The organism is Pseudomonas sp. PDM13 (genome assembly GCF_025685765.1).
GTDB classification, from domain to species: domain Bacteria; phylum Pseudomonadota; class Gammaproteobacteria; order Pseudomonadales; family Pseudomonadaceae; genus Metapseudomonas; species Metapseudomonas solani.
Window position 1 is genome coordinate 57,672 of record NZ_JAOTQU010000025.1, and the last position, 55,008, is coordinate 112,679.

General features: G+C 65.9%; 56 protein-coding genes (2 of these 56 running past the window's edge). 18 read left to right on the forward strand and 38 right to left on the reverse strand.

The window, feature by feature from the left end; all coding sequences use genetic code 11:
* The 4 genes from htpG to OEJ36_RS23445 form a co-directional block, all read right to left on the reverse strand.
* Positions 1-1,411: the 5' portion of a molecular chaperone HtpG gene (htpG, locus tag OEJ36_RS23430; RefSeq protein WP_263403577.1), read on the reverse strand. 488 nt of this gene lie to the left of the window's left edge; 1,411 of the gene's 1,899 nt are visible here — the first part of the coding sequence; its start codon is at positions 1,409-1,411; its stop codon lies off the left edge, out of view.
* Between the two features lie 134 nt (positions 1,412-1,545).
* Positions 1,546-2,793 (reverse strand): MFS transporter, encoded by a 1,248-nt coding sequence (locus tag OEJ36_RS23435; RefSeq protein ID WP_263403578.1) that lies wholly within the window; start codon positions 2,791-2,793, stop codon positions 1,546-1,548.
* 47 nt (positions 2,794-2,840) lie between these two features.
* Complete coding sequence (locus OEJ36_RS23440) at positions 2,841-3,284, reverse strand: PaaI family thioesterase (protein ID WP_263403579.1); 444 nt, start codon at positions 3,282-3,284, stop codon at positions 2,841-2,843.
* Positions 3,281-3,736: a PaaI family thioesterase gene (locus OEJ36_RS23445; protein ID WP_021216860.1), complete on the reverse strand. Its 456-nt coding sequence runs from the start codon at positions 3,734-3,736 to the stop codon at positions 3,281-3,283. The genes OEJ36_RS23440 and OEJ36_RS23445 overlap by 4 nt, the downstream gene beginning before the upstream one ends.
* A 136-nt stretch (positions 3,737-3,872) precedes the next feature.
* Between OEJ36_RS23445 and OEJ36_RS23450 the strand changes: the two genes are divergently transcribed.
* Positions 3,873-4,103 (forward strand): hypothetical protein, encoded by a 231-nt coding sequence (locus tag OEJ36_RS23450; protein WP_263403580.1) that lies wholly within the window; start codon positions 3,873-3,875, stop codon positions 4,101-4,103.
* A 132-nt stretch (positions 4,104-4,235) separates the two neighbouring features.
* Positions 4,236-4,526, forward strand: coding sequence for a hypothetical protein (locus tag OEJ36_RS23455; protein WP_263403581.1), 291 nt, complete (start codon positions 4,236-4,238; stop codon positions 4,524-4,526).
* 157 nt (positions 4,527-4,683) lie between these two features.
* On the opposite strand, the gene OEJ36_RS23460 is transcribed toward OEJ36_RS23455, so the two are convergent.
* The 12 genes from OEJ36_RS23460 to sdhC form a co-directional block, all read right to left on the reverse strand.
* Positions 4,684-5,073 (reverse strand): MAPEG family protein, encoded by a 390-nt coding sequence (locus tag OEJ36_RS23460; RefSeq protein ID WP_263403582.1) that lies wholly within the window; start codon positions 5,071-5,073, stop codon positions 4,684-4,686.
* The gene (locus OEJ36_RS23465) at positions 5,070-5,801 is read right to left on the reverse strand and encodes a DUF599 domain-containing protein (protein WP_263403583.1); all 732 of its coding nucleotides are present in this window, start codon (positions 5,799-5,801) and stop codon (positions 5,070-5,072) included. The genes OEJ36_RS23460 and OEJ36_RS23465 overlap by 4 nt, the downstream gene beginning before the upstream one ends.
* Before the next feature lie 252 nt (positions 5,802-6,053).
* Complete coding sequence (gene brnQ / locus OEJ36_RS23470) at positions 6,054-7,361, reverse strand: branched-chain amino acid transport system II carrier protein (RefSeq protein ID WP_263403584.1); 1,308 nt, start codon at positions 7,359-7,361, stop codon at positions 6,054-6,056.
* 283 nt (positions 7,362-7,644) lie between these two features.
* Positions 7,645-8,532 carry a succinate--CoA ligase subunit alpha gene (gene sucD, locus OEJ36_RS23475; protein ID WP_021216854.1) on the reverse strand — a complete coding sequence of 296 codons (888 nt, stop codon included), beginning with the start codon at positions 8,530-8,532 and terminating at the stop codon, positions 7,645-7,647.
* Positions 8,532-9,698, reverse strand: coding sequence for an ADP-forming succinate--CoA ligase subunit beta (sucC, locus tag OEJ36_RS23480; protein ID WP_021216853.1), 1,167 nt, complete (start codon positions 9,696-9,698; stop codon positions 8,532-8,534). The genes sucD and sucC overlap by 1 nt, the downstream gene beginning before the upstream one ends.
* Positions 9,699-9,899: 201 nt before the next feature.
* The gene (gene lpdA / locus OEJ36_RS23485; protein ID WP_263403585.1) at positions 9,900-11,336 is read right to left on the reverse strand and encodes a dihydrolipoyl dehydrogenase; all 1,437 of its coding nucleotides are present in this window, start codon (positions 11,334-11,336) and stop codon (positions 9,900-9,902) included.
* An 89-nt stretch (positions 11,337-11,425) separates the two neighbouring features.
* Positions 11,426-12,655: a 2-oxoglutarate dehydrogenase complex dihydrolipoyllysine-residue succinyltransferase gene (gene odhB, locus OEJ36_RS23490; RefSeq protein ID WP_184490805.1), complete on the reverse strand. Its 1,230-nt coding sequence runs from the start codon at positions 12,653-12,655 to the stop codon at positions 11,426-11,428.
* A gap of 44 nt (positions 12,656-12,699) precedes the next feature.
* Positions 12,700-15,531 carry a 2-oxoglutarate dehydrogenase E1 component gene (locus OEJ36_RS23495; protein ID WP_263403586.1) on the reverse strand — a complete coding sequence of 944 codons (2,832 nt, stop codon included), beginning with the start codon at positions 15,529-15,531 and terminating at the stop codon, positions 12,700-12,702.
* A 250-nt stretch (positions 15,532-15,781) separates the two neighbouring features.
* Complete coding sequence (locus tag OEJ36_RS23500; RefSeq protein WP_031286833.1) at positions 15,782-16,489, reverse strand: succinate dehydrogenase iron-sulfur subunit; 708 nt, start codon at positions 16,487-16,489, stop codon at positions 15,782-15,784.
* 26 nt (positions 16,490-16,515) lie between these two features.
* Complete coding sequence (gene sdhA, locus OEJ36_RS23505; RefSeq protein WP_184490803.1) at positions 16,516-18,288, reverse strand: succinate dehydrogenase flavoprotein subunit; 1,773 nt, start codon at positions 18,286-18,288, stop codon at positions 16,516-16,518.
* A gap of 3 nt (positions 18,289-18,291) precedes the next feature.
* A complete protein-coding gene (gene sdhD / locus OEJ36_RS23510) occupies positions 18,292-18,660 on the reverse strand; it encodes a succinate dehydrogenase, hydrophobic membrane anchor protein (protein WP_021216847.1) in 369 nt (122 codons plus the stop codon).
* Positions 18,654-19,028 carry a succinate dehydrogenase, cytochrome b556 subunit gene (gene sdhC / locus OEJ36_RS23515; RefSeq protein WP_081711608.1) on the reverse strand — a complete coding sequence of 125 codons (375 nt, stop codon included), beginning with the start codon at positions 19,026-19,028 and terminating at the stop codon, positions 18,654-18,656. The genes sdhD and sdhC overlap by 7 nt, the downstream gene beginning before the upstream one ends.
* A gap of 362 nt (positions 19,029-19,390) precedes the next feature.
* On the opposite strand from sdhC, the gene gltA reads away from it, so the two are divergent.
* Entirely contained in the window at positions 19,391-20,680 is a 1,290-nt protein-coding gene (gene gltA / locus OEJ36_RS23520) for a citrate synthase (protein ID WP_263403587.1), read from the forward strand.
* 233 nt (positions 20,681-20,913) lie between these two features.
* On the opposite strand, the gene OEJ36_RS23525 is transcribed toward gltA, so the two are convergent.
* From OEJ36_RS23525 to OEJ36_RS23535, 3 genes are all read right to left on the reverse strand, one after another.
* A complete protein-coding gene (locus OEJ36_RS23525; RefSeq protein WP_263403588.1) occupies positions 20,914-21,528 on the reverse strand; it encodes an START domain-containing protein in 615 nt (204 codons plus the stop codon).
* A gap of 46 nt (positions 21,529-21,574) precedes the next feature.
* Entirely contained in the window at positions 21,575-21,850 is a 276-nt protein-coding gene (locus OEJ36_RS23530; RefSeq protein WP_043245692.1) for a YkgJ family cysteine cluster protein, read from the reverse strand.
* A gap of 136 nt (positions 21,851-21,986) precedes the next feature.
* Positions 21,987-24,230, reverse strand: coding sequence for an alpha-glucosidase (locus OEJ36_RS23535; protein WP_263403589.1), 2,244 nt, complete (start codon positions 24,228-24,230; stop codon positions 21,987-21,989).
* Between the two features lie 71 nt (positions 24,231-24,301).
* Here OEJ36_RS23535 and OEJ36_RS23540 point away from each other — a divergent pair, with 71 nt between their 5' ends.
* Positions 24,302-24,643, forward strand: a complete 342-nt coding sequence (locus OEJ36_RS23540) for a DMT family protein (RefSeq protein ID WP_043247147.1) — start codon at positions 24,302-24,304, stop codon at positions 24,641-24,643.
* 49 nt (positions 24,644-24,692) lie between these two features.
* On the opposite strand, the gene OEJ36_RS23545 is transcribed toward OEJ36_RS23540, so the two are convergent.
* Entirely contained in the window at positions 24,693-25,565 is an 873-nt protein-coding gene (locus tag OEJ36_RS23545; RefSeq protein ID WP_021216840.1) for an NAD(P)-dependent oxidoreductase, read from the reverse strand.
* Positions 25,566-25,686: 121 nt separating this feature from the next.
* On the opposite strand from OEJ36_RS23545, the gene OEJ36_RS23550 reads away from it, so the two are divergent.
* Together OEJ36_RS23550 and OEJ36_RS23555 are read left to right on the forward strand one after the other, a co-directional pair.
* Complete coding sequence (locus OEJ36_RS23550) at positions 25,687-26,235, forward strand: exonuclease domain-containing protein (RefSeq protein WP_263403590.1); 549 nt, start codon at positions 25,687-25,689, stop codon at positions 26,233-26,235.
* A gap of 88 nt (positions 26,236-26,323) precedes the next feature.
* Entirely contained in the window at positions 26,324-26,605 is a 282-nt protein-coding gene (locus OEJ36_RS23555; RefSeq protein WP_263403591.1) for a pyrimidine/purine nucleoside phosphorylase, read from the forward strand.
* Positions 26,606-26,737: 132 nt separating this feature from the next.
* Here OEJ36_RS23555 and OEJ36_RS23560 read toward each other — a convergent pair whose 3' ends face one another.
* The 6 genes from OEJ36_RS23560 to OEJ36_RS23585 all read right to left on the reverse strand — a co-directional run bounded on the left by OEJ36_RS23560 (position 26,738) and on the right by OEJ36_RS23585 (position 32,655).
* The gene (locus OEJ36_RS23560) at positions 26,738-27,847 is read right to left on the reverse strand and encodes a saccharopine dehydrogenase NADP-binding domain-containing protein (protein ID WP_263403592.1); all 1,110 of its coding nucleotides are present in this window, start codon (positions 27,845-27,847) and stop codon (positions 26,738-26,740) included.
* Positions 27,848-27,869: 22 nt separating this feature from the next.
* Positions 27,870-29,642, reverse strand: a complete 1,773-nt coding sequence (locus OEJ36_RS23565) for an ABC transporter transmembrane domain-containing protein (protein ID WP_263403593.1) — start codon at positions 29,640-29,642, stop codon at positions 27,870-27,872.
* A 71-nt stretch (positions 29,643-29,713) separates the two neighbouring features.
* Positions 29,714-30,154, reverse strand: a complete 441-nt coding sequence (locus OEJ36_RS23570) for a thiol-disulfide oxidoreductase DCC family protein (RefSeq protein WP_043246484.1) — start codon at positions 30,152-30,154, stop codon at positions 29,714-29,716.
* 90 nt (positions 30,155-30,244) lie between these two features.
* Positions 30,245-30,823 carry a DUF1287 domain-containing protein gene (locus OEJ36_RS23575; protein ID WP_263403594.1) on the reverse strand — a complete coding sequence of 193 codons (579 nt, stop codon included), beginning with the start codon at positions 30,821-30,823 and terminating at the stop codon, positions 30,245-30,247.
* A 2-nt stretch (positions 30,824-30,825) separates the two neighbouring features.
* Positions 30,826-31,224 (reverse strand): GFA family protein, encoded by a 399-nt coding sequence (locus OEJ36_RS23580; protein WP_263403595.1) that lies wholly within the window; start codon positions 31,222-31,224, stop codon positions 30,826-30,828.
* 291 nt (positions 31,225-31,515) lie between these two features.
* The gene (locus OEJ36_RS23585) at positions 31,516-32,655 is read right to left on the reverse strand and encodes an ATP-NAD kinase family protein (protein WP_263403596.1); all 1,140 of its coding nucleotides are present in this window, start codon (positions 32,653-32,655) and stop codon (positions 31,516-31,518) included.
* 194 nt (positions 32,656-32,849) lie between these two features.
* Here OEJ36_RS23585 and OEJ36_RS23590 point away from each other — a divergent pair, with 194 nt between their 5' ends.
* The gene (locus tag OEJ36_RS23590) at positions 32,850-33,026 is read left to right on the forward strand and encodes a PA1571 family protein (RefSeq protein WP_021216831.1); all 177 of its coding nucleotides are present in this window, start codon (positions 32,850-32,852) and stop codon (positions 33,024-33,026) included.
* 75 nt (positions 33,027-33,101) lie between these two features.
* Here the strand turns inward: OEJ36_RS23590 and pdxB are convergent, their stop codons facing one another.
* Entirely contained in the window at positions 33,102-34,244 is a 1,143-nt protein-coding gene (gene pdxB, locus OEJ36_RS23595; protein ID WP_263403613.1) for a 4-phosphoerythronate dehydrogenase PdxB, read from the reverse strand.
* 305 nt (positions 34,245-34,549) lie between these two features.
* Between pdxB and OEJ36_RS23600 the strand changes: the two genes are divergently transcribed.
* The gene (locus OEJ36_RS23600) at positions 34,550-35,923 is read left to right on the forward strand and encodes an MATE family efflux transporter (protein WP_263403614.1); all 1,374 of its coding nucleotides are present in this window, start codon (positions 34,550-34,552) and stop codon (positions 35,921-35,923) included.
* A 59-nt stretch (positions 35,924-35,982) separates the two neighbouring features.
* Here the strand turns inward: OEJ36_RS23600 and tusA are convergent, their stop codons facing one another.
* Together tusA and rlmM are read right to left on the reverse strand one after the other, a co-directional pair.
* Positions 35,983-36,222, reverse strand: coding sequence for a sulfurtransferase TusA (tusA, locus tag OEJ36_RS23605; RefSeq protein WP_263403597.1), 240 nt, complete (start codon positions 36,220-36,222; stop codon positions 35,983-35,985).
* Between the two features lie 90 nt (positions 36,223-36,312).
* A complete protein-coding gene (gene rlmM / locus OEJ36_RS23610) occupies positions 36,313-37,368 on the reverse strand; it encodes a 23S rRNA (cytidine(2498)-2'-O)-methyltransferase RlmM (protein WP_263403598.1) in 1,056 nt (351 codons plus the stop codon).
* Positions 37,369-37,581: 213 nt separating this feature from the next.
* On the opposite strand from rlmM, the gene acnA reads away from it, so the two are divergent.
* A complete protein-coding gene (acnA, locus tag OEJ36_RS23615; RefSeq protein ID WP_263403599.1) occupies positions 37,582-40,323 on the forward strand; it encodes an aconitate hydratase AcnA in 2,742 nt (913 codons plus the stop codon).
* A 180-nt stretch (positions 40,324-40,503) separates the two neighbouring features.
* Here the strand turns inward: acnA and OEJ36_RS23620 are convergent, their stop codons facing one another.
* Complete coding sequence (locus tag OEJ36_RS23620) at positions 40,504-41,478, reverse strand: alpha/beta fold hydrolase (protein ID WP_263403600.1); 975 nt, start codon at positions 41,476-41,478, stop codon at positions 40,504-40,506.
* Positions 41,479-41,570: 92 nt separating this feature from the next.
* Positions 41,571-42,401, reverse strand: a complete 831-nt coding sequence (locus OEJ36_RS23625; protein WP_263403601.1) for an undecaprenyl-diphosphate phosphatase — start codon at positions 42,399-42,401, stop codon at positions 41,571-41,573.
* A gap of 249 nt (positions 42,402-42,650) precedes the next feature.
* Here OEJ36_RS23625 and OEJ36_RS23630 point away from each other — a divergent pair, with 249 nt between their 5' ends.
* The 5 genes from OEJ36_RS23630 (at position 42,651) to OEJ36_RS23650 (ending at position 46,670) form a co-directional block, all read left to right on the forward strand.
* A complete protein-coding gene (locus OEJ36_RS23630; RefSeq protein WP_263403602.1) occupies positions 42,651-44,282 on the forward strand; it encodes a methyl-accepting chemotaxis protein in 1,632 nt (543 codons plus the stop codon).
* 17 nt (positions 44,283-44,299) lie between these two features.
* On the forward strand, positions 44,300-44,905 hold the full coding sequence (locus tag OEJ36_RS23635; protein ID WP_263403603.1) for a hypothetical protein: 606 nt from the start codon (positions 44,300-44,302) through the stop codon (positions 44,903-44,905).
* Positions 44,906-45,006: 101 nt separating this feature from the next.
* Positions 45,007-45,546: a hypothetical protein gene (locus OEJ36_RS23640; protein WP_263403604.1), complete on the forward strand. Its 540-nt coding sequence runs from the start codon at positions 45,007-45,009 to the stop codon at positions 45,544-45,546.
* A gap of 39 nt (positions 45,547-45,585) precedes the next feature.
* Complete coding sequence (gene pnuC / locus OEJ36_RS23645) at positions 45,586-46,149, forward strand: nicotinamide riboside transporter PnuC (protein ID WP_043246466.1); 564 nt, start codon at positions 45,586-45,588, stop codon at positions 46,147-46,149.
* Positions 46,146-46,670, forward strand: a complete 525-nt coding sequence (locus OEJ36_RS23650) for an AAA family ATPase (protein ID WP_263403615.1) — start codon at positions 46,146-46,148, stop codon at positions 46,668-46,670. The genes pnuC and OEJ36_RS23650 overlap by 4 nt, the downstream gene beginning before the upstream one ends.
* On the opposite strand, the gene OEJ36_RS23655 is transcribed toward OEJ36_RS23650, so the two are convergent.
* Genes OEJ36_RS23655 through OEJ36_RS23670 form a run of 4 tightly spaced genes read right to left on the reverse strand, consistent with a single transcriptional unit; the run spans position 46,667 to position 49,279 of the window.
* Positions 46,667-47,992, reverse strand: a complete 1,326-nt coding sequence (locus OEJ36_RS23655) for a sensor histidine kinase (RefSeq protein WP_263403605.1) — start codon at positions 47,990-47,992, stop codon at positions 46,667-46,669. The two genes, OEJ36_RS23650 and OEJ36_RS23655, sit on opposite strands and share 4 nt — an antisense overlap.
* Entirely contained in the window at positions 47,989-48,657 is a 669-nt protein-coding gene (locus tag OEJ36_RS23660; protein ID WP_021216817.1) for a response regulator transcription factor, read from the reverse strand. The genes OEJ36_RS23655 and OEJ36_RS23660 overlap by 4 nt, the downstream gene beginning before the upstream one ends.
* On the reverse strand, positions 48,657-48,971 hold the full coding sequence (locus OEJ36_RS23665; protein WP_184492279.1) for a PepSY domain-containing protein: 315 nt from the start codon (positions 48,969-48,971) through the stop codon (positions 48,657-48,659). Before OEJ36_RS23665 ends, OEJ36_RS23660 begins: the two co-directional genes overlap by 1 nt.
* Positions 48,971-49,279 (reverse strand): PepSY domain-containing protein, encoded by a 309-nt coding sequence (locus OEJ36_RS23670; protein WP_021216815.1) that lies wholly within the window; start codon positions 49,277-49,279, stop codon positions 48,971-48,973. Before OEJ36_RS23670 ends, OEJ36_RS23665 begins: the two co-directional genes overlap by 1 nt.
* Positions 49,280-49,503: 224 nt before the next feature.
* Here OEJ36_RS23670 and OEJ36_RS23675 point away from each other — a divergent pair, with 224 nt between their 5' ends.
* The 3 genes from OEJ36_RS23675 to OEJ36_RS23685 all read left to right on the forward strand — a co-directional run bounded on the left by OEJ36_RS23675 (position 49,504) and on the right by OEJ36_RS23685 (position 51,793).
* Complete coding sequence (locus OEJ36_RS23675; protein WP_263403606.1) at positions 49,504-50,583, forward strand: patatin-like phospholipase family protein; 1,080 nt, start codon at positions 49,504-49,506, stop codon at positions 50,581-50,583.
* A 66-nt stretch (positions 50,584-50,649) separates the two neighbouring features.
* A complete protein-coding gene (locus OEJ36_RS23680; RefSeq protein ID WP_263403607.1) occupies positions 50,650-51,576 on the forward strand; it encodes a hypothetical protein in 927 nt (308 codons plus the stop codon).
* Positions 51,536-51,793, forward strand: coding sequence for a DUF5329 domain-containing protein (locus OEJ36_RS23685; RefSeq protein ID WP_263403608.1), 258 nt, complete (start codon positions 51,536-51,538; stop codon positions 51,791-51,793). The genes OEJ36_RS23680 and OEJ36_RS23685 overlap by 41 nt, the downstream gene beginning before the upstream one ends.
* Before the next feature lie 3 nt (positions 51,794-51,796).
* Here the strand turns inward: OEJ36_RS23685 and OEJ36_RS23690 are convergent, their stop codons facing one another.
* From OEJ36_RS23690 to hmpA, 3 genes are read right to left on the reverse strand one after another with little or no spacing between them, the layout of a single operon-like run.
* On the reverse strand, positions 51,797-52,987 hold the full coding sequence (locus OEJ36_RS23690) for an NnrS family protein (RefSeq protein ID WP_263403609.1): 1,191 nt from the start codon (positions 52,985-52,987) through the stop codon (positions 51,797-51,799).
* Positions 52,974-53,219 carry a transmembrane sensor/regulator PpyR gene (locus OEJ36_RS23695; RefSeq protein ID WP_263403610.1) on the reverse strand — a complete coding sequence of 82 codons (246 nt, stop codon included), beginning with the start codon at positions 53,217-53,219 and terminating at the stop codon, positions 52,974-52,976. The genes OEJ36_RS23690 and OEJ36_RS23695 overlap by 14 nt, the downstream gene beginning before the upstream one ends.
* Positions 53,220-53,271: 52 nt before the next feature.
* A complete protein-coding gene (gene hmpA, locus OEJ36_RS23700; RefSeq protein ID WP_263403611.1) occupies positions 53,272-54,453 on the reverse strand; it encodes an NO-inducible flavohemoprotein in 1,182 nt (393 codons plus the stop codon).
* A 155-nt stretch (positions 54,454-54,608) separates the two neighbouring features.
* Between hmpA and norR the strand changes: the two genes are divergently transcribed.
* Positions 54,609-55,008, forward strand: partial view of a nitric oxide reductase transcriptional regulator NorR gene (norR, locus tag OEJ36_RS23705; protein ID WP_263403612.1) — the beginning only. Its footprint extends 1,154 nt past the window's final position; 400 of the gene's 1,554 nt are visible here — the first part of the coding sequence; the start codon lies at positions 54,609-54,611; the stop codon falls past the right edge of the window.

The following is a 55,008-nucleotide window of genomic DNA, read 5'->3' on the forward strand; positions in this document are numbered from 1 at the left end:
ACTCGTCGATGCGGTCGGTGAGCAGCAGCACTTCGATGCCTTTCTTGCGGAAGACTTCCAGGTGCGGGCTGTTCTTCACCTGGGCGTAGGACTCGCCGGTGAGGAAGTAGACCTTGTCCTGGCCTTCCTTCATGCGGCCGATGTAGTCGGCCAGGGAGACGCTCTGCTCGCCGCTTTCGTCGCTGGTGGAGGCGAAGCGCAGCAGGCCGGCGATCTTCTCCTTGTTGGCGAAGTCTTCCGCCGGGCCTTCCTTGAGGACCTGGCCGAAGTTCTTCCAGAAGCCCTTGTATTGCTCGGGTTCGTTCTTCGCCAGCTTCTCCAGCATGTCCAGCACGCGCTTGGTCAGCGCGGACTTCATGGAGTCGACCACGGGGCCGGTCTGGAGGATTTCGCGGGAGACGTTCAGCGACAGGTCGTTGGAGTCCACCACACCCTTGATGAAGCGCAGGTACAGCGGCAGGAACTGCTCGGCCTGGTCCATGATGAACACCCGCTGCACGTAGAGCTTGAGGCCACGGGGCGCTTCACGCTGGTACAGGTCGAACGGCGCACGGGCCGGGACGTACAGCAGCGAGGTGTATTCCAGCTTGCCTTCGACCTTGTTGTGGCTCCAGGACAGCGGGTTTTCGAAATCGTGGGCGACGTGCTTGTAGAACTCCTGGTATTCCTCGTCCTTCACCTCGGTGCGCGGACGGGTCCACAGGGCACTGGCGCGGTTGACGGTTTCCCACTCGACCTCGGCCGAAGCTTCTTCGCCGTGGTGTTCCTTCGGCAGCTCGATGGGCAGGGCGATGTGGTCGGAGTATTTCTTGATGACGTTGCGCAGGCGCCAGCCATCGGCGAACTCTTCTTCGCCGCTCTTCAGGTGCAGGACGATGCGGGTGCCGCGCTCGGCCTTCTCGACGCTGGCGATGTCGAACTCGCCCTCGCCTTTCGACGACCAGTGCACGCCTTCGCTGGCGGCGAGGCCGGCACGGCGGCTGTAGACATCGACCTTGTCGGCAACGATGAACGCGGAGTAGAAGCCCACGCCGAACTGACCGATGAGGTGCGAGTCCTTCTTCTGGTCGCCGGAGAGGTTCTTGAGGAAATCGGCGGTACCGGATTTGGCGATGGTGCCGAGGTGGGCGATGACTTCATCGCGGCTCATGCCGATGCCGTTGTCTTCGAGGGTGACGGTCTTGGCGTCCTTGTCGAAGCTCACGCGGATCTTCAGCTCGGCGCCGCCTTCGAGCAGTTCCGGCTTGGCCAGCGCTTCGAAACGCAGCTTGTCGGCGGCGTCGGAGGCGTTGGAGATCAGCTCGCGCAGGAAGATTTCCTTGTTCGAGTACAGGGAATGGATCATCAGGTGAAGCAGTTGCTTCACTTCGGTCTGGAAGCCCAGGGTTTCTTTTTGAGTCTCCACACTCATGGTCATCTAACTCCACGGATGATTAGGCCGCGACTGCGGCGGATGTCACCCAGATGGGGGCTAGCTGTTCAATTTCAAGGGCTTGCATGGAGAGCGCCGACGACCGCCTGTGCAGGCGGTCGTGGCGGGATGGCTCAGGGCTCGAGCAGTTCGATGCGGGCGATTTCTTCGGGGCGCAGCACGAAGCTGGCCTCCCCCTGCCCGGAGAGGTTGCGGCGGATGATGATCTGGCCGTCGGCGTTGATGCCGTTGAAACGCCCCTCCGCCAGGCTGCCACGCTGGGTCTGCACGCGCATGGTGAGGTTCTGGTAGTGGTTGGGGTTGTTCAGCAGCCGCTCCAGGGAGAAGCGCAGGCGGCGATCGGCCGGGCGTGAGGGACGCTCGGCGGGTGCGGTTTCGGGCTCGGTGCCGATGGCCTCGGCCTTGGCTTGCACTGCAGGCAGCGGCGGGAAGCGGTCGCCCTTGATGGCCCAGCCGCGCAGGTCGCTGCGGGTGAATTGCAACGGCAGATGCTGGGCACTGCCATCGATGCGCGCATCCACTTCCAGCTCCAGTTCCCGTGCCGGCAGGCTCACGGCGGGCAGCCGTGCAAGTTCGACGTTACGGGTGGCGAAACGGCGCTGCAGGTAGTCACGGGCGACATGCTGCAGGGTGTCCACGGAATCGTGGCGCAGGTCGACCTGGCCATCCTGGTAGCGCAAGCGATCGGTGAACAGCTCGATCTCGCCGCTGAGGGTGGTCTTGAACTGCGGCGGCAGCACCAGGTGGAAGGCACCGGCGAGGACGTTGGGGCCCTGGCGCTTGAGGTCCAGGTGCAGGGTGTAGCCCTTGGCCAGGCGCCGCGCTTCGGGCAGCTCCTGCTCCGGCAGCAGCCAGCTGATTTCCACTTCCGGCTTGCTGCCGGAGTCTTCGGGCAGCACGTCCAGGCGCAGTTCGCCCTCCGGCTGTTGCCCCAGGCGGATGCTCACCTCGCGCCGGGCGAAGAAGTCCTGGCCTTCACGCAGGCTCAACACGCCGTCGATGAGTTCCGCCTGTTGCGGCTGGAATGGCTGGCCGTTGAGTTCACCGCGCAGCTGAATGGCCAGTTCGCTGGGCTCTCGGCGCTCGCCCTTGAGCCATTCGAGATTGACGATGGCGTGCAGGCGCTCGGGGTCGCGGTTGGCGAGCAGGGTCAGCCCGACGATCAGCGGGATGATGCCAAGACCGGCGAGCATCACCGCCTTGCGTGCGGTGCGCCAGTGCGCGGCGATATAGCCGAGGGTGATCGGCGGCAGCAGGCTGCCGATTCCCCACAACAGGCTGGTGCCGAAGGCGAGCATGACCAGCCAGACGAGACCGGCGAGGATCAGCAGCAGCCCGCCGAGGATCAGTAGTGCATCCATCCATGATTCCTTGATGCAGGACCGGGCGCATGGCACCCGGCCACGGGTCAGGGTTCGTCGACCTTGAAGTGGGCGCGGGCGGTGGCGATGGGCTCGGTCTGGTTGGTCTGCCAGGCGGTGATGGCGACGTTGGCGACGCGGCGCCCCTGTCGCCAGACCTGGCAGGTGGCGAAGGTGTCACGATAGTGCCCGGCGCGTAGGTAATCTATCGAGAAGTCGATGATTTTGGGCAAATGTGGAATGCCCATGAACATCAGCAGGTGGAGCATCGCGGCATGCTCCATGAAGCCGGCGATGACGCCGCCATGAATGGCCGGCAGGGTCGGGTTGCCGATGTTGTCCTTGTTGGCCGGCAGGCGGAACACCACGTCGTCCCCCAGGCGCAGGCATTCGATGCCCAGCAGCTTGGCGTAGGGGATCAGGCACACCAGCGAGTCGTAGTCGTTCTTGTCGTGGGCTTCGCGCACCAGGGCGTCGAGGTCGAGCTTCATGCCGCACCTCCCTTCTTCAGCTGGCTGGGCTTGCCCATGCGCATGAAGGCGCCAACCACGTGGGCGATGGGCTGCTCGGGGTCGTCCTGGTAGGCGTAGCCACGGGTGAAGATGACGTTCGGCGTGACGCGATAGCACTCGGCGAAGCCGTAGACGTCCTTGTTCGGTTCGGCCGGGTGCATGTAGTCGATGCGCAGGTCGAGGGTCGGGCAGATCTCGAACTCGGGCAGCACGCAGACGGTGGAAATGCCGCAGGTGGTGTCCATCAGGGTGGTGATGGCGCCGCCATGGATGACGCCGGTTTCCGGGTTGCCGATGATCTGCTCGCTGTAGGGCAGGCACAGGGTCAGGCCCTTGCTGTCGGCGCTCTGTACCCGCAGGCCGAGCACCTGGCAGTGGCGCAGCACCGAGAGGAAGCGCTGGGCGTTGTCGAGAATGGGGTTGTCGCTCATCCGGTGGTTCCATGGCGTTGGCGTGAAGGCGCGCATGATACCCCGCAGCCCGCCGCTGGGGCGATCCGGCTGAACTTCGAGGGCCTGGGAGGCTCGAAAGGTCGTCGTGCAACCACCAAGACCAAGGAGAATTCCCATGCACAAGTCCTATGCCTATGCGCTTCTGATCGCCGCCAGCCTGGGCCTCGCCGCCTGCGACAAGCCGGCCGACGACAAGGCTGCGCAGCCGAGCGAAACCCCACCCGCCGCCACCCAGCCGGCCCCCAGCGGTGCACCGCAGACCCCGGCACCGGCACCGACCCCGGCCGCCCCCACCACAGCTCCCGAGCCCGCGCCCCAAGGCGGCCAGCCCAGCGGCCAGCAGTAACCCCCGCTCGCCGCCAGCCCTTGCTACCCGGGGGCTGGCGGCAACCCGAGGAACTAAAGCGAAACGCCTGGGTTCCAAAACGGCACGAGGTGAGGCCACTCACCCGATCCATGTCGAACCAGGAGATACACCGTGCGCAAGACCCTTTCCTATGCCCTGATGCTGGCCTTCACCCTGGGCCTGGCAGCCTGCGAAAAGACCCCGGAAGACAAGATGGAAGCGGCCAAGGAATCGGCGTCCGAAGCGATGGAGTCCCTGGGTGATGCCGCCAAGGAAAGTGGCGAGGCGGCCGAGCAGAAGGCCGACCAGCTCACCGGTCACGAGCCCACTGCGGGCGAGAAGGCCGAAGATGCCGCCAACGATATCGGCGATGCCGTGGAAGGTGCCGGCGACGAAGCCAAGGACGCCATCGACGGCAAGTGAGCCTCGCAGTAATCGCCATAACGCAAAGGCCCGCATCATGCGGGCCTTCTTGTATCTGCCGGGTGCCGTTCAGTGGCTCCGTCGGCCTGGCTGACGCGGGTTTCACCCACCCTACGGCGTCTGTAGGCCGGGTGAAACCCGCCGCCTCGTCGCGTGATCAGAGCACCGGGCTGAGCATCAGCAGCAGGCAGCAGAACAGGCCGACGGTCCACACCAGGCTGCGCAGCTTGTCGATGTCGTTCCAATAGAGGAACAGGTAGATCACCCGCGAGGCGATGAAGACCAGCGCCAGCAGGTCGATGAGCCAGCCACGGGTATCGGTGGTGTGGGCCATGAGCACGCCGGCGGCGAACAGCGGGAAGATCTCGATGCTGTTGAGGTGGGCACCCAGGGCGCGGCCACCGAAGCCGGTGAGACGGGATTGCTGGGCACGTGGATGGTGGTTGTCGTAGCCACTGCCCTCCTCTTTCATGGCCTTGGCCAGGGGGATCTTGGCCACGTAGATCAGCAGGGCTGCAAAGAACACGCACCAGAACGGGATGCTCATTCGTTTTTCTCCTTCGGCGGTTCCACCGCCTGTGTCGTCGGGGTGTACACCATCACCTCTAGCACAGCGGAGTGGAACTCGCGTCGGTACAGCACGAAAACCACACCCGCGGTGATCAGCATGAAGAACCAGGGATTGATGAACCAGGCGAGCATGGCCAGGCCGAAGTAGTAGCTGCGCAAGCCCAGGTTGAACTGGTTGGCGGCGAGGGAGATGACCCGTGCAGTGCGCGTGGCGAAGTCCTTGCGCTCCTGCTCGCCGACGTTGCGCTCGCCGATCATCGGCGCCGAACCCACCAGCACGGCGGCGAAGTTGTACTGGCGCATGCACCAGCTGAAGGTGAAGAACGAGTAGACGAACACCACGGCGATGGCCAGCAGCTTGAGCTCGGACATGCCACGGCTGGCCGGCTCGACATAGGGCAGGTCGGCGAGGATGGACACGGCGCGGTCGGTGGAGCCGAGCACCGTGAGCACGCCGGCGAGGATGATCAGGGTGCTGGAGGCGAAGAACGAGGCGTTGCGCTCGAGGTTGCCGATCACGCTGGCGTCGGCGATGCGGTTGTCGCGCAGCAGCAGGCGGCGCATCCAGTCTTCGCGGTAGAGGTGCATGACGGAGGCGAGGCACGGGGTGTCCCTGCCCTTCCAGGTGGCGTAGCGGGTGTAGCCGCCCCAGCAGAGGATGAACCAGAGGATGGCCAGCAGGTGGGGAAGCACTTGGATCGACATGGATACTCCTAGGAAATTGCGCGGATTATAGACGTCGGCAACTGCGCCCAAGGCAACATCGATTGCGCCAGGATCACGACAAATTTCACCCAGTCATAGCCAGGGTTTCGGCGCGTAGCCCGGGCTTCAGCCCGGGAACAGGACCACCAAGCGGCACGGCGCATCTCCCCCTCTTCCACCGCGAGCTTCTGAAGGACAAACCGTGGACATGAAAAAGCCGCCCGAAGGCGGCTTTTTGCGGTGCAGCGTGGATCAGGCAGCCGCTTCTACCGGCTTGCCCAGCAGGCGGTCGCAGACGCTGGCCACGGCCAGGGCGGCGACGGCGGGGAGCAGCCAGGCGAGGCCCTGCTCCGACAGCGGCAGGTGAGCCAGCCACTGCGGCATGTCGAAGCCGGCGCCCTTGAGCGCATCGATCATGCCGAACAGCAGGGACACCGCCATCACCGGTGCCACCACGCGGCCCGGCGAGTGCCAGAGGCTCCAGCAGAAGCTCAGGGCCACCAGCACGATGCACGGCGGGTAGATGGCGGTGAGCACCGGGATGGAGAACTGGATGAGCTTGGTCAGGCCGAGGTTGGACACCACTAGGCTGAAGCCCGCGAGGATGATCACCAGGCTGCGGTAGGACAGCGGCACCAGGCGGCTGAAGTACTCGGCACAGGCGCAGGTGAGGCCGACGGCGGTGACCAGGCAGGCCAGGGAGATCAGCACGGCGAGGAAGCCGCTGCCGAGGTTGCCGAAGGTGTGTTGCACGTAGGCGTGCAGCACCGCCGCACCGTTGGTGGCTTCACCGGCGATGGCATGGCTGTTGGCACCGAGGCGGAACAGGCTGATGTAGACCAGCGCCAGGCCGACGCCGGCGATCAGCCCGGCGATGATGGCGTAGCGGGTAATCAAACGCGGCGACTCGACACCGCGGGAGCGGATGGCGTTGACGATGACGATGCCGAACACCAGGGCGCCCAGGGTATCCATGGTCAGGTAGCCGTTGATGAAGCCCTGGGAGAACGGCGCCGCCTGGTAGGCAGGCGTGGCTTCACCGATCTCGCCCAGGGGCAGCATGAAGGCTGCGATGCCGAGCACCAGCAACGCGATGATCTTCAGCGGTGCCAGGAAGCGGCCGACGGTATCCAGCAGGCGCCCCGGGTAGAGGGAAACCGCCAGCACCACCAGGAAGTACACCAGGCTGTAGGCGAACAGCGCGATGGGCGTGTCGCCGGTCAGCGGGGCGAGGCCCACTTCGAAGGAAACGGTCGCGGTACGCGGGGTGGCGAACAGCGGGCCCACCGAGAGGTAGCAGACGGCGGCGAGGATCACGCCGGCGGTGCGCCCGATGGGGCTGCTGAGGGCATCCATGGCGCCGCCGACCTTGGCCAGGGCGATCACGGTGACCACCGGCAGGCCGACGGCGGTGATGAGGAAGCCGAAGGCGGCCATCCAGACATGGGGTCCGGACTGCAGGCCGACTATGGGCGGGAAGATGATGTTGCCAGCCCCGACGAACAGGGCAAATGTCATGAAGCCAAGCGCCAGGATGTCCTGGCCTTTCAGGGAAGTCATCTGAGGAAATACCACATCGTGAAAACAAGGTTAGCCGAGGGTTTCCCTGAGGATCGGGGGAAACGTCATCCGCCCGTATGGGGCGAACCACTGGAGCGCGCATCGCCTTTTTGAGGCTCTGGCGCAAGATAGTTGCAAGCCTATCGAAATTCGCATGCTTGCGGTGCTGACGCAGGTCAGGCTGTCGGATGGCTGTAACTGGCTGTCGCCTGTTCAACAGTTTTCCGTCGGCCCGAAATGACAAAGGCCACCCGAAGGTGGCCTTTGCCCAGATCGGAAAGCCTTAGGCCTTCTTCACTTCCCAACCGGTCAGCTCGGCCAGGGCCTTGCCGATGTCAGCCAGGGAACGCACGGTCTTCACACCAGCGTCTTGCAGGGCGGCGAACTTCTCGTCCGCAGTGCCCTTGCCGCCGGAGATGATGGCGCCAGCGTGGCCCATACGCTTGCCGGCCGGAGCGGTGACACCAGCGATGTAGGACACCACCGGCTTGGTCACGTTGGCCTTGATGAAGGCAGCGGCTTCTTCTTCAGCGGAACCGCCGATCTCACCGATCATGACGATCGCTTCGGTCTTCGGGTCTTCCTGGAACAGCTTCAGGATGTCGATGAAGTTGGAGCCCGGGATCGGGTCGCCACCGATGCCCACGCAGGTGGACTGGCCGAAGCCGGCGTCGGTGGTCTGCTTCACGGCTTCATAGGTCAGGGTGCCGGAACGCGACACGATGCCTACCTTGCCCGGCAGGTGGATGTGACCCGGCATGATGCCGATCTTGCACTCGCCGGGAGTGATCACGCCCGGGCAGTTCGGGCCGATCAGGCGTACGCCCAGCTCGTCGCACTTGACCTTGGCTTCCAGCATGTCGATGGTCGGGATGCCTTCGGTGATGCAGACGATCAGCTTGATGCCGCCGAAAGCCGCTTCGAGGATGGAATCCTTGCAGAACGGAGCCGGAACGTAGATCACCGAAGCGTCAGCGCCGGTGGCTTCCACGGCTTCCTTGACGGTGTTGAACACCGGCAGGCCGAGGTGGGTGGTGCCGCCCTTGCCGGGGGTCACGCCGCCGACCATCTTGGTGCCGTAGGCGATGGCTTGTTCGGAGTGGAAGGTACCCTGCGAGCCGGTGAAGCCCTGGCAGATTACTTTGGTGTCTTTATTGATCAGGACGCTCATTACTTACCCTCCGCGGCCTTGACGACCTGCTGGGCAGCGTCGGTCAGGCTGGTCGCAGCGATGATATTCAGACCGCTTTCGGCCAGGACCTTGGCGCCGAGCTCGGCGTTGTTGCCTTCCAGGCGGACGACCACCGGGATCTTCACGCCGACTTCTTTCACTGCACCGATGATGCCTTCGGCAATCATGTCGCAACGAACGATACCGCCGAAGATGTTCACCAGAACGGCAGCGACGTTGCTGTCGGACAGGATGATCTTGAAGGCTTCGGTCACGCGCTCTTTGGTAGCGCCGCCGCCGACGTCGAGGAAGTTGGCAGGCTTGCCACCGTGCAGGTTGACGATGTCCATGGTGCCCATGGCCAGGCCAGCGCCGTTGACCATGCAGCCGATGTTGCCTTCCAGCGCGACGTAGTTCAGTTCCCACTTCTGCGCATGGGCTTCACGAGCGTCGTCCTGGGACGGGTCGTGCATGGCGCGCAGCTTGGGCTGACGGTACATGGCGTTGCTGTCGATGTTGATCTTGGCGTCCAGGCAGTGCAGGTTGCCGTCGGCCTTGATCACCAGCGGGTTCACTTCCAGCAGGGCCAGGTCGTAGTCCTGGAACAGCTTGGCCAGGTTCACGAAGATGTGGGTGAACTGCTTGATCTGGTCGCCTTGCAGGCCCAGTTGGAAGGCCAGTTCACGACCCTGGTAGGGCTGAGCGCCGACCAGCGGGTCAACGGTGGCCTTGAGGATCTTCTCGGGGGTCTCGTGAGCGACTTTCTCGATGTCCACGCCACCTTCGGTGGACGCCATGAACACGATACGGCGGCTGGAACGGTCTACCACGGCGCCCAGGTACAGTTCCTTGGCGATATCGGTGCAGGACTCAACCAGGATCTTGGTGACCGGCTGGCCATTGGCGTCGGTCTGGTAGGTCACCAGGCGCTTGCCGAGCCAGTTTGCGGCGAACGCCTTGGCGTCGTCCTTGCTCTTGACCAGCTTTACGCCGCCCGCTTTACCGCGGCCGCCGGCGTGGACCTGGGCCTTGACGACCCACTCGCTGCCACCGATTTTTTCGCAGGCTTCTGCGGCTTCTTCCGGGGTGTCCACGGCGAAGCCCTTGGATACGGGCAGGCCGTATTCAGCGAACAGCTGCTTACCCTGATATTCGTGGAGATTCATGCTTGTCTACCGTCTTCGTTTGGGTATTGCCCATTCGGCGCTGCATTCGTGGTGCCGCGCCACCTGTGACTGCTTAAAGGCAGTCCGGCGGGCTTTCCGCGGTGAGCCCCAGGGGACTCACGACGGGTAGCCCGCCGTGGTTCTTCTTTCAGGAATCCGCTGGAGATGCCACGCACAGGCGCAGCATCACCGGCTGATTTCTCAACGCTTCTTGCGGTTGGCGATGTGGATCGCGTGGCCGTTAACGGCCAGGGCCGCTTCGTGCAGCGCTTCGGACAGGGTCGGGTGCGAGAAGACCATCATGCCCAGGTCTTCGGCGCTGGTGCCGAATTCCATGCCGATGGCGCCCTGCTGGACCAGTTCCGCAGCGCTCGGGCCGATCACGTGGACGCCCAGGACGCGGTCGGTCTTGGCATCGGCGATGACCTTGACCAGGCCGGTGGTGTCGTTGGCAGCCATGGCACGGCCGCTGGCCGCGAAGGGGAAGGTACCGATGTTGATTTCGACGCCTTCGGCCTTCAGGGACTGCTCGGTCTTGCCGACCCACGCGATTTCCGGGTGGGTGTAGATCACCGACGGGATCAGGTCGTAGTTCATCTGGGCTTTGTGGCCGGCGATACGCTCGGCAACCATGATGCCCTCTTCCGACGCCTTGTGGGCCAGCATGGCGCCACGGACCACGTCACCGATGGCGAAGACGCCCGGAACGCTGGTCTTGCAGTGGTCGTCGACGTAGATGTAGCCACGCTCGTCGAGGGTGACACCGCTGTCGGCGGCCAGCAGCTCGGTGGTGACCGGACGACGGCCAACGGCAACGATCAGCTTGTCGAACACCTGCTTCTGCTCGCCTTCGGCGTCGGTGAAGCTGACGGTGACCTGCTTCTTCTTCACTTCGGAACCGGTGACGCGAGCGCCCAGGCGGATCTTCAGGCCTTGCTTGGTGAGGACCTTCAGGGCTTCCTTGGCAATCTGCTCGTCAGCGGCAGGCAGGAACTTGTCCAGGGCTTCGAGCACGGTGACTTCGGCGCCCAGGCGGGCCCAGACGGAACCCAGTTCGAGGCCGATCACGCCAGCGCCGATGACGCCCAGCTTCTTCGGTACGGCCTGGAAGTCCAGGGCACCGGTGGAGTCGACGATGACGTCCTGGTCGACCGGAGCCGGCGGAATGTCGACCGGACGCGAGCCGGACGCGAGGATCACGTTCTCGGCCTGGACGATCTGGGTCTTGCCATCGGAACCGGTGACTTCGACCTGCTTGTTGGCCAGCAGCTTGCCGTGGCCTTCCAGCAGGGTGACGCCGTTGGCCTTGAACAGGGTGCTTACACCGCCGGTCAGGTTCTTAACGATGCCGTTCTTGCGGGCGACCATGGCCGGTACGTCGATGCTGACGCCCTTGGCTTCGATGCCGTGGATTTTGAAGCCTTCAACGGCCTCGTGGTACTTGTAGGAGCTGTCCAGCAGCGCCTTCGACGGAATGCAGCCGACGTTCAGGCAGGTACCGCCCAGGGCGATCTTGCCGTCCTTGTCCTGGTATTTCTCGATGCAGGCGGTTTTCAGGCCGAGCTGGGCCGCCTTGATGGCCGCAACGTAACCGCCGGGGCCCGCACCAATCACTACCACGTCGAATTTCTGGGTCATAACGTTCTCCTAAGCCTCGAGCTTCAAGCGGCAAGCCACAGGCCGGGCTGCGATGCTCTGCAGCTTGCGGCGTGTGGCTTGCAACTGATTTAGATGTCCAGCAGCAGACGAGCCGGATCTTCCAGCAGGTTCTTGATGGTCACCAGGAAGCTGACGGCTTCCTTGCCATCGATCAGACGGTGATCGTAGGACAGAGCCAGGTACATCATCGGGCGGATGACCACTTGGCCGTTGATGGCCATGGGACGCTGGATGATGTTGTGCATGCCGAGGATGGCGGCCTGCGGCGGGTTGACGATCGGGGTCGACATCATCGAACCGAAGGTGCCGCCGTTGGTGATGGTGAAGGTGCCACCGGTCATCTCGTCGATGGACAGCTTGCCGTCACGGGCCTTCTTGCCGAAGGTGGCGATGCCGTTCTCGACTTCGGCCAGGCTCATCAGCTCGGCGTTGCGCAGGACCGGAACCACCAGGCCACGGTCGCTGGAAACGGCTACGCCGATGTCCTGGTAGCCGTGGTAGACGATGTCGTTGCCGTCGATCGAGGCGTTGACGGCCGGGAAGCGCTTCAGCGCCTCGACGGAAGCCTTGACGAAGAAGGACATGAAGCCCAGGCGCACGCCGTTGTGGGTCTTCTCGAACAGGTCCTTGTACTTCGAACGCAGGGCCATGACTTCGGTCATGTCGACTTCGTTGAAGGTGGTCAGCATGGCCATGGTGGACTGTGCTTCGACCAGGCGCTCGGCGACCTTGGCACGCAGGCGGGTCATCGGGACGCGCTTCTCGACGCGGTCACCCGCGGCGAAGACCGGGGCCTCGGCGGCCGGAGCGGCAGCCTTGGCAGCCGGAGCGGCGGCCGGAGCGGATTTCTTCGCTTCGACGGCAGCTACCACGTCTTCCTTGGTCACGCGACCGCCTTTGCCGGTGCCGGCGATGCTGTTCGGGTCGATGCCGTTCTCTTCGGCCAGCTTGCGAGCGGCCGGGGAGAGGATGGCGTCGTCACCACCAGCAGCAGCCGGAGCGGCGGCCTGGGCAGCGGCAGCCGGGGCTGCAGCGGCGGCGGGAGCAGCGCTGGCGGCACCACCTTCGGTCAGTTTGCCCAGCAGTTCGCCGCTGAGGACGGTGTCGCCCTCGTTCTTGACGATTTCAGCCAGGACGCCGTCGGCTTCGGCCAGTACTTCAAGCACTACTTTGTCGGTCTCGATGTCGACGATCAGCTCGTCACGCTTGACGGCCTCGCCCGGCTTCTTGTGCCAGGTGGCCACGGTGCCGTCGGCAACCGATTCCGGGAATGTAGGGGCTTTGATCTCGATAGCCATTTGTATGGGTTCCTATCTAATTCGGTTTCTTCTGCACGAAGGCGTTAAACAGTAAAGGCATCTTGCAGCAGTTTTTCCTGCTGCTCGGCGTGCATCGAGGCATAGCCGCAGGCCGGAGAGGCCGAGGCGTCACGCCCGGCGTACTCGAGGAACAGGCCTTTGTTGTGGGCTGCCGCGACACGACGCATGTGATGCTGGCTGCAGTACCAGGCGCCCTGGTTCATCGGCTCTTCCTGACACCAGACGATGTGCTTGAGGTTCTTGAACGGGGCAAGAACTTCGGCCAGGTCGTCTTCCGGGAACGGGTACAGCTGCTCGATACGCACGATGGCGATGTCTTCACGGCCTTCGGCACGACGTTTTTCCAGCAGGTCGTAGTAGACCTTGCCGCTGCACAGCACCAGACGCTCGACTTTCTTCGGATCGATCGAGTCGATCTCGTTGATCACGGTCTGGAACGAGCCTTCGGCCAGATCTTCCAGGGTCGAGATGGCGAGTTTGTGGCGCAGCAGGGACTTGGGCGTCAATACGACCAACGGCTTGCGCAGCGGGCGGATCACCTGGCGACGCAGCAGATGGTAGATCTGCGCCGGGGTGGTCGGCATGCATACCTGGATGTTGTGCTCGGCGCACAGCTGCAGGTAACGCTCCAGGCGCGCGGATGAGTGCTCCGGGCCCTGCCCTTCGTAGCCGTGCGGCAGCAGCATGGTCAGGCCGCACAGACGACCCCACTTGTGCTCGCCGCTGGTGATGAACTGGTCGATCACCACCTGGGCGCCGTTGGCGAAGTCACCGAACTGGGCTTCCCAGATCACCAGCGCGTTGGGCGTGGTGGTGGAGTAGCCGTATTCGAATGCCAGTACGGCTTCCTCGGAGAGGTAGGAGTCGTACAGCTCGAAGCTCGGCTGGTTGTCGAACAGGTTCTGCAGGGGCAGGTAGGTACCGGCGTCCTTCTGGTTGTGCAGCGCCGCATGGCGGTGCGAGAAGGTGCCGCGACCCACGTCCTGGCCGGTGATGCGAACCGGGTGGCCTTCGAACAGCAAGGTGGCGTAGGCCATGGTCTCGGCGTAGCCCCAGTTGATCGGCAGGCCGCCGGCGCCCATCTTCTGGCGGTCTTCGAGGATCTTCGAGACCTGACGCTGGACGACGAAGCCTTCCGGAATCTCAAGCAGCTTGGCGGAGAGTTCCTGCAGGGTCTTCAGCTCGAAACGGGTGTCGTGGCGAGCGGTCCAGGTGTGGCCCAAGTAGGGACGCCAGTCGACGAAGAGCTCTTTGTTGGGCTCCTTGACCAGGCTCTTGACCACGTGCTGACCGTTGTCCAGGGCGGTGCGGTACTCGTCGATCTTGGCCTGCACACGATCGTCGTCCAGCACGCTGGATTGGATCAGGGCATCGGCATAGAGCTCGCGAGTGGTGCGCTGCTTGGCGATCTGCTGGTACATCAGCGGCTGGGTGCCGCTCGGCTCGTCGGCCTCGTTGTGGCCGCGACGGCGGTAGCAGACCAGGTCGATGACCACGTCACGCTTGAACTGCATGCGGTAGTCGACGGCCAGCTGGGTCACGAAGAGCACGGCTTCCGGGTCGTCGCCGTTCACGTGGAAGATCGGCGCCTGGATCATCTTCGCGACGTCGGTGGCGTACTCGGTGGAGCGCGAGTCGTCCTGACGGCTGGTGGTGAAACCGACCTGGTTGTTGATGACGATGTGCACGGTACCGCCGGTGCGGTAGCCGCGGGTCTGCGACATCTGGAAGGTTTCCATGACCACGCCCTGGCCCGCGAAGGCGGCGTCGCCGTGGATGGAGATCGGCAGTACCTTGTCGCCGGCCTTGTCCTGGCGGCGATCCTGACGGGCACGAACGGACCCCTCGACCACCGGGGAGACGATCTCCAGGTGGGACGGGTTGAACGCGAGCGCCAGGTGGACTTCACCACCCGCGGTCATGACGTTGGAGGAGAAGCCCTGGTGGTACTTCACGTCACCGGAGGACAGGCCTTCGACCTTCTTGCCTTCGAACTCGTCGAACAGGTCGCGCGGGTTCTTGCCGAAGGTGTTGACCAGTACGTTGAGGCGGCCGCGGTGGGCCATGCCGATGACGATTTCCTTGGTGCCGTAGGAGCCGGAACGCTGGATGATCTCGTCCAGCATCGGAATCAGGCTTTCGCCGCCTTCCAGGCCGAAACGCTTGGTGCCCGGGTACTTGGTGCCCAGGTACTTTTCCAGGCCTTCGGCCGCAGTCAGGCGCTCGAGCAGGTGGCTCTGCACTTCGGCGGAGAACGCCGGGCGGCCACGCACGCTCTCCAGGCGCTGCTGGAACCACTTGCGCTGGTCGGAATCGACGATGTGGGTGAACTCGGCGCCGATGGTGCGGCAGTAGGTCTGCTGCAGCGACTGATGGATCTCGCGCAGGGTCGCCTCTTCCTTGCCGATGTAAAGCTCACCGGTACGGAAGGTGGTGTCGAGGTCAGCATCGGTCAGGCCGTAATGGTTGATCGACAGATCGGCCGGCACCTTGCGCTGCCAGAGGCCGAGGGGGTCGAGCGTCGCCGCCTGATGGCCGCGCATGCGGTAGGCCTGGATCAGACGCAGGACTTCGACCTGCTTCTTCTCGTGCTCGCTGCTTACGCTGCCAGCCGATACGGGCTGCGCGCGGCGCTGGTTCTTGGCGAGCAGGACGAAGTGGTCGCGAACAGTAGAATGCGATACGTCGGTGGCGGTGTTACCGTCGGCCGGCAACTTCTGGAAGTAGGTGCGCCACTCTTCGGGCACAGCGTTGGGATCGTGCAGGTAAAGCTCATAGAGCTCTTCCACATATGCAGCGTTGCCACCGGATAGGTGGGCGCTGTTCCACATGCGCTGCATTACGCTTTCTTGCATGCTTGGTCACCCTCGGTAAGGGGACACCACCGGCGTGGAATCAGCATCGTGGCTTCAATAGTCCTGGCACAGCGACTCGGTAAAGCCACCAAGGATCCCGCAGATAGTCCGGGCACCAGCCCGGTTGCCCCTGCTGGTCATCTATATATTTTCAAGTAAGGACCGCCGCTTTGTGAGCTGCTGTCCTGGTTTACTGCTGCGCCGGTAGCAAACCGGCGCCGCAGGTATTACGGGTAAAGCATGAAGCGCATCAAGTACCGCTTTGCAGCAGCATGTGACGTACGTGACCGATCGCCTTGGTGGGGTTCAGACCCTTGGGGCAAACGCTCACGCAGTTCATGATGCCGCGGCAGCGGAACACGCTGAACGGATCGTCCAGCGCGGCCAGACGTTCTTCGGTCTTGTTGTCGCGGCTGTCGGCCAGGAAACGATAGGCCTGCAGAAGCGCAGCGGGACCGAGGAACTTGTCCGGGTTCCACCAGAAGGACGGGCAGGAGGTCGAGCAGCAAGCGCACAGGATGCACTCGTACAGACCGTCCAGCTTCTCGCGCTCTTCCGGCGACTGCAGACGCTCGATCGCCGGGGCAGGCGTGTCGTTCTGCAGGAAGGGTTTAACCTTCTCGTATTGCTTGTAGAAGATGCTCATATCAACGACGAGGTCACGGATGACCGGCAGGCCAGGCAGCGGGCGGATCACCAGCTTGCCGCCCTTGAGGCCGGCAGCGGAGATCGGCGTGATGCAGGCCAGGCCGTTCTTGCCGTTGATGTTCATACCGTCGGAACCGCAGACGCCTTCACGGCAGGAACGACGGTAGGAGAAACCCTCGTCCTGTTCCTTGATCAGGGCCAGCACGTCCAGGACCATGATGTCCTTGCCGCCGGTGTCGACCTGGAAGTCCTGCATGAAGGGTGCAGCGTCCTGGTCCGGGTTGTAGCGATAAACGCTGACTTTCAGAATGTTGGCTTGCGACATATCAGCCACCCTTAATAAGTACGTACTTTGGGTTCAAACGCAGGAACGGTCTTCGGCGCGAAGTTGACGTCGCGCTTGGTGACGCGCTTCTCACCCGGGTAGTACAGGGTGTGGCACAGCCAGTTCTCGTCATCACGCTCTTCGAAGTCTTCGCGGGCATGCGCGCCACGGGATTCCTTGCGGACCTCCGCTGCGATCGCAGTTGCCTCGGCCACTTCGAGAAGGTTCTGCAGTTCCAGTGCTTCGATACGTGCGGTGTTGAAGGCCTGGCTCTTGTCGGCGATCTTGACGTTGGCGATACGCTCGCGCAGGTCGGCCAACTGGGCAATGCCCTTCTGCATGTACTCGCCGGTGCGGAACACACCGAAGTAGTTCTGCATGCAGTTCTGCAGTTCTTTACGCAGCGGAGCCACGTCTTCGCCGCTGCTGCGCTCGTTGACGCCGGACAGGCGCTTGAGCGACAACTCCAGGTCGGTTTCCGAGGCACCGCGGTGCTCGATACCTTCCTTGAGGGCTTTTTCCAGGTGCAGACCGGCGGCACGACCGAATACCACCAGGTCGAGCAGCGAGTTGCCGCCCAGGCGGTTGGCACCGTGTACCGACACGCAGGCGACTTCGCCGACCGCGAACAGGCCGTCGATGATGACGTCCTTGCCGCTGGCGTCCTGGGTGATGGCCTGGCCATGAATGTTGGTGGCAACGCCGCCCATCATGTAGTGGCAGGTCGGGATCACCGGTACCGGGGCGACGACGGGGTCGACGTGGGCGAAGGTCTTCGACAATTCGCAAATACCCGGCAGGCGGCTGTGCAGCACTTCCTCGCCCAGGTGGTCGAGCTTCAGCAGTACGTGGTCCTTGTCCGGGCCACAACCGTTGCCGGCCAGCACTTCCTTGACCATGGAACGGGCGACCACGTCGCGGCCGGCCAGGTCCTTGGCGTTTGGAGCGTAACGCTCCATGAAGCGCTCGCCATGGGCGTTGATCAGGTAGCCACCCTCACCACGGCAGCCTTCGGTCACGAGGACGCCGGCGCCGGCGATACCGGTCGGGTGGAACTGCCACATCTCGATGTCCTGCACCGGCACACCGGCACGCAGTGCCATGCCGATACCGTCACCGGTGTTGATCAGGGCGTTGGTGGTGGACGCATAGATGCGGCCAGCGCCACCGGTGGCCAGGACCACGGCCTTGGAGCGGATGTAGACGGTCTCGCCGGTCTCGATGCAGATGGCGATGATGCCGACGATGGCGCCGTCCTGGTTCTTCACCAGGTCGACCGCATACCACTCGTTGAGGAACGAAGTGCCGCTCTTCAGGTTGGCCTGATAGAGGGTGTGCAGCAGTGCGTGACCGGTACGGTCGGCAGCAGCGCAGGTACGTGCAGCCTGGCCGCCCTTGCCGAAGTCCTTGGACTGGCCACCGAACGGGCGCTGGTAGATACGGCCCTGCTCGGTACGGGAGAACGGCAGGCCCATGTGTTCCAGTTCGAACACGGCTTCCGGGCCGACGGAGCACATGTATTCGATAGCGTCCTGGTCACCGATGTAGTCGGAGCCCTTGACGGTGTCGTACATGTGCCAGCGCCAATCGTCGTTCGGGTCGGCCGAAGCGATGGCGCAGGTGATGCCGCCCTGGGCGGAAACGGTGTGCGAGCGGGTCGGGAAGACCTTGGTGACTACGGCAGTCTTGTGGCCGCCTTGAGCCAGTTGCAGCGCAGCACGCATGCCGGCGCCGCCGCCACCAACGATGATGGCGTCGTAGGAAAGAGTACGAATGCTAGACATGGATCAGATACCCCACAGAATCTGCACGCCCCAGACGAAGTACGCGAACATGGTGATGCCGCAGACTGCCTGGAACAGGAAACGCACAACGGTTGCCCACTTGCCCAGCGCCATCGGCGTCAGGTAGTCAGTGGAGATGGTCCACATGCCAACCCAGGCATGTACACCGAGTGCAACCAGCCCGAGGAGGCTGAAGATGCGCATCCAGTTCTGGGAGAACAGACCATGCCAGTCAGCATAGGTCAGGCCGGGATTCGCTACGAGGTAGCCCAGCAGGAAAAGGAAATAAGCCGCGAGAACGACTGCAGAAACGCGCTGAGCCATCCAGTCATAGAGGCCCGAACGCGAGAAGTTCGTGACATTGGTTACCATACCCACACCCCCGCCAGCACGATCAGCACCGCGGAAATCGCGATGACGATTTTCGAGCCCAGCTTGCCGCCCTCGAGCGTCTCGCCGACACCCACATCCATTACCAGGTGGCGCACACCGGCAACCAGGTGGTAAAGCAATGCGGACAGCAGGCCCCAAATCACAAACTTGGCCAGCGGACTGGTCAGGCACGCCTTCACCTCACCGAAGCCTTCCTCGGATGCCAGCGACTTGCCGAGCGCATAAAGCAGCACAGCAATACCGACGAAAAGGATGACACCGGAGATACGGTGGAGAATGGACGTGTAAGCAGTGATTGGGAGTTTGATGGTCCTGAGATCTAGGTTTACAGGTCGTTGGCTATTCACGGCTGTTTTTTTCACACTGAGGCCCCTAACAATCAGGGCAAGTTGTCGGGAAGTGCACTGGTCAGGTACCCCTCACCAAAGGAGTGCCGACCACCAGAATACGGGCTTCAAGGCCCCTGGCAGTCGGGCGCTGAGTATAGACAGTTAGCTGACTAATGACAACGGAAAGGCCTCCCCCTAAGAGCGGATTGCGCTCCTTATATAAAAGGCGTAAATAGCGCTCTTTTTCCGCGAAAAACACCCCGCAAACCCCTCTGCCATATGGGTTTCTTCAAATTGACATTCGCATTTATCTCACTATAGTGGTGCGGGCCCTGCGTGGGGGGCTGTCTGATGATTTCAAGCATAAATAGGAGGCCGCTATGGCTGACAAAAAAGCGCAGTTGATCATCGAGGGCATTGCCCCCGTCGAGCTGCCCGTTCTGTCCGGTACCGTAGGTCCCGATGTAATCGATGTGCGGGGCCTGACCTCCACGGGTCGCTTCACCTTTGATCCTGGCTTTATGTCTACCGCCTCTTGCGAGTCGAAGATCACCTACATCGACGGCGACAAGGGCGTACTGCTGCACCGCGGCTACCCCATCGAGCAACTGGCCGATGAATCCGACTACCTGGAAACCTGCTACCTGCTGCTGAACGGCGAACTGCCCAGCGCAGAGGAAAAGGCCAAGTTCGTTGGCACCGTGAAGAACCACACCATGGTTCACGAGCAGTTGAAGAGCTTCTTCAACGGCTTCCGCCGCGACGCCCATCCGATGGCGATCATGTGCGGCGTAGTCGGCGCCCTCTCCGCCTTCTATCACGACTCCCTGGACATCAACGACCCGCACCATCGCGAAATCTCCGCGATCCGCCTGGTCGCCAAGATGCCCACCATCGCCGCCATGGTCTACAAGTACTCCATGGGCCAGCCGATGATGTATCCGCGTAACGACCTGAACTACGCGGAAAACTTCCTGCACATGATGTTCAACACCCCGTGCGAGATCAAACCGATCAGCCCGGTACTGGCCAAGGCCATGGATCGCATCTTCATCCTGCATGCGGACCACGAGCAGAACGCCTCCACCTCCACCGTTCGCCTGGCCGGTTCGTCCGGTGCCAACCCGTTCGCCTGCATCGCAGCCGGCATCGCCGCCCTGTGGGGCCCGGCGCACGGCGGCGCCAACGAAGCGGTACTGACCATGCTCGATGAAATCGGCGATGTCTCGAACATCGACAAGTTCATCGCCAAGGCCAAGGACAAGAACGACCCGTTCAAGCTCATGGGCTTCGGCCATCGCGTGTACAAGAACCGCGACCCGCGCGCCACCGTGATGAAGCAGACCTGCGACGAAGTCCTGAAGGAACTGGGGATCAAGAACGATCCGCAGCTGGAACTGGCCATGCGTCTCGAAGAGATCGCCCTGACCGATCCGTACTTCAAGGAACGCAACCTGTACCCGAACGTCGACTTCTACTCGGGGATCATCCTCAAGGCGATCGGTATTCCGACCAGCATGTTCACCGTGATCTTCGCCCTGGCGCGTACCGTCGGCTGGATCTCTCACTGGAAGGAAATGCTCTCCAGCCCGTACAAGATCGGCCGTCCGCGCCAGCTGTACACCGGCTACGAGCAGCGCGACTACGTCTCGCTCGACAAGCGCAAGTAAGACGTACCGCTCCAGAAAAGCCCCGCATCTGCGGGGCTTTTTCATGGGCGAAGGATAGGTCGGCAGCACTGACGGCGGACGCGGGGTATCTTGAGGGCCACAACCTCAGGACCCGCCGGGCCTCGCGACACTCGGCGCCAACCTGCGAAAGCCATGCGTTCAGCCGCCACTCCAGGCGGGTTGCACCAATGAAAAGGCCCCGCATCGCGGGGCCTTCTCGTGTCAGCAACCGATCACTTCTTCTCGGCGCGCTCACGCAAGTGGCTGAGCGTATTGAACGGCGCATCGACCACGAAGCTGTTGGCCAGCCAGGAGGGCACGCTGCCGCCCGGCTCGGTGTGCACCTGGTAGGTCACCTCGACCTCGCCCGGGCCCTTGGGCACGAACTTCCACACGCCATCCACGGCGGCTACACGTACGAAGCCTTTCTCTTCCGGCACGTACTTGGGCTCGCCCTTGAGGGTGCGGGTCAGGCTGCCGTCGGCGCCTTCGGTGGTGGTGGCGTGGATCACCGAGTCACGCGGGGTGACGGGCCAGGGGGTGTTGAAGCGGGTGTAGGTCCAGCTGTCGGCGCCTTCCGATTTCAGCAGCTTCTGCTGCTCGCACTCATGAATCCAGGCGCAGGAGCCGGAGACGTCTTCCTGCAGCTTGCGCAGGGTGGCGACGTCGGTTTTCAGGGTGGCGACCCCGCGGTAGGCCTTGTACTTGGAGCCGGCGACCTCGCTCAGGTACACCTTGATGCCGTCCTCGTCCTTGGCCAGCTTCCAGTCCTCGGCATGGGCAGTCGAGGCCAGCAGCGCAGTGGCGCTCAAGCCGCAGATCACAGCGATTCGTTGCAGCGAAACCATCTTTGTTCTCCTTCTTATGATGACCAGCCGTCGTCCATCAGGACAGCTACTGGATAGATTGACTGACCGCCACGGCCGTCTCTTGTTCCAACCAGCCCAGCAAACGTATCGCCTCTTCCCGGCTGTCGCCACAGACAAAAAGATCGGCATCGAAGTCGGCACAGACCTTCGGGCGCTCCGGCTGGCCGAATATCGAGCAGAGATGCTCGACGGAGAGATGGATGCAACGCTCCCCCGCCGCCTTGCCCTTGGGCATGCCGGGGATAGGTGAACTGATGGATGGCGCGATGCAACAGGCGCCACAACCTGCACGACAAATCATGATCAGGGGCCCCTCTGCAACGCTGTGGCCGACGTAGGGCGCGGATTCTACTCGCGGCCCCGGGGAAATGGGATATCCCCTAGTCAGCCGATCAGCCACGTCATGCGCCCCAGGTCACCGCCCCCCCCTTTGGCCTTCAGGAGCCGCTGATGCCTCGCTGCGCCAGCGCCTTGTGCAGGGCCTCGCCCACCGCCGAGCCCTGGGGGTAGAACACCGCCGGCTGGCCGATGGGCGCCGCCACGCGCACGCGGGTGCCGGGGGCTGCCTGGTAGTGCACCTGCGACCAGAGGTGCACCCACTCCCCTGCCGGCAGCGCCACCTCAAGGCTGTCGACACCCGGCTCCAGCACCGGTGCCACCAGCAGCTGGTCACCCAGCATGAAACTGCGCGGCAGCTCCTCCAGGCTCGCCGGGTCCTCGGGGTATTGCAGCCAGAGCGGGCGCACCAGAGGCAGCCCGGTACGCGCCGCCTCGTCCATCAACGTGCGGCGATAAGGAGCCAGCGCGGCGAACAGCTGGGCGCAGCGGGCGAAGTGCGCCAGGCTGGCCGGCGAGTCGTAGACCTGATGGTTGTCCGCCGGGCGATTGCCCTCGTGGGTGCGCAGCAGGCTGGTGAAGGCGGAGAACTCCGCCCAGCGCTGCAACAGCTCCTCGCTGCGGTTGTAGTCCTTCAGCGGGTTGCTGATGGTGGTGTAGCCGCCGGTGTCGGCGTGGTTGAGGGTGAAGCCCGAGAGCCCGCCGGAGAGCAGCCCCAGCAGCGCGCTGTGCAGGCCGTCGTGAGCATCCCAGGTCACCAGCTGGTCGCCCAGCCACATGCTGGTGGTCAGCCCCGGGCTGCGGCTGTAGCCGGAGCGGGTGAAGAACAACAGCTCCCCTTCCCCGCCCGCCTCCTCCAGCAGTTCGCGGTTGAGCCGCGCCCATTCCTCGGGGAAGCGGTTGTGCAGCAGCGCCGCCTCCTCACCCGAGGCCGGGCGCGCCTCGAAGGGCAGCGCCTCGCCGAAATCGGCCATCCAGCCGGAGAAGCCCTGGCCGAGCATCTCCTCGCGCAACACGCCCTTCAGCCAGCGGCGCGCCTCGGGGTTGCTCAGGTCCACCAAACCGGCGCTGAAGCTGGTGTTGAGCAGGTCCAGCGGCTTGCCGTCGGCGCCCCGCATGAGGAAGCCACGTTCGCGGGCCTCGCGGAACAGGTTGCGCTGCTCCCCGTCCTTCTCGGCGACGTCCGCCAGGAAGGGGTTGGCGTAGGCCAGGGTGCGGATGCCACGCGCCTTGAGCTCGGAGCTCAGGGCCTGCCATTGCGGGTAGTGGCGCGGGTCGAGGGTCCAGTTCCACCACAGCTGCTTGCCGAAACTGGTGCTGCGCTGGCCCACCCAGTCCTGCAGCCAGAGCCCGGCGATGGGCACCCCGGCGGCGTCGATACGCCCCAGCAGCTCGCGCACCCGCTCGGTACCGCCCTGCAGGCCGAGGATGGCGCCGTGCTGGGTCCAGTCCGGCAGCGGCGCCATGCGCCCCACTACCGAAGTGTGCGCCTGCAGCAGCGCGGCGGGGCTGTCGCCGTTGTAGAGACGTGCGGTGAGGCTGCCCTGGTGCACCTCCAGGCCCACCCGCGCCGGACCACGCAGGTCGAACACCTGGTAGGCGCTGGATTCGCTGAAGAAGGCACGCAGCTTCGAGGTCAGGTAATAGGGCACCGGCGCGTAGCTGGTCCACCAGTCGCCACCCGCACGGGCGCTGAGGTCCGCCGCCAGGGTGATGGGCTGCAGGCCACGGCCGACGCCCTGTTCCTGCACCAGGATGGGCACACGGCGCCCGGCCAGGTCGAAGGCGCTGAACTGCTCGCCGAAGCCGAAGAAGCGCTCGTCGGCGTCCCGTTGCCAATTGAGATAGAGACGGTTGAGGCGCGGGTCATCCAGCGCCACGGCCAGGCGCACACCGCGCCCGCCATCGGCCTCCAGCACCAGCGCGTAGCCACTGACGGAGCCATCGGCGCAACGCAGGTGGCCACGCAGCACCAGGCGCGGGCCGGCGCCCTGGAAGCTATCCAGGCTCTGCTCGCGGCACAGCAGCTCGCGGTGCTCGTCGACGAACAGCGCACCCCGATGTTCTTCGACCTCGGCGGCGCCGATACCGGCCGCGAGGAAGCCGCCCTCGGTGGCCCACAGCCGCTTGGCGGGGTTGCCCTTGGGGCTCAGCGCCAGGCCATGGCCGTTCCAGGCCAGGCGGTAGTCGCCGAAATCGAAGTCACGGGGTACCGCGAAGGCCGGTGGCACCACCAGTTCGGCCAGCACGGCGCGCTGTTTCCACACCTGCAGCCCCTGCCATCCCGCCACACCTGCCGCCGTCACCAGCAACAGGGCTGCCGCCCCTTTTACCCACCTGCGCATCGCTCGCCCCTTTTCTTGTTCTGCACCGCCCTTTAGGCTGGCGCGCATCCATACATCGCGGAGTCACCGTCATGCCGGTTTGGCTACAGACCGCCCTGCTGCTCACGCTGTCCAACGTCTTCATGACGTTCGCCTGGTACGGCCATCTCAAGACCCTGAACACCAAGCCCTGGATCATCGCCGCCCTGATCAGTTGGGGGATCGCGCTGTTCGAGTACCTGCTGCAGGTGCCGGCCAACCGCATCGGCTATACCGCGCTGTCGGTGGGCCAGCTGAAGATCATGCAGGAGGTGATCACCCTCGCGGTGTTCGTGCCCTTCAGCGTCTACTTCATGCAACAGCCGCTGAAGCTCGATTACCTCTGGGCCGGTCTGTGCCTGCTCGGCGCGGTGTACTTTATCTTCCGCGCGTGAGGCCGGGGATGCGTGGCACGCCGGTCATGGCGACCGATCGCGCCAGGGTTCATTTCGGGGGTTCGAGGCGGGTGATCAGGCTGGAGGTGTCCCAACGGCCACCGCCTTCGGCCTGGATCTCGCCGTAGAAACGATCCACCAGCTCGGTGACCGGCAGCTGCGCGCCGTTGCGCTGGGCCTCGGCGAAGACGATGGCGAAGTCCTTGCGCATCAGGTCCACAGCGAAGCCGAAATCGAACTTGCCGTCGAGCATGCTCTGGTGGCGGTGCTCCAGTTGCCAGGACTGCGCCGCCCCCTTGCCGATCACCTCCATGGCCGCCGTGGCGTCGAGCCCGGAGCGCCGGGCGAAATGCAGCGCCTCGGAAAGCCCCTGGAGCAGCCCGCCGACGCAGATCTGGTTGACCATCTTGGTCAGTTGGCCACTGCCCACCGGGCCCATCAGCCGGGTCATCCGCGCGTAACTGTCGATCACCGGCGCCGCACGCTCGTAGAGTTCACGCTCGCCGCCGATCATCACCGTCAGCATGCCGCTCTCGGCCCCGGCCTGGCCGCCGGAGACCGGCGCATCGAGAAAGCCCAGCCCGCGCTCGGCAGCCAGCGCCGCCAGTTCGCGGGCCACCTCGGCGGAGGCGGTGGTGTGGTCCACCAGCACGCTGCCGGGCTGCATGCCGGCGAAGGCACCCTCCTCGCCCAGTACCACGGCGCGCAGGTCGTCGTCATTGCCGACGCAGGTCATCACCAGGTCGGAACCCTGCGCCGCTTCCCGTGGCGTGGCGAAGCTGTCGCCGCCGAACTCGTCGCACCAGAGCGAGGCTTTCTCCGGCGAGCGGTTGTACACGCGCACCTCGTGCCCCTCGCACGCGAGGTGGCCGGCCATGTGAAAGCCCATTACGCCGAGCCCGATAAAGGTCACCTTCGCCATCTCAAACCCTCCACGTGTGCATGTCCCAGGAAGCCTAACACGCGGTTTGCCGAGCCGCGAAAGGCCCTCCATACTCGCCCGGAAGTTGCCGGGACACCCCACAAGCGCCAAGGAGAGCCCCATGCCGCACTGGCTGGTGATAGACCTGGAGGCCACGACCGAGGAAGGCGGTTGGCCCCTGGAAGATATGGAGATCATCGAGATCGGCGCATCGATCGTGGCTGCCGACGGCCGCGAAGTGGACCATTTCCAGCGTTTCGTGCGCCCGTTGCGCCGGCCCTGCCTGACCACCTTCTGCCGCCAGCTGACCCACATCAGCCAGGCCAATGTCGACAGCGCCGCGCCCCTGGCGCAGGTCTGGCCGGCGTTCGAACGCTGGCTGCAGAACTACCAGCCGCGCCTGGTCAGCTGGGTCAGTTGGGGCGAGTACGACCGCCGCCAGCTGGAGCAGGAATGGCGCCAGCAGCAACTGGTCAGCCGCCTCGCCACCATTCCCCACCTCAACCTCAAGCAGCATTTCGCCCGCGTCCGCCAGCTCAAGCAGCCCGTGGGCCTGCACACCGCGCTGCAACTGGCCGGGCTCAGCTTCCAGGGCCAGCAGCACCAGGCCCTGGAAGATGCACGCAACACCGCGCGCCTGCTGCCGCTGGTGCTGCCTGCCAGTTCCTGAAACGCCCCGCCGCATTGCCTAGTGACGCTGCAAAGCGGCTTGGGCATACTGGCGGGCCCTTTTTCCAACCCCTTTCAAGGATCCCGCCATGTTCAAGGTCAACGAGTACTTCGACGGCACCGTCAAATCCATCGCCTTCGGGATGAGCGAAGGCCCCGCCACCATCGGCGTGATGGCCCTGGGCGAATACGAATTCGGCACCAGCCAGCTGGAAGTGATGCATGTCGTCGCCGGCGCCCTGACCGTCAAGCTGCCGGGCAGCGACAGCTGGGAAACCTTCGAAGCCGGCAGCAAGTTCACTGTACCGGCCAATAGCAAGTTCCAGCTGAAAGTCGCCCAGGACACCGCTTACCTCTGCGAATACCGCTGAGTCGCGATGTGTTGAAGAACCGGCCCATGAGGCCGGTTTTTTATTGCCTGGATGCTGGGACCCCTGAAAGCTCCGCGATGATGGGTTTCGCTGCGCTCTACGCCATCCTACGAAGAGCTGGAGCCGATTCAGCTACTCGCCTTCCCTGATATCCACCTCGATGCGCATCCCTTCCAGTTCCGCCAGGTATTCGGCGCTGCTGAACAGGCCGATGCAGGGCATGGCGCCGCGTTCGGCCAAAGTGCCGGCGGCGAGCTTGCGCACCAGGGCCACGGCGGCCATGCAGGGAATGTTGGGGCCGTCGTTGTCGTGGGCGACCAGTTCCCAGGTGAGCACCAGTGGCCGGCCCTGGTGGTCCAGCCCACGCAATGTCACGAACATGCCGCTGAGGCCATCGCCCAGAGGCTCAACCAGCACCGCGCCCTTGCGCAGCAACGACGCCAGGCCGACGGCGTTGCGCACCAGCCCGCCGCGCACCAGCCAGGACAGCGCCCAGGTGCCGAACTGGGTGAGGCGCAGGCCGACGCCAGCGCGGAAGCTGACATCGCGCACGCCCGGGTAGCGCGCGGGGAAGAGTTCCAGGTCGGGAATGTCGCAGATACCCACCCAGCGCGCGCCCATCGGGGCACGGAAGGCGTGGCGGCGCAGGCCCTGCCAGCCATGGATCGAGCCCCAGGCACCATCGCGCCAGAGCCGCACGGGCCGGCCGCAGTAGCCGAGCACCGCCTCCAGGGTCGACAGGCCCGGCGTCTTCTCCGAGGAGCTGATGCCGTGCTCGATACTGTCCAGGCGGCTGAAGCGCGGCAGTTGTTCGTCCACCACGGCGGCGCTGAGGCCGGGCACCGAACTGGCACCGGCGCAGATCAGCAGACCACGCTCGCGGGCCCGCTCATCCAGTCGGTCGATGCCGCAGACGAAGGCCCGCGCATCGGCCAGGTCGATGTAGTGGCAACCAGCTTCCAGTGCCGCCTCGGCGACCCGGTAGTCCTGCCCCTGGAAGGGCCCCACCGTGGAAATCACCACCTGGGCACCCAGCTCGCTGAAGGCCTGGGCCAGCCCGGGCTGGTCGATATCCAGGCGCGCCGCCTGGCAACCGGTTTCCGCCGCCAGGGCCTGGGCCTTGGCCAGGTCGCGCCCCGCGGCGATCACCTCGATGCCCTCGATGCTGCGCAGGCGCCGCACGATCAGCCGGCCGAAATTGCCGTAGCCGCCCAGCACCAGAACCTTCAATCCCTGTGTCACCCCTGACTCCCTGTAAGGCCGATCAGGCCGGCTCGTTCGATGTGGAAAATTGCAGCTCCGCCAGGCGCGCATAGAGCGGGCTGCTGAGCACCAGCTCCTGGTGGCTGCCAATGGCGACCAGCTTGCCCTTGTCGATGACGGCGATGCGATCGGCGCTCTTCACCGTGGCCAGGCGGTGGGCGATCACCAGGGTGGTGCGCCCGCTCATGACCTCGGGCAGGGCCTGCTGGATCAGGTGCTCGCTTTCGGCATCCAGCGCGCTGGTGGCTTCGTCCAGCAGCAGGATGGGTGCATCGGTGAGCAAGGCCCGGGCGATGGCCAGGCGCTGGCGCTGCCCGCCGGAAAGGCCGATGCCGCCGTCGCCCAGGTGCGTCTGGTAGCCCTCGGGCATGCGCTGGATGAATTCGTGGGCGTGGGCGGCCCGCGCCGCAGCCTCCACCTCGGCCTGGCTGGCGTCGGGGCGACCGTAGCGGATGTTGTCCTCGACGCTGCCGAAGAACAGCGCCGGGCTCTGCGACACCAGGGCGAAGCAACGGCGCAGATCGGCCGGGTCCAGGCGCTGGATGGGCAGGCCATCCACCCGCACTTCACCCTCGGTGGGGTCGAAGAAGCGCAGCAGCAGGTCGAAGAGCGTCGACTTGCCCGCACCGGACGGGCCGACCAGGGCCAGGGTCTCGCCGGGGCGCACCTGCAGGTCGATGCCATCGAGGGCCAGGCTCTGCGGCCGGGTCGGGTAGGCGAAGCGCAGGCCGCGCAGCTCCAGCTCGCCTTCGACCCGCTCGGGCAGGCGCAGCAGGTCGCTCTCCGGGGCCTTGATGGTGCTGCGGGTCTGCAGCAGCTCGGCGATGCGCTCGGCGGCACCGGCGGCGCTCTGCAGCTCGCCGATCACCTCGCTGATGGCACCGAAGGCGGAACCGACGATCAGGCTGTAGAAAACGAAGGCGGCCAGGTCACCGCCGGAGATGCGCCCGGCGATCACGTCCATGCCGCCGACCCAGAGCATCACCCCCACCGCGCCGAGCACCAGCACGATGACCACGGTGATCAGCCAGGCCCGCTGGGTGATGCGCTTGCGCGCGGTGTCGAAGGCGCCTTCCACGGTGCGCCCGAAGCGCGCCCGGTCCTGGGCCTGGTGGTTGTAGGCCTGGACGGTCTTGATCTGCCCCAGGGTTTCGCCGACGTAGCTGCCGACATCGGCGATGCGGTCCTGGCTCTGCCGCGACAGCGCCCGCACCCGCCGGCCGAAGAGCAGGATCGGCGCCACCACCAGCGGCAGGGCGACGACCACGATGCCGGTCAGCTTGGGGTTGGTGACGAACAGCAGGCCGATGCCGCCGATCATCATGATGCCGTTGCGCAGCGCCAGGGACAGCGACGAGCCGATCACCGATTGCAGCAGCGTGGTATCGGCGGTGAGGCGCGACTGGATTTCCGAGGCACGGGTGGTTTCGAAGAAGCCGGGGTGCAGCTCGATCAGGTGGTTGAACACGCGCTTGCGGATATCCGCGACGAAGCGCTCGCCCACCCAGGACACCAGGTAGAAGCGGCTGAAGGTGCCCACCGCCAGCGCCACCACCAGGGCGAAGAACAGGATGATCGAATGGTTGAGGGCTTCCGGCGACTGGGTCGCCAGGCCCTGGTCCACCAGCAGGCGGATGCCCTGCCCCATGGACAGGGTGATGGCGGCGGTGAACAGCAGCGCCAGCAGCGCGCCGATCACCCGCCAGCGATAGGGGGCGACGAAGCGCGCGGCCATGCGCAGCGCATTGCGCTGGCGGGAGGAAAGCAGACCCATTGCGAGGACTCGATCGGGAGGAGGCGCCACTCTGCGGGTTTTCCCGCCGCTGCGCCAGCCGCTCTATTGCCTCAGTTGCCCGCCTGGAGGAAGCGCTGCTCATGGTCGGGGCTCGGCAGCAGGCACACCTCGTGGCGACCGAACAGCCGGTAGCGGTTCAGCGCGATGCGGTCATAGAGCCAGTCGCGCAACGCCGCCGGGATCACCCGCAGCACGCCACCCAGGCGCCATGGCCAGGGCAGCAGGCGGGCGATGCGCAGCACCGCGTCGGAGCGCACGAACAGCTCGCGGCCCTCGATGTAGGCCATGGTGTCGAAGTGGTCGGTGGGCAGGCCGTACCAGCGCAGAATGGCCTGTCCCTCGGGCGATTGCACCGAAGCCAGCTTGAACAGCCGCTCGCGGTCGTGGCGGATCAGGAAACGCGCCCAGCCGTTGCACAGCTTGCAGACGCCATCGAAGAGCACCACGCGCTCGCCGGGCTGGATGTGGGGAGGAAAGGAATCGGCGCTCATCACGCGCTCCCGGTCAGGAAAGGATGCCGTCGATACTAGGCCCTGCGCGAAAAGCCGTCGAGCACAGGCGCGGCCCGTGCTCGTGGCCCGTCAACGCTCGGCGAAGCGGTAGTGGCCGATGATCGTGTAGCGGAACAGGATGTCCTCTTCCTGGGTACCGCGGCCGATGTTGTGCAGGGCCAGCGGCGCGCCATCGGCACCGGTGCGGTCGGAGAGGATGCCGATGTGCTGCAGGCCGCGCCCGAGGTCCCAGGTGACGATATCGCCGGGGCGGTAGCTGGCGGCCTGGTCGCTGGGGCGCAGCGCCATGCCCTGGCGCTTGAACCAGGTCATCAGGTTGGGCACGCGGCGGTGGTCGATGTTCGGATCGGGGCGCTTCAGACCCCAGTTACGCGGATAGGCGGAGAAGTGGCTGCGCATGTCCTCGTGCACCGCCTTCTGCAGGTCCAGGCCCTGTTCGCGCAGCGCGCGGATCACCACATCGGTGCACACGCCGGTGGCCAGGGGCACGTCGCCGCCGGGGTAGGCGATGCGTCGATACACCGGGTCGTAGCTCAGGGTCACGCCGATCTGGCCGCGCGCCGAATCCACCAGGCGCACGGCGTCCACCGCCGCCTGGGCCCCCAGGCTGGCCAGCAGCAGGAACAGGCAAAACAGTCGCTTGAGCATGGTCAGCCCCGCCCTTCAGGGAATTGCGGCAGGGAGTCCTGGATTTCCCACCAGTTGGCCCTGGACGCCACGTAGGCGTGGTTGGCGGGGCGTGTTTCCAGCTCGCCTTCCAGCAGGCCGGCGCGAATGCGCAGCACACCGGGGGCTTTCTCGCTCTTGCTGTAGAGGGGCGAGCCGCAGCGCTCGCAGAACACCCGCTGCTTGCCCGGCGAGGAGCTGAAGGCACGCAGCAGCTCATTCCCCGCCAGCAGGCGGAAGCGCGTCTCGTCCACCGGGATATTGGTGACGAAAGGCGTGCCCTGCGCCTTGCGGCACTGGCTGCAATGACAGTTCTGGATCGGCGCCAGCTCACCCTCGATCTCGAAACGGACTCCGCCGCACAGGCAACCACCCTGGACCATCTTCTCTCTCCTTGCAGATGTGCAGCGGCAAGAGTAACGGAGCGGAAGGCAACGGAAAATGCCCGATGGTGTGAGCCATCGGGCCAAGGGTATTCAGCTGTGCAAAGGAGCCTGCCGATCCGGGATTGCGCCCCTGACGCCCCAACCATAAGCCCTGAGGAGAATGCGCCAGGTGCGCAAGCACCGGATCGGCAGGCCCGGCCAACCTTAAGGATCGGTCAGCAGCAACGCCAGGGGCGCCCGCCTTGGGCGGTTTGCGTTGGTTCCCAGGGCGTTGTAGTCATTTGCCAGTCAGCACTCGGAGCCTGCGTCGGCGGCCCAGCCCAGCGGGTACAACAGTTCCTCCTTGTAGCCGGCCCAGACCCGCACCGCATCGGGGAAGGCGTCGTCCAGCTGCGGGTCGCCGCTGTCCACCAGCAGGGGCCGGCCTTCGAGGGTGCCGAGCTTGCGCTTGGTGGCCACCACCCGCAGCCGCTCGAGGCCGATGGCGCGCAACACGCGCGGGCTGATCTGCTGGTTGCCGCGGCCGATGATGTGACCCTGGCCGCCGATGGCGGTGACCAGGAGGAAGGCCGGGTGGCCGTCCACCAGCTCGAACAGCTGGGCCTCGGTGACATCGCGAGCAATCAGCTGGCCGTTCTCGATCACGTCCACACCCAGCAGCGTGGCCTCCAGGCCGAGGTTGGCGGCCAGTCCGTGCAGGGTCGAGCCGGGGCCGAGGACGTAGCGCACGCCCTCCTCCCAGCTTTCCGCCAGCCAGTCGGCGAGGTCCACCAGCACCAGCTCCTCGGACTCCATGCCCGCCTGCTTCACGTGCTGCATGAACTGCCCCTCCACCGGCACCGTCAGCTCGCCGTACCAGCGGGCCGCTACCTTGCCCTCGCGCAGGGCCGCCTCGTCGAGGTCACGCACCTCGCCACTGGCCAGGCGGATCAGGCCGCCTTCCACCAGCCGCCGCGCCAGCTCCCCCGCTGCGCGCGGGCTGATGGCATAGACGCCGGAATGGATTTTCACCCCCGCCGGAATACCCAGCACCGGCTGGCCTTCACGGGCCACGGCGCTGACGTCACGGGCAGTGCCATCACCGCCGGCGAAGAGGATCAGCGACACGCCGGCCTCCTGCAGCGCCTCCACGGCGTGGCGGGTATCGGCGGCGCTGCTGGTCGCCGCCTCCAGGGCACCGATGAGCCGATGGCGGAAGCCCATGCGTGCCAGCAGGTCGGCGCCCATGGCGCCGGGAAAGGTGAGGAACTCCAGGCGCCCGGCCAGGGGCAGCAGGGATTCCAGCGCCAGCTGGGTGCGCTCTTCGGCACGGGGCACGGCGCCACGCGCCAGGGCCTCCTCGGCGACACCGTCGCTGCCCTTGAGGGCAGCCGCGCCGCCCAGCCCGGCCAGGGGATTGATGATCAGGCCCATTCGGAATATCGACATGCCAACCTCTTCGCTGAACTCTCGGCCCGCGTTGCGGGTCAACCCCATGGACCGGCCGGAAAGCGCGATTGGCACAATCGCTGCAAATCTCCCCCGGTCCTTTGCTTTTACGGCGTAATACTGGCGCCTGACTGTCACTGCGCGTTCATCTATGGGACCTAGACTGCGCGCACCACCTGATGAGGAGACAGGCCATGAGCTTGCAGAACAGCACTTCCACCCGCCGGGTCGTTCCGCTTCAACCCCAGCAACCCGTTGGCGGCTCGATAATCGATGCCCAGGGTCGGGAAATCCCCATTACCGAAGGCATGATCCAGCGCGCCTGCAAAGAGCTGGACAAGCACTGGGAAGGCGCCCGCAAACAGGCCTGATTCCCAGCGCTTCATTCGAAGGCCCGGGCATTCGCTCGGGCCTTTTCATTGGTGGGTCATTGGCGGGCCGCGGCCTCAGGCCAGCTCCGCCCCAAGCGCCCGCACCCACTGCGCCAGTTGCGGCGCCTCGCCCTGCAGGCGCACCCGCAGGCCGTCGATTTCCCGGCGCACCGGGTAGTGCTTGCGCAGGGCGTCGAAGGCCGCGCGGCGCTGGGCGGAGTCCCCCACCAGGCTGCGGCGGAAATCGGCATCGTCGCGGCGCGGGTCGTACACCGCGCGGCAGAGCATGGTCAACGCCCAGACCGGGTCGGCGCTGGCATCCAGGGTCAGTTCCGGCAACCAGGGCGCGGGCAGCAGTTCGTCCAGCTGCACCGTCTCCTCGATGCCTTCGGCGCGGCAGAAGGCCTGGTAGATCTGCGCGGTGCCGCGCAGCTTGCCGTCCAGGCTGTAGCCGGCGATGTGTGGCGTGGCGATGCGGCACAGTGCTGCCAGTTCGGGATCGGCCTCCGGCTCGCCTTCCCAGACGTCCAGCACGGCGCGGAGGTCCGAACGGGCCCGCAACGCATCGCGCAGCGCCCGGTTGTCCACCACCGCGCCCCGGCTGGCATTGATCAGCCAGCAGCCGGGCTTGAGCCGCGCCAGCTCGGCGGCCCCCAGCAGGTGGTGGGTGGGATGGGCGCCGCCCTTGTCCAATGGCGTGTGCAGGCTGATGGCATCGCACTGCTCCAGCACGGTGGCCAGGTCGACGTAGTCGCCACCCTCGGCCGCCTGGCGTGGCGGGTCGCAGACCAGCACCCGCCAGCCCAGGCCACGCAGCACCTCCACCAGGCGTCCGCCCACCTGGCCGGCGCCGACTACGCCGTAGGTGCGGGTCGAGGGCGCCACGCCCTCGTCTTCGGCCAGGGTCAGCAGGCTGCCCAGGACGAAATCCACCACGCCACGGGCATTGCAGCCGGGCGCGCTGGACCAGGCGATGCCGGCCTCGGCGAACCAGCCCAAGTCGAGATGATCGGTGCCGATGGTGCAGGTGCCGACGAAGCGCACCGCGCTGCCTTCCAGCAAGGCGCGGTCCACACGGGTCACCGAGCGCACCAGCAGCACCTCGGCGTCGCCCAGGGCGGCACGGTCGATGGCACGGCCCGGCATACGGCGGATGGGGCCGAAACCGCCGAAGAAGGCGTCGACCAGGGGGATGTTTTCGTCGGCGAGGATGCGCATGGTGCTCTCCAGGGGCAAGGCGGTCATTCTACGGAATCCCCCGACCCGGCGTCGCCCCAACCAGGTGCATCGCCCTCTTTCCTGACCGTGCCGTCAGCGCGTAGACTAGGCCGTCTTCCGCCTCCGCTGTCCCCCTATCGCCGGCAATCCCCTTGCCACGGCCAGGTCAGCGCCCGTTGCGAGCCCATCGCAGCCAGGCTTGCCCACCCCGTGGGCCACGAGCAATACGGACGCCACCGCCGTACCGGTGAACGCTTCACAGCCATGGAAAGACCCCCGTGACAAACCAAACTCGCCTCGACCGTATGCGTCGCGAATTGCGTGCTCTATTCACTCTTGCCCTGCCCATCATGATCGCCCAGCTCTCCCACTCGGCCATGGGCTTCGTCGACGCCGTGATGGCCGGCCGCGTCAGCCCGCGCGACCTGGCCGCCGTGGCTCTGGGTAACTCCATCTGGGTGCCGGTGTTCCTGCTGATGACCGGCACCCTCCTCGCCACCACGGCCAAGGTCGCCCAGCGCCACGGTGCCAACCAGGATGCCGAGATCGGCCCGCTGGTGCGCCAGGCCCTGTGGCTGGCGGTGGTCGTCGGCCTCGCCGGCGCCGGCCTGCTGCTCTGCGCCGAACCCGTGCTGCGCATGATGGGCGTGGAGGAAGACCTGGTGACCCCGAGCATGGGCTACCTCCACGGCATCGCCTTCGGCCTGCCGGCGGTGGCGCTCTACCAGGTGCTGCGCTGCTACAGCGATGGCCTGGGCCGCACCCGCCCGAGCATGGTGCTGGGCATCTGCGGGCTGCTGCTGAACATCCCGCTCAACTATGTGCTGATCTACGGCCACCTGGGCTTCCCGGCCATGGGCGGCGTCGGTTGCGGCTGGGCCAGCGGCACCGCCATGTGGCTGATGTTCTTCGGCATGCTGGCCTGGGTGAACATCGCCAAGGTGTACAAGCCGAGCGGCCTGTTCACCCACTTCGAGACGCCGCGCTGGGCGGTGATCAAGCGCCTGCTGAGCGTGGGCCTGCCCATCGGCATCGCGATCTTCGCCGAGTCGAGCATCTTCGCGGTGATCGCCCTGCTGATCGGCGGGCTGGGCGCCAACGTGGTGGCCGGGCACCAGATCGCGCTGAACTTCAGCTCGCTGGTGTTCATGATTCCCTACTCCCTGGCCATGGCCGTGACCGTGCGCGTCGGCCACTCCCTGGGGCGTGGCACGCCGCGTGACGCGCGCTTCTCCGCGGGTGTGGGCATGGCCACGGCGCTGGCCTATGCCTGCCTGTCGGCCAGCCTGATGCTGCTGTTCCGCGAGCAGATCGCCGCTATCTACACCCCCGATGCCCAGGTCATCGCGGTGGCCGCATCGCTGATCGTGTTCGCCGCGCTGTTCCAATTCTCCGATGCCATCCAGGTCACCGCCGCCGGCGCCCTGCGTGGTTACCAGGACACGCGGGTGACGATGATCCTCACCCTGTTCTCCTACTGGGGCATCGGCCTGCCCATCGGCTACCTGCTGGGGCTTACCGACTGGCTGGGCGAGCCCACCGGCCCGCGCGGCCTATGGCAGGGGCTGATCGCCGGCCTGACGGTGGCGGCGGTGATGCTGACCTTCCGCGTGGCCCGCAGCGCGCGCTCGCGCATCCGCAGCAGCGACCGCGTGACGGCCCTGGCCGAACCGGCCTGACGCCACACAGCAAGAAGCCCGCGCAATGCGGGCTTCTTTTTATCGAGTCGAGGCGGGCCTCATTCGGCCTTCTTGCGGATCCAGTACAGGTAGGTACCGGCCTCCTCGCCCTGCTCCACCAGCTCGTGGCCGAGGAACATGCAGAACTTGGGGATATCCCGCCGGGTCGACGGATCGGTGGCGATGACCTTGAGCAGGCCGCCGGACGGCAGGTCACGCACCTTGTTGTGCAGCATCATCACCGGCTCGGGGCAGTTGAGGCCGGTGGCATCGAGAATGGCATCAGGCTGATGGGACATGGGGTACTCCAGGAACAGGTCGCCATTGTGGCGTAAAAGCGCCGAGCACGCCCAGCCCGGCCGATGCCCGGCGCGGCTGGGCGCGCGGCCTCAGCGGTCCAGGCGACGCAGGTGGCAGGTCACTTCCTCGCGGTCGTGATAGAGCTGCTTGCAGGCGATGGAGACCTTGATCTTGCGCTTGCGGAAGCTGTCTTCCAGGCGCTGCAGCAGGCGCTGCACCTCGGCGTAGCGCTGCTTCATCGGCAGCTTGAGGTTGACCACCGCCTCGCGGCACAGCCCCTCGCCTATCCAGGTATCCAGCAGCGCGGCGTTGCGCGCCGGCTTCTCGACGATGTCGCAGACCATCCAGTCCACCGGTTGCTTGGGCTTGAAGGTGAAGCCGTCGACCATCAGGTGCTGCACCAGCCCGGTGTCCATCAGGCTCTCGGCCATGGGGCCGTTGTCGATGGCGGTGACCAGCATGCCGCGGCGTACCAGTTGGTAGGTCCAGCCACCCGGGGAAGCGCCCAGGTCGACGCCGGTCATGTCCTCGGACAGACGGGTGTCCCACTGCTCGCGGGGGATGAAGGTGTGCCAGGCCTCCTCCAGCTTGAGAGTGGAGCGGCTCGGCGCCTCGCGAGGGAATTTCAGGCGCGGGATGCCCATGGGCCAGAGCGCGGAGTTGTCCGCCTCGGCGAGGCCGGCGAACACCTCGCGGCCGCTGCGGAAGGTCAGCAGCAGGCGCGGCTTGCCCGGGTCATCCACCAAGCGGCCGGCCTTCTCCAGGGCCTTGCGCAGGGGCGCCTCGAACTTCTTGCAGAAATTCGACAGCTCCTTGCCTTCGTTGGTGTCCAGCACCTCCAGCCACAGGCTGCCGCAGACCGGGTAGTCGGCCAGGTGCTCCAGCAGCACGCTGATGCGGTCGGTCTCGGGCAGCGCAACGAAGGCGCCACGGGCCCACTGCCGCGGGAAGATCAGGCGCGCGAAGCGCTGGCCGCGCATCAGCCGCTCGGCGCCGTCGGCGTCCTGGCAGATGAACTCGGCATAGGCGCTGCTGGCCTTGCCCTTGGCGTAGCCGGGCACGTCCAGTCGGGCGGCCAGGTCGGATATCTCGGCGCACACCTCACCCTCGAAACCGGGGCGGCAGTGCAGGAACAGGCTATTCATCGGGGTGTCTCCTTGGCCGCGCACTATAGAGCCGAAGCGCCCGATTTCACACAGCGGCGGATGGAAAAATCCTACGCCAGCGGTGATGAACCAGGAGGAACCATGGTGCCGGGACCAGAGTCTTGAACATGGCAGCCCTTGCTAAGCAGAGCTAGTTTCTAGGGTTGTGTTCGTATGCCGGCCCATGCCGTGTGGGCCACAAGGAGATAGCACATGCCTTCTTTGGATAGCCTGAACAGCCGCCGCACCCTCGAGGTGGACGGCAAGACCTATCACTACTTCAGCCTGCCAGAGGCCGCCAAGAGCCTCGGCAGCATCGACAAGCTGCCCCTGTCCCTGAAAGTGCTGCTGGAAAACCTGCTGCGCTGGGAAGACAACGAAACCGTCGGCCCCGAAGACCTCGAAGCCCTGGTGGCCTGGCAGAAGACCCGCAGCTCCGAGCGCGAGATCCAGTACCGCCCGGCGCGGGTATTGATGCAGGACTTCACCGGCGTACCCGCCGTGGTCGACCTGGCCGCCATGCGTGACGCCGTGGCCAAGGCCGGTGGCGACCCGCAGAAGATCAACCCGCTGTCCCCGGTGGACCTGGTGATCGACCACTCGGTGATGGTGGACCGCTTCGCCAGCCCCGAGGCCTTCGAGCAGAACGTCGAGATCGAGATGGAGCGCAACGGCGAACGCTACGCCTTCCTGCGCTGGGGCCAGAACGCCTTCGACAACTTCAGCGTGGTTCCGCCGGGTACCGGCATCTGCCACCAGGTCAACCTCGAGTACCTGGGCCGCACCGTCTGGACCCGCGACGAGGACGGCAAGACCTACGCCTTCCCCGACACCCTGGTGGGCACCGATTCCCACACCACCATGATCAACGGCCTCGGCGTGCTCGGCTGGGGCGTGGGCGGCATCGAGGCGGAGGCGGCCATGCTCGGCCAGCCGGTGTCGATGCTGATTCCCGAGGTGATCGGATTCAAGCTCAGCGGCAAGCTGAAGGAGGGCATCACCGCCACCGACCTGGTGCTCACCGTCACCCAGATGCTGCGCAAGAAGGGCGTGGTGGGGAAATTCGTCGAGTTCTACGGCGACGGCCTCGCCGACCTGCCCCTGGCCGACCGCGCCACCATCGCCAACATGGCCCCGGAATACGGCGCCACCTGCGGCTTCTTCCCGGTGGACGACATCACCCTCGGCTACCTGCGCCTCTCCGGCCGCCCGGAGTCCACGGTCAAGCTGGTGGAAGCCTACTGCAAGGCCCAGGGCCTGTGGCGCAACGCCGGTGACGAACCGGTGTTCACCGACAGCCTGGCCCTGGACATGGGTACGGTGGAAGCCAGCCTGGCCGGCCCCAAGCGCCCGCAGGACCGGGTGCCGCTGACCCAGGTGGCCAGCACCTTCGACGATCTCATCGCCCTGCAGCTCAAGCCCAGCGCCAAGGAGGACGGCCGCCTGCTCAGCGAGGGCGGCGGCGGTACCGCCGTCGGCGGCAACGTGCAGAGCGGCGTGATGGACTACGAGTACGAAGGCCGCACTCATCGCCTGAGCGACGGCGCGGTGGTGATCGCCGCCATCACCTCCTGCACCAACACCTCCAACCCCAGCGTGATGATGGCCGCCGGCCTGGTGGCGAAGAAGGCCGTGGAAAAGGGCCTGACCCGCAAACCCTGGGTGAAGAGCTCCCTGGCGCCCGGTTCCAAGGTGGTGACCGAGTACTTCGCCGCCGCCGGGCTGACGAAGTACCTCGACGAGCTGGGCTTCGACCTGGTGGGCTACGGCTGCACCACCTGCATCGGCAACTCCGGCCCGCTGCTGGACCCCATCGAGAAAGCCATCCAGCAGGGCGACCTGACCGTGGCCTCGGTGCTCTCGGGCAACCGCAACTTCGAAGGCCGCGTGCACCCGCTGGTGAAGACCAACTGGCTGGCCTCCCCGCCGCTGGTGGTGGCCTATGCCCTGGCCGGCAGCGTGCGCCTGGACATCAGCCGCGAACCGCTGGGCGAAGGCAAGGACGGCAAGCCGGTGTACCTGAAGGACATCTGGCCGAGCCAGAAGGAGATCGCCGACGCCATCGCCAAGGTGGACACCGCGATGTTCCGCAAGGAATACGCCGAAGTCTTCGCCGGCGACGAGAAGTGGCGCGCCATCCAGGTGCCCGAAGCGGACACCTATGCCTGGCAGGCTGACTCAACCTACATCCAGCACCCACCCTTCTTCGCCGATATCGCCGGTGCGCCGCCCAAGGTGGAAGACGTGCAAAAGGCCCGGGTCCTCGCCCTGCTGGGGGACTCGGTGACCACCGACCACATCTCCCCCGCCGGCAACATCAAGGCCGACAGCCCCGCCGGGCGCTACCTGCGGGAGAACGGCGTGGAGCCACGGGACTTCAACTCCTACGGCTCGCGGCGCGGCAACCACGAAGTGATGATGCGCGGCACCTTCGCCAACATCCGCATCCGTAACGAGATGCTCGGTGGCGAGGAAGGTGGCAACACCCTGCACGTGCCCAGCGGCGAGAAGCTGGCCATCTACGACGCGGCCATGCGCTACCAGGAGGAAGGCACGCCGCTGGTGATCTTCGCCGGCAAGGAATACGGCACCGGCTCCTCCCGCGACTGGGCGGCCAAGGGCACCAACCTGCTGGGGGTCAAGGCGGTGATCGCCGAGAGCTTCGAGCGCATCCACCGCTCCAACCTGGTGGGCATGGGCGTGCTGCCGCTGCAGTTCAAGGACGGCACCGACCGCAAGAGCCTGGGCCTGACCGGCAAGGAGACCATCAGCATCCACGGCCTCAGTGGCGTCAAGCTGCGCCCGCACATACCGCTGACCCTGGAGATCACCCGCGAAGACGGCGCCACGGAGAAGGTCGAGGTGCTGTGCCGCATCGACACCCTCAACGAGGTGGAGTACTTCAAGGCCGGCGGCATCCTCCACTACGTGCTGCGCCAGTTGCTGGCCAGCTGACCCGGGAGACCTGTAGGGGCGAACCAGAAGCGGGCGAATGAATTCGCCCCTACAACCTTCCCGACCCTCTCTTTGTAGGGGCGACTTCAGTCGCCCAATCCCGTGGGAGCGGTTTCAAGCGCGATGGGCTCGGTGCCGGAAATCGCGAATGAATTCGCTGCCGCCCATCCCCCCTGAAGATCATGTGTCGTTCGGATAGTGCCGCGCCAGGAAGCCCAGCAGATGGGCGTTCACCTCGCGCGGCTTTTCGTTCTGCAGCCAGTGCCCGCACTCGGCGATCACGTGCTGCTCCAGCTCGGGCACGCTGCGCGGCATGACCTTGATGCTGTGGGCTTCGAGGGTGCCGACCGGGTCCTTGTCGCCGATGAGGAACAACGCCGGCTGCAGCACCTGGCGGCCTTGCAGCGGCTCGTTGCGCTGCCAGCTGCGCTCGAAGTTGCGGTACCAGTTGAGCGCACCATGGAAGCCGCGCCCCTCGAAGGTCTTCAGGTATTCGGCGAAGGCGGCCTCGTCGCACCAGTCCGGCAATCGGCCGGGGTCCTGCATGCCGTCGAACAGGGTCGCGCCGGCGGGTTTGTCCTGGAGGAAGAAGTCCCGGGGCACGGCGGCGGAGCTGTTGTGCATCATCATCCGCAGGGTGCGCGGTATGTCGGCATCCAGCTCACGCTCGGCGACGCCCGGCTCCTGGAAATAGAGGATGTAGTTGAAGCGGTCGGCGAAGTGCTGACGCATCGCCTCGGTGGCCGGTTGCTTCGGGCGGCCACCGAAGGGCACCGCCATGCCCACCACCGCCTTGACCCGCTGCGGCTCCAGCAGGGCCAGGTGCCAGGCCACCGGGGCGCCCCAGTCGTGGCCGATGACGCAGGCCTCGTGCTGGCCGAGGGCGTCCATGGCGGCCTGGATGTCGCCGCAGAGGGTGATCAGGTCATAGGCGGCGGGGTCGGCCGGGGCACTGCTGCTGCCGTAGCCGCGCATCTCCGGCACCAGCACCCGGTAGCCGGCGGCCAGCAACGGCTCGATCTGGTTGCGCCAGGAATGCCAGCATTCCGGGAAGCCGTGCAGCAGCCACAGCGGCCGCCCATCCTCGGGGCCGGCGCAATGCAGGCCGAGCTGGATGCCGTTGACCTCCAGCAGGCGATGTTCGAGCGCGCTCATGGGCTTTCCTTCATCCGTAGCGGTGCAGGCGCCCACTATGACAAAGGCGCGCCCTGGGGCACGCCTTTATCGATATCGCGAATGCTCGGGACTCAGCCTTGCGCGGTGGCCCAGTCGATCAGGCCGAACTGCCAGGTGGCGAGGATCAGCAAGCCGAAGCCGATGCGGTACCAGGCGAAGACGGCGTAGCTGTGGTTGCCGATGAACTTGAGCAGGGCGCGCACGGCAATCATCGCGAAGATGAATGAAACCACGAAGCCGAGGGCGAATACCGGCAGGTCCGCCGGCTGGAACAGGTGGCGATACTTGTAGCCCGAGTAGACCGCCGCGCCGACCATGGTGGGCATGGCGAGGAAGAAGGAGAACTCGGTGGCCGCCTTGCGCGACAGGCCGAACAGCAGGCCGCCGATGATGGTGGCGCCGGAGCGCGAGGTGCCGGGCACCAGTGCCAGGCACTGGGCCAGGCCCACCTTGAGGGCCTGCTTCCAGTTCATGTCATCCACCGTCTCGGCCTGGATCGCATGCTCGCGGCGCTCGGCCCACAGCATGATCACCCCGCCGATCACCAGGGCGGTGGCGACGGTGATGGGGTTGAACAGGTAGTGGTGGATCAGGTCGGCGAAGGCCACGCCCAGCACCACGGCCGGGAAGAACGCCACCAGCAGGTTGCCGGTGAAACGCTGGGCACTGCGCTCGCGGGGCAGGCCGACCACCACCTCGAGGATCTTGCGCCGGTATTCCCAGACCACGGCGAGGATGGCGCCGAGCTGGATGATGATGTTGAACGCCTGGAAGCGTTCGCCGCCGAAGCCGATCAGATCAGCGACTATGATCTGGTGGCCGGTGCTGGAGATCGGCAGGAACTCCGTAATGCCTTCGACAACGCCCAGTATCAGGGCCTGAAAGGCCGTCCAAAAATCCATCGGAACTCCCCAAGGCGCGCCAAGCGGCGGCCTGCTCTTGCGAATGTGTAAGTGATATGGCCCCAGGCGGGTACCGCGCGCGGCTGAGACCAGCCACGAGGACGCGGGTTCCCGGCCGACGATCTGTTATCAGGTTTGCCGGCCAAGGGCCGAAATGCTATCAGACATGCTATGGATTCGCGCGCGGCAAAGACCGCTCCGGAACGCGAAATCCGCTGCCGAACAATAACAAGCCAGGAGCGCCGGACCATGAATCTTCGCAGTCTGCCCATCAGCCGCCGTCTCTGGCTGATCCTCATCGTCTCGGTGTCGATGCTGGTGATCCTCGGGGTGGTGATGCTCCAGCAGATCCACACCGACCTGCTGCACGGCAAGGAACTCAAGACCCAGCACGTGGTGCAGACCGCCGCCGGCGTGTTGCAGCACTTCCAGGCCCAGGAAGCCGCCGGCACCCTGCCCCGCGAGGAGGCGCAGAAGCAGGCCATGCAGGCCATCCGCGCCCTGCGCTACGACAAGAACGACTACTTCTGGATCAACGACCTGACCCCGCGCATGGTCATGCACCCGACCAACCCGAAGCTGGAGGGGCAGGACCTCTCCGGCTACAAGGACCCGGACGGCAAGCCGCTGTTCAACGACATGGTGGCCGTGGCCCGCAGCAAGGGTGCCGGCTTCGTCGACTACCGCTGGCCCAAGCCGGGCGCCAGCGACCCGGTGCCCAAGGTGTCCTATGTGCAGTTGTTCGAGCCCTGGGGCTGGGTGATCGGCTCGGGCATCTATATCGACGACATGCAGGGCGAGTTCTGGTCCCAGGCCCTGCACGCCTCGGCCATCGGCCTGGTGATCGCCCTGATCATGGCGGTGCTGGTGGTGGTGATCGCCCGCAGCATCACCCGCCCGCTCGAGGAAGTGGTCGCCGCCATGGCCGCCATCGCCAGCGGTGAGGGCGACCTGACCAGCGCCCTGGACAGCCAGGGGCGCGACGAGATCACCGCACTGTCCGGCCACTTCAACGCCTTCACCAGCAAGCTGCGCGGGGTCATCCGCCAGTCGCTGGACGCCGCCGGTGCCCTGGACCAGGCCGCCGGCTCCCTCGGTGGCATCGCCAGCAACGGCCAACGGCAGAGCGAACAGCAGTCCCAGCAGATGGAACTGGTGGCCACGGCCATCAACGAGGTCACCTATGGCGTGCAGGACGTGGCGAAGAACGCCGAGCACGCCGCCAGTGAAGTGCGCACCGCCGAAGACCAGGCGCGCCTCGGCCAGAGCAACATCGACAGCAGCCTGCGGCAGATCGGCCAGCTGTCCGACACCATCGCCCAGGCGGTGGAGGTGATCCGCTCGCTGGCCGAGGAAAGCTCGCAGATCGGCTCCGTGCTGGAGGTGATCCGCTCCATCGCCGAACAGACCAACCTGCTGGCGCTGAACGCCGCCATCGAAGCCGCCCGCGCCGGCGAACAGGGCCGCGGCTTCGCCGTGGTGGCTGACGAGGTACGCCTGCTGGCCCAGCGCACGCAGAAATCCACTGCCGAGATCCACGGCATGATCGAGCGCCTGCAGGGCAACTCCGAGGCGGCGGTGAAGGTGATCAACGAAAGCAGCCGCGCCTCGCAACTGACCGTGGAGCAGGCCAGCCAGGCCGGCGAGAGCCTGGGGCAGATCGCCCAGTCGCTGCGCAACCTCACCGGGCTCAATGCCTCCATCGCCAGCGCCACCCTGCAACAATCCCACGTGGTGGAAGACATCAACCAGAATGTGACCCAGGCAGCCAGCCTGGCCCATGACAACGCGATGGCTTCAGAGCAGACTAGCGCCGCCAGCCAGCAGCTCAGCCAACTGGCCGAACAATTGAACCGCTTGTTGAGACAATTCCGCGTTTGAGGACCGGCATGGGCAACATGGAACACCAAGAGGTCGACCTCGGCCAACAGCAGAACCAGGACCTGATCTGGGACCTGGACAGCATCGCCCGCCGCGAGCTGGCCGAGCGGTTCATCCGCCTCTTCGAGAACCGCCTGTGCGTGTACTCCGAGTCCACGCGCCAGCTGTACACCAACTACGACCTGCACTTCCCCGCCGACCTCGGGCGCAAGATGGTGGTGCTGCCGAACCCCTATGCCTTCCACGACACCCTGCACGGGATCGAGGCCAGCGCAGTGCTCAAGACCGGCCTCTGCGTGCTGCCCGGCGTGGTGCTCGGCAAGCCGGGCCTGCTGCTCAGCACGCGCATCGAGGAAGGCGGGCCGAAGCCCAAGACCATGCCCTTCAAGCCGGCGCTGGCGCAGATCATCAGCAACCAGCGCAAGCGCGGCGACGTGTTCCTGCCGATTCTGATGAAGGGCGACCTGCGCGAGTTCGACCAGCAGATGCCTTACATCCACCTGCACCGCCTGCAGGTGCACAAGCTGCCGCACCTCTCCACCTTCGAGCGCGACGATATCCAGCAGAGCATCACCCGCAAGCTGCTGATGCTCTACCGCCAGGCCGACAGCCTGGTTTGCTGAGGCTTGCCCCGGGCGCCCGGTAAACCGGGCAGCAGGGGCAAGACCGGGCATCGCCCTCCTGGCTAGAGTCGACCCACGACCCGCCAAGGAAACCCACCGCCATGCCCTGGTACCTCGAAGCCCCGCTGAGCGTCATCGCCGGCCTGCTGCTGGCCAACTTCATCGAATGGTTCTTCCACAAGCATGTGCTCCACGGCCTGGGCCGGGTGCGCGGGCGCTTCTGGAGCTTCCATTTCCACGAACACCATGGCAACGCCCGCCGCCATGGGTTCCGCGACCCCTGCTACGAACGCTTCCCGCTGGGCCTGCACGCTCAGGGCAAGGAAGCCTGGGCGCTGCTGCTGGCGAGCCTGGCCGCGAGCCCGCTGTGGCTGTTGGCGCCCTGGTTCACCGCGACGCTCTGGTACTGCGCGGCGAACTACTACCGTGTGCACCGTCGCTCCCACGAAGACCCGGACTGGGCCCGCAGCCACCTGCCCTGGCACTACGACCACCACATGGGCCCCAACCCCCATGCCAACTGGTGCGTGACCCGGCCCTGGTTCGACCACCTGCTGGGCACACGCGAGCCCTACCTGGGCACCGAACGCGAACGCCAGGACCAGCAACGCCTCGCAACCAGGGCGCCCGCCGCCGGCTGAAGCCGTTACAATCGGCGGCTTATTTCACGAGGGCCGCCCGTGTCGCCACTTGAACTCTTCGCCGCCGCGATCGGCGTGCTGGCCGTCTGGCTCACCACCCGGCAGAACCGCTGGTGCTGGCCCATCGGCCTGGTCATGGTGCTGATCTATGCCTGGATCTTCTTCGAGGTGAAGCTCTACTCCGACATGCTGTTGCAGATGATCTACGCCGTGCTGCAGCTGTACGGCTGGTGGCAGTGGACCCGAGGCGGAGATCGCCACGAGGGCCGCGAGGTGACGCGCCTGGCACGCAACGGCCTGTTGCTGAGCCTGGCCCTCGGTACCGCCGGCGCCTTGAGCCTGGGCTACCTGATGGCCACCCACACCGACGCCGCGGCGCCCTGGCTGGACGCCGCCCTCACCGCCTTCAGCCTGGTGGCCCAGGTCTGGATGGCACAGAAGCGCCTGGAATGCTGGGCCCTGTGGATAGTGGTGGACGTGATCTTCGTCGGCCTGTTCATCAGCAAGGCGCTGTACCTGACCGCCGCGCTCTACGTGCTGTTCACCCTGCTGGCCGTGCACGGCTGGCGCCAATGGCGGCAGCCGCAGGCGAGCCCAGCATGAAGGTGGTGGTGCTGGCGGGGCCGGAATCCAGTGGCAAGAGCTGGCTGGCGAGTGAGTTACAAGCGCGCTTCGGCGGCGAGGTGGTCAGTGAGTACGTGCGCGACTTCATCGACGAGCAGCGCCGCGACACCTGCTACGCCGACATCCCTGCCATTGCCCGTGGCCAGCTGCAGCGCGAAGACGCGGCCCGCGCCCGGCGCCCTGCCCTGCTGATCCTCGACACCCATCTGCTGAGCAACATGCTCTGGAGCCGCACCCTGTTCGGCGACTGCCCCGCCTGGCTGGAGACCGAGTTGCTGGCACGGCACTACGACCTGCACCTGCTGCTGCGTCCTGAAGGGGTGGAGTGGCTGGGCGATGGCCAGCGCTGCCAGCCGGAGCTGAGCGAACGCCAGGCCTTCTTCAGCGCCAGCCAGGACTGGCTGGTGGCCAACGGGCAGCGCTTCGAGGTGTTGGGCGGTGACTGGCAGGAGCGCCAGCGCCTGGCCCTGGCGGCGGTGGCGCGATTGCTGGCGGGCTAGGCGCGAGCAGCCGGCGCCGGCAGTTCCACCAGCACACGCAGCCCGCCGAGGGGGCTTTCCAGCAAGCGGATGCTGCCGCCCCAGGCGTCGACGATGTCCCGCACGATGCCCAGCCCCAGGCCGTGACCGGCGACCTGTTCGTCCAGCCGCGAGCCCCTGTCCAGCACCGACTCGCGCTGTTCCTCGGCGATGCCGGGGCCGTCGTCGTCTACGCTCAGGCGGTAGCTGCCAGCCTGCACGGAGATGGACAGCAGCACCTGGGTCTCGGCCCATTTGCAGGCGTTGTCCAGCAGGTTGCCCAGCAGCTCCAGCAGGTCTTCGCGGTCCCAGGGCAGGCGCAGCCCGGCGGCGGCGTCCCAGTCCAGGTCGAGCTGGCTGTCATGGATCATCGACAGGGTATTGAACAGCCCCGGCAACTCCGCATCGCAATCGAAATGCGCGCCCGGCAACGCTTCCCCGGCCAGGCGCGCGCGGCCCAGTTCCCGGGCCAGGCGTTGCTGGATCTGTTCCAGCTGCTCGGCCAGGGTGGCGCGCAGCTCCGGGTGCTCGCGCAGCTCGTCGCGGGATTCCAGGCTGACCAGCACCGCCAGAGGCGTCTTCAACGCGTGGCCAAGGTTGCCCAGGGCGTTGCGCGAGCGGCGCAGGGTGTCTTCGGTGTGGGCCAGCAGGTGGTTGACCTGGCCCACCAGCGGCTCCAGCTCCAGGGGCACGCGGGCGTCCAGTTCGCTGCGCTGGCCCTGCTGCAGCTGGGCGATCTGCCGGCGCACCCGCTCCAGCGGGCGCAGGGCGCGGCGCACGGTATAGCGTTGCAGGGCGAGCACCAGCAGCAAGGCGGCAGCCCCCAGGGCGACACCCGTCCACTGCACGCGACGGAAGCTGTCGAGGATGGGCGTGTAGTCCTGGGCCACGGCGATGCTCACCTGGCGGCCGAAGCGGCGGTAGTCACCGCGATAGGTCAGCAACTGCTGGTCGTTGGGGCCGGGCAGCAGCTCGGCGGTGAGGCCGGGCCGCTCGGGCATGGCGAGCTCAGTATCCCAGAGGGAGCGCGAGCGCCAGGGTTTGTCATCGATGCGGATCAGGAAGTAGCGCCCGGAATAGGGCTGCTGGTGCACCGGATTGAGCTTCTGTTCGTCCAGCTGGATGCCGTTGGGCCCGCGCACCAGAGCGGCCAGCAGGCTTTCCGCCTCGCTGCGCAGGTTGCCTTCCAGGTGGCGGCGCAGGCCGTCGTCGAACAGCCACAGGCTGACCTGGGCCAGCAGCAGCCCGACCACCAGCAGCAGGGTCACCAGGCCGATGCTGAGCTGGCGCTGGATGGACCTCACTCGGTGGCACCGGTGAAGCGGTAGCCCTGGCCTCGGCGGGTTTCGATCACGGTGCGGCCGAGCTTGCGCCGCAGGTGGTTGACGTGGACCTCGATGACGTTGGAATCGCGCTCGGTCTCGCCATCGTAGAGGTGCTCGGCCAGGTGGCTCTTGGACAGCAACTGGCCGGGGTGGAGCATGAAGTAGCGCAGCAGGCGGAACTCGGCGGCGGTCAGGTCCACCTCTTCGCCGCCCCGGGTGACGCATTGGCGCCCCTCGTCCAGCTGCAGGCCGGCCGCTTCCAGGTGCGGCTGGTTGGCCAGGCCGCGGGCGCGGCGCAGCAGCGACTGGATGCGCAGGGCCAGCTCCTCCGGGTGGAAGGGCTTGGTCAGGTAGTCATCGGCGCCGGCCTTGAGGCCTTCGATACGCTCGGCCCAGGAGTCCCGCGCGGTGAGGATCAGCACCGGTGTGGCCAGGCCGCCGGCGCGCCACTCGCGCAGCACGTCGAGGCCGGGGCGCCCGGGCAGGCCGAGGTCCAGCACGATCAGGTCATAGGGTTCGCTGGCCCCCTGGTGGGCGGCGTCGCGGCCGTCGGCCAGCCAATCCACCGCGTAGCCCTGGCGGCCGAGCCCGGCCAGCAGTTCGTCCGCCAGGGGTACGTGATCCTCAACCAGCAGCAGGCGCATCAGTCATCTTCCTCGTCCTTCAGGATGCGACCGTCACGGGCATCCAGTTCCAGTTCCCGCACCACGCCTTCGGTGGTCAGCAGCTCGACTTCGTAGACATAGACATCGTCTTCCTCTTCCAGCTCCGCTTCCAACAAGCGAGCCCCGGGGTACAACCCCAGGGCTCGGTGCAGCAGTTGCTCGAGGGGCATGATCACGCCTTCCTCGCGGAGCTTCAGGGCTTCGTCCTGGTCCAGGTCACGGGCGACCGCTTCGAGGGCGAAGACCGCCAGGACCAGGGCGACGATGCCGCTGTAGCGCATGATCAGTCGCATCAGTCGTCCTGGTGATCCTTGAGGATCTGGCCATTGGTGGCGTCCAGCTCCAGGTCCCACTGCACGCCCTGGGGATCACGCAGTTCCACCTGGTAGATGTAGCGGCCGTATTCCTCTTCCAGCTCGGTCTCGTTGACGGTGGAGCCGGGGTGCTTGGCGATGGCGGCGGCGTTGAGCTTCTCGAACGACTGGATGGTGCCGGCGTCACGCAGCTTCAGGGCTTCGTCCGGTCCCAGGTCACGGGCCTGGGCGATACCGGCAGTGGCAGCGAGGGTGGCAACGGCGAACAGGGCAGTGAGTTTTTTCATGGTGCATCTCCTTGGGGGGATATCTGTCTTCGATGGGTACACCTTAGCGAAGGCCAATTAACTCAAGCTGAATTTACGGCCGCTTCGCTCAGTGCAGTCGATATCCCGGTTTCCGCCAATCATTCCCTGCGCATGGGCATGGGCGCATCATTCACGCGGTGAAGGCGCTTGGACTGACGGCGCGGGCCACTATAATCGCTGCCTCGCTTTTTTCGGAGGCCCCCATGAGCGCCATTCACATCAAGTCGCCCGCCCTCACCCTGCGCGCCGGCAGCCGTGCCCTGGCACGCATCCGCGAGCGCGGCCTGCAGCCGGCCGACGTGAAGATTCTTCCCGGCGCCGCCGGCGGCCCCAAGGCACTCGGCATCCAGGGCCTTGACCTGGCGCTGTTCGGCGACTGGCTGCCGCGCGCCCCCCAGGAGCGCTCGCTGATCGGCGCCTCCATCGGCTCCTGGCGCTTCGCCAGCGCGTGCCTGCCGGATGCCGCCAAGGGCATCAGCCGTCTGGGCGAGCTGTACACCGCGCAGCGCTTCCCCAAGGGCGTGACCATGGCCGAGGTCAGCCGCCTCTGCGCGCAGATGCTCGACCAGTTGCTGGACGGCCAGGACGAACAGGTGCTGAGCAACCCGCATTACCGCCTCAACGTGGTCGTGGTGAAGAGCCACGGCCTGCTCGCCCATGATCGCCGTGGCGCGCTGGGCCTGGGACTGGGTTCGGTGATCGGCTCCAACCTGCTGGGGCGCCCGCGCCTGGCCCGGCATTTCGAGCGGGTGATCCTGCATGACGGCCGCTTGGCCCCGCCCCTCGCCGCATTGGAAGACTTCCCCTCGCGCTGCCTGGCCCTGGACGCCGGCAACCTGCGCCACGCCCTGCTCGCGTCCGGCTCTATCCCCATGGTGATGGAAGGTGTGCGCGACATCCCCGGCGCCGGCCCCGGTACCTACCGCGACGGCGGCCTGCTCGACTACCACCTCGACCTGCCCTACAGCGGCGACGGCGTGGTGCTCTACCCGCACTTCACCGACAAGGTGATTCCCGGCTGGTTCGACAAGGGCCTGCCCTGGCGCCGTGGCGACGCGGTGCGCCTGCAGGACGTGCTGCTGCTGGCCCCCTCGCGGGCGTACCTGGCCACCCTGCCCCACGGCAAGCTGCCGGACCGCAAGGACTTCACCCGCTACCTGGGCGACGACGCCGGCCGCGAGCGCTACTGGCGCAAGGCGATGAGCGAGAGCCAGCGCCTGGGCGACGAGTTCCTCGAACTGGTGGACAGCGGCCGCCTCGCCGAGCGCCTGCAACCGCTCTGATCGGCCCGATTGCCGCGCGGCCTGCCTCGGGGTAGGCTGCCGCGCGACGATTCAGGGAGAGAACCGATGAAGCTCGCCGTCGCCATCATCCATGGCATTGGCAACCAGCAGGACCTGCGTGACGACGACGGCCAGCACAGCTTCGCCCAGGGGCTAATCCGCGGCCTGCGCAAACGCCTGGGCAGCGACGCCGAGCAGATCGCCTTCCAGAGCTGCTATTGGGCCAGCGTGCTGGACAAGCGTGAGCAGGCCTATCTCGACCGCCTGGAGCGCGAGCCCGTGACCTGGCGCTGGCTGCGCGAAGCGGTGACGCTGTTCCTCGGCGACGCCAGCGGTTACCGCCAGGTCAGCCAGGCCTACGACACCACCTATGAAGAAGTGCACCAGTGCCTGCGCGCCGGCCTCAACGCCCTGCGCGCCCGGGTCGGCCCAACCACGCCGCTGGTGGTGCTGGCCCATTCGCTGGGCGGGCACATCTTCTCCAACTTCATCTGGGATCAGCAGAAACTCAACGACACGCCGAGCTGCCCGCGCGACCCGTTCATCGCGCTGGAGACACTGGCCGGGCTGGTCACCTTCGGCTGCAATATCCCCCTGTTCACCTTCGCCTACGATCCCGTGCAACCCATCCGCTTCCCCGGCCATTGCCTGGAGGAACGGGTGCGCGAACAGGCGCGCTGGCTGAATGTCTATGCCCCGGCAGATGCGCTCGGCTACCCGCTGCGGCCCCTGCAGAACTACGCTGCCGTCGTGCAGGAGGACCGCGCCATGCCGGTCGGCCCCTGGTACAAGCGGCACACACCCCTGAGCCATATGGAGTATTGGGAAGATGCGCGTTTTCACCGTTACCTGGCAGGCCATCTGCGCCAGTTGCTTGCTGCTTGCGATGAGCCCCAGCCAGGCGGCGCCGGACGCCCGGAGCCAGCAAGAGATAGCGGGGCTGCTGACGTTCGTGGCGTCGAGTGGCTGCCTGTTCATCCGCAACGGCAGTGAATACGAAGCCACTGAGGCTCGCGACCACCTGAAGAAGAAGCTCGACTACCTGGAAGACAAGGGCCTGGTGGACTCAAGCGAGGACTTCATCGCCCGCGCCGCCACCGAGAGCAGCATGAGCGGCAAGCCGTACAAGGTGCGCTGCAACGGCCAGGAACAGCTCTCCGCCGAGTGGCTGAAGGCCGAGCTGGCGCGCCTGCGCGCAGCCCGGCCCTGAGTCTCAACCCGGCTGGCCGTCCACCCGCGCGCGGCAGAACATCGGCGCATAGTGCGCCAGGAACAGCGCGAAGGCGGCCAGCCAGCATATACCGGCCAGGGGCAATGCCAGGTTCGGCAGCAGCCCCGGCAGGAAGACCCGCGCCACCGCACCGCAATTGACCAACGCGAAGGCGACGCCCATCGCCTTCGGCGGGGACAGCGGCCGACCGGTATGGCCGAGGCTGACGCGGGCCAGCATCGCCAGGATCAGCCCCCCCATCGCCCCCACCGCCAGCGCGTGCAGCGGCAGGCTCGGGTTGCCCAGCAGTCCCAGGTGCCACAGCGCCTGGCCGAGCGGCGCCACCACCAGCCAGGCGAAGGCCAGGTGCAGTGACCAGAGCAGCGGCACGCGCCAGATGCCCGCGTTATACCAGCGCCCCAGGCGCACGGCGTTGCCCAGTGCCAGGCAGGCGAACGGCAGCGCCACCCAGGGGCTGGCCTTCAGCGCCAGGCCCGAAGCGGTCAGCACCGCCACCAACAAGGCACACCCGAGGGTGGCGCGATCCAGCCACGGCAGCGCTTTCACCTGCTGGGTGAGGCCGAGGCCACGCTGGGTGAAGAAGGGAATCACCCGCCCGCCGATCAGGCCCATCAGCGCCGCGATCAGCCACATCGCCGCGAGCACGCCCTGGCGCTGCAGCCCGTCGTCGCCCAGTGCCAGGCCGGTCAATACCAGGGCATCGGCGCTGCCGAGCAGGAGCAATACGGCCACTACCGGGTAGTTGTTGCGCTGGCGCACCTGCCACAGGCTGCGGCCGATGACGAGGGCCAGCAGCGGCAGGAAAGCGGCTTGCAAGGGGACCAGCATGACCAGCGGGGCACCCAGCAACCACGCCAGGCGCGCGGCGAGCCAGAGTGCGGCGAGCAGCATCAGCGGGCGCCCGGAGAGCCCTGCCCTGCCCGTCCAGTTCTGCACGGCGGTCAGCAGGAAGCCGGCGATGATGGCGACGCCGAAACCGAAGGGCATTTCATGGCGATGCCAGGCTAGCCAGCCACCCACGGGTTGCCAGACGGCAAGATGGCCGGCGAGCGCGGCGAGCCAAAGGGCGATGGCGATCAGCGCGAAGAGCCCGCCGGCGAGGAAGAAGGGGCGGAAGCCAAGGCGCCAGAGCGGCGCGATGGCCAATTCCCGTTTACGGTCACGCAACTGCATGGAGCGCCTCCTTGCGCAGTTGGTATTGGGCGGTAAGGCGCATGACGTAGCCAAGCTTCAGCAGCGTGGGCCCGAAGATGACCATGCCGTGGAAGGCGATCAGCGGCAGCAGGCCGAAGAACTGGTCGAGCATGTAGCCGCACAGGATGCCGACCAGCAGCATGATCAGGCCAACCCACAGCACCTGGTTAGCGAAGCGCAGAAGAGCGTCGGGGGAGTTGAAGAAGGTCATGGTGGTTTCCTCGTTCAAGGCCCGGCGCCTCTTGAGCGCCGGGCGGGGTCGATCAGCTGTCGAGGGCACTGGCGGGCCCGAAGAACTCGTAGTGGCATTGCTCGCCGGGTACGCCCAGCGCCTTCAGGTGCTTCTTCACCTGGGCCATGAAGGGCTTGGGCCCGAGGAAGTAGGCGTCCAGGTCGCGCTCGGCCGGCAGCCAGCCCGCCAGGCGCTCGTGGGTGAGGAAGCCGGTGCCGTCGGCACGATCGCTTGCGGCCGGCTCGCTGTAGCAGACGAAGTGCTGGAGGTTCGGGCGCCGGGCGGCAATCTCTTCCACCCAGTCGCGGAAGGCGTGTACCGCCCCGTTGCGCGCGCAGTGGATGAAGTGGATCGGCCGGTCACTGTGCTGCGCCACTTCGAGCATCGCCAACGCAGGGGTGATACCGACACCCGCCGTGATCAGCACCAGGGGTTTGCGGCTGGGGCGCAGGACGAAATCGCCGGCCGGCGCGAACAGTTCGACGCGATCGCCTTCGACGATATGGTCGTGGAGGAAGTTGGAGACCTTGCCGCCCTTTTCACGCTTGACGCTGATGCGGTAGGAGCGGTCATTGGCGGCAGCGGACAGGGAGTAGTTGCGCCGCGCTTCTTCGCCATCGATTTCCAGGCGCAGGCCGATGAACTGGCCGGGTGCGAAATCCAGCACCGCGCCACCGTCTTCGGGCACCAGGTGGAAGGAGGTGATTTCCTCGCTCTCCGCGACCTTGCGCTCGACGATGAAGCCGCGCGCGCCGCGCCAGCCGCCGGGGGCTTCGGCGCTGGCGGCATAGATTTCCTCTTCCGAACCGATCAACAGGCCGGCGAGCAGCTCATAGGCTTGGGCCCAGGCGTCTATGACTTCGTCCGTGGCGATGTCTTCGCCCAGTACTTCACGGATGGAGCGCAGCAGGCAGTCGCCAACGATCGGGTAGTGCTCGGGGAGGATCTGCAGGGCGACGTGCTTGGCGACGATGCGGCTGACCAGCGGGCCGAGCACTTCGAGCTGGTCGATGTGGCGGGCGTACATCAGTACACCGTTGGCGAGGGCGCGAGCCTGGTCGCCGCTGGCCTGGTGGGCCTGGTTGAACAGGGGACGCACTTGCGGATACTCGGTGAGCATCATCTTGTAGAAGTGGGTGGTGAGGGCTTCGCCACCGGTCTCCAGCAGGGGGACGGTGGATTTGACGATTGCACGCACTTGGCTGGACAGCATGGTTGGACTCCGTTTTTTTAGCTGGGTCTGAATCACGCTGTAGGTATTACATCTTCCGTGCCAGGTTTTAATTTATTTAAAATCAACTAGTTGTAGTTTTACGAGTTGTTTTGACTACAATCAATTTCGAGTCAATCCGACATCAAGAAGTCAATATGACAACTCCATCCTTGCTGCAGACGCTCATCCCCCTGGTGACCGATCTTTCTCGCGACCTGCCGGAGCGCGAACGCTATCGCCGCCTCCTTGGCGCATTGCGCGACCTGTTGCCTTGCGACGCCACCGCCCTGCTGCAGCTCGATGGCGAACAGCTGGTACCGCTCGCAGTGGACGGGCTGAGCGCGGATACCTTGGGGCGACGTTTCAAGGTCACCGAACACCCGCGCCTGCAAGCGCTGCTGGAGAATCGCGGGCCGACCCGTTTCCCAGCCGACTGCGACCTGCCCGATCCCTACGACGGCCTGGTGGAAGGCCACCTGGAGCACCTGGAAGTACATGATTGCCTCGGCTGCCCGCTGTTCCTGGATGATCGTCCCTGGGGCCTTCTGACGCTGG

Bases quoted from the DNA above. Each gene is read 5' to 3' on its own strand.
- OEJ36_RS23675 (WP_263403606.1), top strand. From the start codon at position 49,504: ATGAGCGCCATTCACATCAAGTCGCCCGCCCTCACCCTGCGCGCCGGC.
- OEJ36_RS23690 (WP_263403609.1), bottom strand. From the start codon at position 52,987: ATGCAGTTGCGTGACCGTAAACGGGAATTGGCCATCGCGCCGCTCTGG.
- OEJ36_RS23530 (WP_043245692.1), bottom strand. From the start codon at position 21,850: ATGATTTGTCGTGCAGGTTGTGGCGCCTGTTGCATCGCGCCATCCATC.
- OEJ36_RS23695 (WP_263403610.1), bottom strand. From the start codon at position 53,219: ATGACCTTCTTCAACTCCCCCGACGCTCTTCTGCGCTTCGCTAACCAG.
- lpdA (WP_263403585.1), bottom strand. From the start codon at position 11,336: ATGACCCAGAAATTCGACGTGGTAGTGATTGGTGCGGGCCCCGGCGGT.
- sucD (WP_021216854.1), bottom strand. From the start codon at position 8,532: ATGAGCGTCCTGATCAATAAAGACACCAAAGTAATCTGCCAGGGCTTC.
- OEJ36_RS23460 (WP_263403582.1), bottom strand. From the start codon at position 5,073: ATGAGCATCCCGTTCTGGTGCGTGTTCTTTGCAGCCCTGCTGATCTAC.
- pdxB (WP_263403613.1), bottom strand. From the start codon at position 34,244: ATGCGCATCCTCGCCGACGAAAACATCCCCCTGGTCGACGCCTTCTTC.
- OEJ36_RS23590 (WP_021216831.1), top strand. From the start codon at position 32,850: ATGAGCTTGCAGAACAGCACTTCCACCCGCCGGGTCGTTCCGCTTCAA.
- OEJ36_RS23630 (WP_263403602.1), top strand. From the start codon at position 42,651: ATGAATCTTCGCAGTCTGCCCATCAGCCGCCGTCTCTGGCTGATCCTC.
- OEJ36_RS23535 (WP_263403589.1), bottom strand. From the start codon at position 24,230: ATGCGCAGGTGGGTAAAAGGGGCGGCAGCCCTGTTGCTGGTGACGGCG.
- OEJ36_RS23580 (WP_263403595.1), bottom strand. From the start codon at position 31,224: ATGGTCCAGGGTGGTTGCCTGTGCGGCGGAGTCCGTTTCGAGATCGAG.
- OEJ36_RS23600 (WP_263403614.1), top strand. From the start codon at position 34,550: ATGCGTCGCGAATTGCGTGCTCTATTCACTCTTGCCCTGCCCATCATG.
- OEJ36_RS23440 (WP_263403579.1), bottom strand. From the start codon at position 3,284: ATGAAGCTCGACCTCGACGCCCTGGTGCGCGAAGCCCACGACAAGAAC.
- OEJ36_RS23565 (WP_263403593.1), bottom strand. From the start codon at position 29,642: ATGGGTCTGCTTTCCTCCCGCCAGCGCAATGCGCTGCGCATGGCCGCG.
- OEJ36_RS23545 (WP_021216840.1), bottom strand. From the start codon at position 25,565: ATGGCGAAGGTGACCTTTATCGGGCTCGGCGTAATGGGCTTTCACATG.
- OEJ36_RS23670 (WP_021216815.1), bottom strand. From the start codon at position 49,279: ATGAAAAAACTCACTGCCCTGTTCGCCGTTGCCACCCTCGCTGCCACT.
- OEJ36_RS23495 (WP_263403586.1), bottom strand. From the start codon at position 15,531: ATGCAAGAAAGCGTAATGCAGCGCATGTGGAACAGCGCCCACCTATCC.
- sucC (WP_021216853.1), bottom strand. From the start codon at position 9,698: ATGAATCTCCACGAATATCAGGGTAAGCAGCTGTTCGCTGAATACGGC.
- OEJ36_RS23650 (WP_263403615.1), top strand. From the start codon at position 46,146: ATGAAGGTGGTGGTGCTGGCGGGGCCGGAATCCAGTGGCAAGAGCTGG.
- OEJ36_RS23640 (WP_263403604.1), top strand. From the start codon at position 45,007: ATGCCCTGGTACCTCGAAGCCCCGCTGAGCGTCATCGCCGGCCTGCTG.
- acnA (WP_263403599.1), top strand. From the start codon at position 37,582: ATGCCTTCTTTGGATAGCCTGAACAGCCGCCGCACCCTCGAGGTGGAC.
- OEJ36_RS23660 (WP_021216817.1), bottom strand. From the start codon at position 48,657: ATGCGCCTGCTGCTGGTTGAGGATCACGTACCCCTGGCGGACGAACTG.
- OEJ36_RS23620 (WP_263403600.1), bottom strand. From the start codon at position 41,478: ATGAGCGCGCTCGAACATCGCCTGCTGGAGGTCAACGGCATCCAGCTC.
- OEJ36_RS23665 (WP_184492279.1), bottom strand. From the start codon at position 48,971: ATGCGACTGATCATGCGCTACAGCGGCATCGTCGCCCTGGTCCTGGCG.
- brnQ (WP_263403584.1), bottom strand. From the start codon at position 7,361: ATGACTTCCCTGAAAGGCCAGGACATCCTGGCGCTTGGCTTCATGACA.
- OEJ36_RS23635 (WP_263403603.1), top strand. From the start codon at position 44,300: ATGGAACACCAAGAGGTCGACCTCGGCCAACAGCAGAACCAGGACCTG.
- OEJ36_RS23435 (WP_263403578.1), bottom strand. From the start codon at position 2,793: ATGGATGCACTACTGATCCTCGGCGGGCTGCTGCTGATCCTCGCCGGT.
- sdhA (WP_184490803.1), bottom strand. From the start codon at position 18,288: ATGTCTAGCATTCGTACTCTTTCCTACGACGCCATCATCGTTGGTGGC.
- OEJ36_RS23585 (WP_263403596.1), bottom strand. From the start codon at position 32,655: ATGTCGATATTCCGAATGGGCCTGATCATCAATCCCCTGGCCGGGCTG.
- OEJ36_RS23555 (WP_263403591.1), top strand. From the start codon at position 26,324: ATGTTCAAGGTCAACGAGTACTTCGACGGCACCGTCAAATCCATCGCC.
- OEJ36_RS23540 (WP_043247147.1), top strand. From the start codon at position 24,302: ATGCCGGTTTGGCTACAGACCGCCCTGCTGCTCACGCTGTCCAACGTC.
- hmpA (WP_263403611.1), bottom strand. From the start codon at position 54,453: ATGCTGTCCAGCCAAGTGCGTGCAATCGTCAAATCCACCGTCCCCCTG.
- rlmM (WP_263403598.1), bottom strand. From the start codon at position 37,368: ATGAATAGCCTGTTCCTGCACTGCCGCCCCGGTTTCGAGGGTGAGGTG.
- tusA (WP_263403597.1), bottom strand. From the start codon at position 36,222: ATGTCCCATCAGCCTGATGCCATTCTCGATGCCACCGGCCTCAACTGC.
- gltA (WP_263403587.1), top strand. From the start codon at position 19,391: ATGGCTGACAAAAAAGCGCAGTTGATCATCGAGGGCATTGCCCCCGTC.
- sdhD (WP_021216847.1), bottom strand. From the start codon at position 18,660: ATGGTAACCAATGTCACGAACTTCTCGCGTTCGGGCCTCTATGACTGG.
- OEJ36_RS23465 (WP_263403583.1), bottom strand. From the start codon at position 5,801: ATGTCGATCCAAGTGCTTCCCCACCTGCTGGCCATCCTCTGGTTCATC.
- OEJ36_RS23450 (WP_263403580.1), top strand. From the start codon at position 3,873: ATGCACAAGTCCTATGCCTATGCGCTTCTGATCGCCGCCAGCCTGGGC.
- OEJ36_RS23445 (WP_021216860.1), bottom strand. From the start codon at position 3,736: ATGAGCGACAACCCCATTCTCGACAACGCCCAGCGCTTCCTCTCGGTG.
- OEJ36_RS23550 (WP_263403590.1), top strand. From the start codon at position 25,687: ATGCCGCACTGGCTGGTGATAGACCTGGAGGCCACGACCGAGGAAGGC.
- odhB (WP_184490805.1), bottom strand. From the start codon at position 12,655: ATGGCTATCGAGATCAAAGCCCCTACATTCCCGGAATCGGTTGCCGAC.
- OEJ36_RS23575 (WP_263403594.1), bottom strand. From the start codon at position 30,823: ATGCTCAAGCGACTGTTTTGCCTGTTCCTGCTGCTGGCCAGCCTGGGG.
- OEJ36_RS23680 (WP_263403607.1), top strand. From the start codon at position 50,650: ATGAAGCTCGCCGTCGCCATCATCCATGGCATTGGCAACCAGCAGGAC.
- OEJ36_RS23625 (WP_263403601.1), bottom strand. From the start codon at position 42,401: ATGGATTTTTGGACGGCCTTTCAGGCCCTGATACTGGGCGTTGTCGAA.
- OEJ36_RS23525 (WP_263403588.1), bottom strand. From the start codon at position 21,528: ATGGTTTCGCTGCAACGAATCGCTGTGATCTGCGGCTTGAGCGCCACT.
- OEJ36_RS23570 (WP_043246484.1), bottom strand. From the start codon at position 30,154: ATGAGCGCCGATTCCTTTCCTCCCCACATCCAGCCCGGCGAGCGCGTG.